We start from the raw sequence: 55084 nt of genomic DNA, 5'->3' as shown, positions 1-55084 counted from the left end.
CAGCACATGCCGCATCGCCTCCAGCCGGGCCCGCTTCTTGTCGTTGCTCTTCACCACCGTCCACGGCGCGTCGGCCGTGTCGGTGTGGAAGAGCATCAGCTCCTTGGCCTCCGTGTACTCGTCCCACTTGTCCAGCGAGGCCAGGTCCACCGGGCTCAGCTTCCACCGTCGTACGGGATCGATCTGCCGGATCATGAACCGGTTGCGCTGCTCGTTGCGCGAGACGGAGAACCAGAACTTCACCAGGTGGATGCCGTCGCGCGCGAGCATCCGCTCGAAGCCGGGCGCCTGGTGCATGAACTCCAGGTACTCACGGGTCGTGCAGAACCCCATCACCCGCTCCACCCCGGCCCGGTTGTACCAGGAACGGTCGAACAGCACGATCTCGCCGGCGCTCGGCAGATGGGCCACGTACCGCTGGAAGTACCACTGGGTGCGCTCACGCTCGGTCGGCTTCTCCAGCGCCACTATGCGCGCACCACGCGGATTCAGATGCTCGGTGAACCGCTTGATCGTGCCGCCCTTGCCCGCCGCGTCCCGCCCCTCGAAGAGGATCACCAGCCGCTCGTCGCGCTCCTTCGCCCAGTGCTGGAGCTTCAGCAGCTCGATCTGGAGGGCGCGCTTGGCCTTCTCGTAGTCGCGGCGCCGGAGCTTCTGCTCGTACGGGTAGTCCTCGCGCCACGCGTCCCGGGCATGGCCGTCCGGCTCGACCAGGACCGGGTCGTCGTCACCGCTGTCGGCCACCTTGAACCCGTCGAGGTACGGCCCGCCGTGGCGGGCCGCCCGCGCGGCCTGCTCGCCGTCGCCCTTCCTCCTGCGCCCGCTACGGTCGCCGTGCGCCCTGGTGCTCCGCGTCATGACGGTTTCCCTCCACCGGCCCAGCCGATTTTCCGCGTGTGGGCCCAGTCTGCTGACGGCTCCGGGAGACCGCCACCCCGGCCAGGCAGAGCACCCCGCCGAGAACGCCGAGCGGGGTCGGCACCTCGTCCAGCAGCACCCACGCCATGAGCACCACGATCGCCGGGACCGCGTACGTGGTGGCGCCCATCCGGCCCGCCGTGGTCCGGGCCAGCGCGTAGCCCCAGGTGGTGAAGGCCAGCGCGGTCGGGAAGACGCCCAGGTAGATCATGTTCAGCGTGGCCGACATCGGCGCGTCGGCCGCCTCGGAGATCAGCACGCCGGTGAACGGCAGACAGGCGACGGCGCCGATGAGGCAGCCGAAGGTGTTGATCTGGAGCGAGGAGCCGTACGCGAGCGCCGGCTTCTGGCTCACCACGCCCAGCGCGTACACCACCGCGGCCAGCAGACAGAGCGCCACGCCCAGTACGGACGAGCTGCCGTGCCCGGACATCGCGAGGCCGACGACGACCGCGCCCGAGAACGAGATGCCCATGCCGAGCAGGAGGCGGCGCGGCAGCCCCTCGCCGAGCATCCGGGCGCCCATCAGCGCCATCAGGATCGGCCCGATGTTCACGAGCATCGCGGCGGTCCCGGCGTCGACCTCCTGCTCACCCCAGTTCAGCGCCACCATGTACAGCCCGAACCACAGCACCCCGGACGTGACGATCCCGCGCCAGGCCCCGCGCCCGGGCAACCCTTCCCTGCGTACGAGGAGGATGGCCCCGAGCACCAGCACGCCCGCCAGCAGCCGCCCGAGGGCGAGCGCACCGGGGGAGTAGGCCTCGCCCGCACTGCGGATGGAGACGAAGGCGGAGGCCCACAGGACCACGGTGGTGCAGGCGGCGGCGGTGGCCCGCCAGGACGTGGCGGGGGCGGGAGCGGGGGGCGTCGTCATGGCCACGACGGTAAAGCCGAACCGCTCCACCGCCCACCGAATTGCGGGGCCCCGCACACCCAGCCCGTCCGGCGTTTGAGGACGGAACCGTGGCCGTGGCACCGGGCAACCTCTCCGTGTCCGGAAAGCATGGGGTGCCGCCCGCCCCGAGCACCGGGTCCGTCCTCAAACGCCGGACGGGCTGATAAGTGCGGCCCGTCCTCAAACGCCGGACGGGCTGGACAGGTGCGCGGCCCCGTCCTCAAACGCCGGACCGGCCGAACAAGCGCACCCCCACCATCACCCCCCGTACTCCTCGTACTGCAGCGCCAACCCGTCCAGCAACGCCCGCAGCCCCACCTCGAACGCCCCCTCGTCCACCTGCCGCCGCCGCTCCGCCAGGAGATGCGCCTGCCCCAGGTGCGGATAGTCGGCCGGATCGTACGCACTCTCGTCGTCCACGAACCCCCCGGCGAACGACCCCAGCGCCGACCCGGTGATGAAGTACCGCATCAGCGCCCCGATCCGCGTCGCCTGCGCCGCCGGCCACCCCGCCCCCACCATCGCCCCGAACACCGCGTCCGCGACCCGCAGCCCCGCCGGCCGGCGTCCCGGACCCCGCGCCAGGACCGGCACGATGTGCGGATGCGCGGCCAGGGCGGCCCGGTAGGAGAGCGCGTAGTCGTGCAGCGCCTCCCGCCAGCCACGCGGGTCGGACGCGTCGAACATCGACAGATCGACCTGTACGGAGACGGCGTCGGCGACCGCGTCCAGGATCTCGTCCTTGTTGCGGAAGTGGTTGTAGAGCGAGGGCCCGCTGACCCCCAGCACCGCCGCCAGCCGCCGCGTCGAGACGGCGTCCAGCCCTTCGGCGTCCACGAGCGCGCTCGCCGCCTCGACGATGCGGTCTCTGCTGAGGAGGGGCTTGCGCGGTCGGGCCATGCGGCTCATAGTAGGCGCTGCGAAGAAGAAACTAGCAGTGCTAATTAAGTGGTGTACGAGAAGTGGGGTGGCGCGCGATGAACCTGGAGCTCAGCCAGGAGCAGGAAGCCGTCCGGCGGCTGGCCGAGGAGTTCGTGGCCCGCGAGGTCACGCCGCACATCGTCGCCTGGGACCGGGCCGAGAATGTCGACAGGTCGATCGTGAAGAAGCTCGGCGCGCTCGGCTTCCTCGGCCTCACCGTCCCCGAGGAGTACGGCGGCTCCGGCGGCGACCACCTCACGTACTGCCTGGTCACCGAGGAGCTCGGCCGCGGCGACTCCTCGGTCCGTGGCATCGTCTCCGTCTCGCTCGGCCTGGTCGCCAAGACCGTCGCGTCCTGGGGGAGCGAGGAGCAGAAGCGGCAGTGGCTGCCCCGGCTCACCTCCGGCGAGGTGATCGGCTGCTTCGGCCTCACCGAACCCGGCACCGGCTCGGACGCCGGGAACCTCGCCACCCGGGCCGTCCGCGACGGCGGTGACTACGTCATCAACGGCACCAAGATGTTCATCACCAACGGCACCTGGGCCGACGTCGTCCTGCTCTTCGCGCGGACGAACGACAGCCCCGGCCACCGCGGCGTCTCCGCCTTCCTCGTCCCCGCCGACACCCCCGGCCTCACCCGCCGCACCATCCACGGCAAGCTCGGCCTGCGCGGTCAGGCCACCGCCGAACTGGTCCTGGAGGACGTCCGCGTCCCCGCCGACACCCTCCTCGGCCCCGAGGGCAAGGGCTTCACCGTCGCCATGTCCGCCCTCGCCAAGGGCCGGATGTCGGTCGCGGCGGGGTGCGTCGGCATCGCCCAGGCCGCCCTGGACGCCTCCGTGCGGTACGCCGGTGAGCGCGAGCAGTTCGGCACGCCCATCGCCGGCCACCAGCTCGTCCAGGAGCTGCTCAGCGACATCTCCGTGGACGTCGAGGCGGCCCGGCTGCTCACCTGGCGGGTCGCCGACCTCATCGACCGGGGCCAGGAGTTCGCCACCGCCGCCTCCCAGGCCAAGCTGTACGCCTCCGAGGCCGCCGTCCGCTGCGCCAACAACGCGATCCAGGTCTTCGGCGGCTACGGCTACATCGACGAGTACCCGGTCGGCAAGCTGCTCCGCGACGCCCGCGTGATGACGCTCTACGAGGGCACCAGCCAGATCCAGAAGCTCATCATCGGTCGCGCGCTGACGGGCGTCTCGGCGTTCTGATCGCGACTGCCGTGATCCCGGCTCGCACGGATGTCTGAGTAGCCGGCCTGAGTACGGGCGCGGATGTGGCGTGCGCCACGTCGGCGGATGCTGGGCCCATGAGTGACACGACATCGGTCAAGCAGCAGAGCACCGCCGCCTTCTACGGCCAGGCCGTCGCCTCCTTCCTGGTGGCGATGGGCGCGGTGGCCCTCGGTATCTTCTTCCTCGACGCCGACGCCTGGGTGCGCGGCTTCCTCGCCATCGGGGTGCTCTACCTCGTCACCTCCTGCTTCACCCTCGCCAAGGTGATCCGGGACCGGCAGGAGGCCGGGCAGATCGTCAGCCGGGTCGACCAGGCCCGGCTGGAGAAGATCCTCGCCGAGCACGACCCCTTCCAGAAGCTCTGAATCCGGACCGCATCCGGACCGCGTCCGCACCGCCCCATGAGACACCCCTAAGCGCTTGCTCAGGTTCGGGGTATGGTGTTCGTCCTGTTGACGGAGAGGGGTCCTGGGCGATGAGTACGGCGGAGGAGACGAGCGGCGACGACGCTCCCTGGGGCGAGGTCACGCCCGAGGCGGCCAGGCGGCTCCTCGTCGCCGCGGTCGACGCCTTCGCCGAACGCGGGTACCACGCGACGACCACCCGCGACATCGCCGGCCGGGCCGGGATGAGCCCGGCCGCCCTCTACATCCACTACAAGACGAAGGAAGAGCTGCTCCACCGGATCAGCAAGATCGGCCACGACCGGGCGCTGTACGTGCTCCAGGCCGAGGCCGACCGGGACGGCACGGCCGCCGAGCGGCTCGCCGGAGCCGTACGGTCCTTCGTCCGCTGGCACGCCGAGCGCCACACCACCGCGCGCGTCGTCCAGTACGAGCTCGACGCCCTCGGCCCCGAGCACCGCACCGAGATCGTCGAACTGCGCCGCAGGAGCGACGCGGTGGTGCGCCGGATCATCAGCGAGGGCGTGCGGGCCGGGGAGTTCGACGTCCCCGACATCCCCGGCACCACCCTCGCCGTGCTCTCGCTCTGCATCGACGTGGCCCGCTGGTTCAACGCGCAGGGCAGCCGCACGCCCGACGAGGTCGGCGCGCTCTACGCCGACCTCGTCCTGCGGATGGTCGGAGCCCGGCCGGCCGGCTCCGCCGCCCCGGAATCCGCCGCTCAGGAGTAATGGCGTCAGAAGTGGTGGCGTCAGAAGTAGTAGCGCGACACCGACTCGGCCACACAGGCCGGCTTCTCGCTCCCCTCGCGCTCCACCGTGACGAGCGCGGTGATCTGCACGCCGCCCCCGGCCTCCTCCACGTTCGTGAGCACGGCGGTGGCCCGCAGCCGTGAGCCGACCGGGACGGTGGAGGGGAAGCGGACCCTGTTGGTCCCGTAGTTGATGCCCATCTTCATGTTCTCGACCCGCATCACCTGCGGCACCAGCGCGGGCAGCAGCGAGAGCGTCAGATAGCCGTGCGCGATGGTCGTGCCGAACGGCCCGGCCGCCGCGCGCTCCGGATCCACATGGATCCACTGGTGGTCGCCGGTCGCCTCGGCGAACAGGTCGATCCGCTTCTGGTCGACCTCCAGCCAGTCGCTGTGTCCGAGCTGCTCGCCCACTCCGTCGCGCAGCTCCTGTGCGGACGTGAAGATCTTCGGCTCTGCCATGTTCCGGCTCCCTGCCTTCCGGCTCTCCGCGCCGTCCCGGCGCGATGTCTAAGCGCTTGCTCAGCATCCTGGTGCGGTGCGTTCCTGTCAACGATCGGGCGGTGGGGGCCGCCGGGGGAGCAGTAGGGTCTGCGGAGTGCCACAGATCCCACAGACACTCCACGAACTCTCGGTCGGCCAGCTCTCGGCGCGCAGCGGCGCCGCGGTCTCCGCTCTGCACTTCTACGAGTCCAAGGGCCTGATCAGCAGCCGCCGCACCAGCGGCAACCAGCGCCGCTACTCCCGTGACGCCCTGCGCCGCGTCGCCTTCGTGCGCGCTGCCCAGCGCGTCGGCATCCCACTGGCCACGATCCGCGACGCACTCGCCTCCCTCCCTGAGGAGCGCACACCGAACCGGGACGACTGGGCCCGCCTCTCCGAGGCCTGGCGCCAGGAACTGGACGAGCGCATCACGCAGTTGCACCGGCTGCGCGACCATCTGACCGACTGCATCGGCTGCGGCTGTCTCTCGCTGGAGAACTGCGTGCTCTCCAACCCCGACGACATCTCCGGCGAACGCATCACCGGCTCCCGTCTGATGCCCGAACGCAGGCGCGCCACGGCGGAAGAGCAGGACTAGGACACTCCTCTAGGACACCCCTAGAGCGACTCCAGTCCCTGTCGTAACCGCACCGCCGCGGTGACCAGTTCCGCGTTCGAGCGGGCCGGGCGGCCGTCCGGCAGCACCGTCACGTCCTCCGTGCCGATCCGTGTGTCCAGGCCGAGCCGGAAGGCCAGCGCCGCCACCGGCCACGCGCCGCCGTCCTCGCCGTGCAGCAGCACCGGGCGGCCGTGCGCGGCGGCCACCTCGGCGAGGAGGAGGCGGGCCGAACCGGCCGCCGTCGCCGGGTCGGTGTCGGTGACCTCGGCCAGCACCCGCAGGACCCGGGGCGCCAGAGGGGAGCGGCGGAAGAGGCGGTGCCCCTCCGTGCCCGACCAGAGCCCGGCCTCCACCCCCACGCCCCGCTCCAGCAGTGCGGCGGCCAGCTCCTCGGCGCCCGGCTCGTGCCAGTTGACCGACGCGTGGTCAGGCAGCACCGACCACTCCCGTACGCGCTCCACCCGGCGCCGCGGGTCCGGCTCGGCCCAGGCGCCCGTCGTCACCCCGACCGGGACCCGCACCGCCGCCCGTATCGCGGTCAGCGTCGCGGCCACCACCCGGGGCGAGAGCGTGTCGTCCCCGCAGGGGGTCCGCGGATGCACATGGATGTCGGTGGCCCCGGCGGCGACGGCCTCGGCCGCCGACCGGGCCAGCGCTTCGGGGGACAGGGGCACGGCGGCCGAAGCATCCGCACCACGCCGGCCGTTCAGGCAGACCTGGATCATGTCCCCGATGGTGACATCCACCACTGACAACGGCCTCGGGAGCGACCGCCCGAGGACTCCGGGACCCGTCCCTACGCCGCCGCCGCGGCGAGCCTCCGGTGCCGTACCAGCCGGGCCTTCGCCAGCGTGCGGTCCGTCAGCACCGGCTGCGGCACCGCGATCCCGCACCCCGTGCACACCGGACCCGACCACGGCTCGTGCCCGCGATCCCGCTCCTGCCGCCACTCGATCCCGGTGTCCGCACAGACCGGGCAGGCGGAACCGGGACCGGAGCCGAGCGCCGCGATCAGCCGGCGCAGCACCTCGGCGAGCGGCTCGCTGGGATGGACCTCCGGATCCGCGCAGCGCGCCACCCCGTGGCCGCCCCACGTCCGGCGGTGCCAGTCGTCGAACGCGCCGGGCCGCCGCAGCCCCTCGTGCTTCTCGCGCCGCCGCCGCTCGGCGAACCCCGCCTCGTAGGCGAGCCAGATGCCCCGCGCCTCCTCCAGCTCCTCCAGCGCGCTCAGCAGGCGCGCCGGATCGGGTGCCCGGTCCTCGGGATCGATCCCGTGCCGGGCGCACAGATGGTCCCAGGTCGCCCGGTGCCCGTAGGGGGCGAACCTCTCCAGGCACTTGCGCAACGAATACCTGCGCAGCGCCAGATCACCCAGCGGATCGCGGACCTGTCTCGCAAGACTCCGGAAACCGGCCATGCCACTGCCACCTCCGTCGTTCGTCCATCGGCGTCAAGGAGTGGACGTACGCCTGCCCGTTTCGGCTCCATCGAAAGATGAAACCCGTCCATTGGCTGAGACTGCCCATGTCGGGCGGGGACCACGGGCGGAAGCGGAACGGCGCGCGGACGGGTGGTGAAAGGGCGCACGTGTGTGCCGGAGCTCTCGCCGTTCCGGTATCCGGCGGCTGCTCGCGCCCATTCGTTGACCAGGGGAAACCGGTGGCGGAGTGCCGGGCGGATGCGATTGGCTGGCCCCATGAAGGCAGCCTCGCCCCGCCTCGAAAAGGTCACGCCCGACACGGTGCTCGACGCCTGTCGGCTGGAAGTCGCGCCCGAGCAGCGGAAGTTCGTCTCGCCGGTCGCGCAGTCCCTGGCCGAGGCCTATGTGCATCCCGACGTCGCCTGGCCCCGGCTGATCTGTGACGGTGACCGGATCGTGGGCTTCGTGATGGCCTTCTTCGACGCCGTGTTCGACTACGACGCCGATGTGCCGGATGCCCCGAAGCGCTCCGGCCTCTGGCGGCTCGCCGTCGCCGCCGGCGAGCAGGGGCGGGGGTACGGGCGGTTCGCCGTGGGCGCGGTGAACGAGGAGATCCGGCGGCGCGGCGGGACGGTCTCGACCGTGACCTGGCATCCCGGTGAGGGCGGCCCGGAGGAGTTCTACCTCAAGCTCGGCTACCGCAAGCACGGCCTGACCAGCGACGGCGAGTACCTCGGCGACATGGACCTCACGGGCTGAGACCGGCCGGCCGGGGCGCGCTTCCCCGCGCGCCCCGGCCCGTCCGCCCCGACCCCGCCCGCCGCACTACCCTCCGTACCGCAGATACCTCCGCCGCTTCGCCCGGAACGCCGTCAGGTCCGCCCGCCACGCGGCCACCACCGCGTCCGTGTCCGCCCCCGCGTCGATCATCGTGCGGACCTGGGCGTTCCCGGTGAGCTTGTCGATCCAGTTGTCCGGGCGCCAGGCGAAGCCGCTCCACGTCTGCTTCGCCGTCACCAGCAGCGCGATGCCCGTACGGACCGGGTCGAAGGCCTCCCGGTCCTGGACGTGCACCTGCACCCCGCCGACCGTCCTGCCCTGGAACTTGGAGAACGTCGGCGCGAAGTACGCCTCCCGGAAGGCGACCCCCGGCAGCCGCAACGCGTTCGCGGCCGCCGCCCAGCGGCGGTCGATGCCCTCCGCGCCCAGCAGCTCGAAGGGGCGCGTGGTGCCCCGGCCCTCGGAGAGGTTCGTGCCCTCGAAGAGGCAGGTGCCGGAGTAGACGAGGGCCGTCTCCGGCGTCGGCATGTTCGGGCTCGGCGGCACCCACGGCAGCCCGGTCGCGTCGAAGAAGTCCGACCGTCGCCACCCCTCCATCGTCACCACCTCCAGCCGCACCGGTTTCGCGTGCAGGAACTCCGCGTTGAAGAACAGGGCCAGCTCCGCCACCGTCATCCCGTGCGCCTGCGCGATCTCCCGGCGCCCGACGAACGTCGCGTACGCCGGATCCAGCACCGGACCCAGCGCCGCCCGCCCGGTCACCGGGTTCGGCCGGTCCAGCACGACGAGGCGCTTGCCCGCGAGCGCGGCCGCCTCCATGCAGTCGTACAGCGTCCAGATGTACGTGTAGAAGCGCGCACCGGCGTCCTGGATGTCGAAGACCACCGTGTCCACGCCCGACGCGGTGAAGATGTCCGCGAGGTCCTGCCCGCTCTTCAGGTACGTGTCGTAGACCGGCAGCCCGGTCGCCGGGTCGTCGTACCGCCCCTCCGAGCCGCCCGCCTGCGCGGTGCCCCGGAAGCCGTGCTCGGGGCCGAAGACGGCGGTCAGGTTCACCCGGTCGTCGGGGTGCATCACGTCGACGATGTGCGTGACGTCGGCGGTGACGCCGGTCGGATTGGTGACGACGCCGACCTTCTGGCCCCGCAGCAGCCGGTAGCCGTCGGCGGCCAGCCGGTCGAAGCCGGTACGGACGCGCCCGCGCCCATGTCCGGGGCCACGTGCGGCAGCGGCGGCTCCGCCGGTGCCGGCCGCCGTCGCCGCCAGCGCTCCCACCGCGCCTCCCGCGGCCAGCACACCACGTCGGGACAGGCTCATTCCGCTACCTCCATGATCGCGCCGACTGTCATGGCCACGCACGCCAGGGCCTCTCGTTCGGATCATGCAGGGCTCGCGGGCCCGACCTGATCCGAACGAGAGACCCTAGCGCGGGTGCGGGCCGCACGGAACGACCCCGGCCGCGCCGACCTGCCCCAGGCCCTTCCCGACCCTTCCCCGATCACATACCGACCGGTTAGTCTGCCGGTGCAGACGGACCGGAAGGCGGGATGACGATGGATACGGTGCGAGGCGCCGGCGTGGTGGTCACCGGAGCCGGAGGCGGCATCGGCGCCGCTCTGGCCCGCAGGTTCGCCGAGCAGGGTGCGCGGGTGGTCGTCAACGACCTCGACCTCGCGCGCATCGAGCCGCTCGCGAAGGAGATCGGCGGGATCGCCGTGGCCGGGGACGCCTCGGGCATCGTGGAGGCCGCCCGCGACGCGCTGGACGGCACGGTGGACATCTACTGCGCCAACGCCGGACTCGCCTCGCCCGGTGACGCGTTCGCCGACGAGGAGGTCTGGGCCGCCGCCTGGGACGTCAACGTGATGGCCCATGTCCGGGCGGCGAAGGCCCTGCTGCCGGAGTGGCTGGAGCGCGGCAGCGGGCGGTTCGTCACCACCGCCTCCGCCGCCGGACTGCTGACGATGATCGGCGCGGCCCCCTACAGCGTCACCAAGCACGGGGCCGTCGCCTTCGCCGAGTGGCTCTCGCTCACCTACCGCCACCGCGGCATCAAGGTGCACGCCATCTGCCCGCAGGGCGTACGGACGGATATGCTCACCGCCGCCGGTTCGGCCGGCGAGCTGGTGCTCGCCCCCGGGGCCATCGAGCCGGACGCCGTCGCCGACGCGCTGTTCGACGCGATGGTGGCCGACCGCTTCCTGGTCCTGCCGCACCCGGAGGTCGCCGGGTACTACCAGGCGCGCGCCGCCGATCCCGACCGCTGGATGGGCAACATGAACCGCCTCCAGCAGAAGTGGGAGGAGGCGAGCGGCGCATGACCGACACCGCATCCCGCTACGCCGCCCAGCCCTGGCTCGCCCTCCTCAGCGACGCCCAGCGCGCACCGGTCACCCCGCCGCCGACCGTGCTCCACGCCTTCCGGGACGCCGTCGCGCGGGCCCCGGAGGACCACGCGGCCCTCGCCTACTTCGACGGCCGCCTGACCTACCGCGAGACCGACGCGCTCTCCGGCTCGGTCGCCGGACACCTCGCCGCCCGGGGCCTGCGGCGCGGCGACCGGGTCGCGATCATGCTCCAGAACAGCCCGCACTTCGTCCTCGCGCTCCTCGGCGCGTGGAAGGCCGGGACCACCGTCGTACCGCTCAATCCGATGTACAAGTCCGGCGAGGTCGGGCACGTGCTGAAGGACGCCGGGGTCACCGCGCTCATCTGCTCGGACCGCGCCTGGGCGGCGTACCTGCGGGAGACCGCCGAGGCCGCCCCGGACCTCACCATCGCGCTGACCGCCTGCGAGCTGGACCTCCAGAGCCGGAACGACCCCCGCGTCCTCGGCTTCGAGCGGCTCCCCGCCCCCGGCCCCGACGACCTCGCCGACGACCTGCTCACCGTCGCCCGGGCCGGCCACACGCCCCCGGACGGCCGGGAGCTCGCCGCCGCCGACGTGGCCCTGATCAGCTACACCTCCGGGACCAGCGGCACCCCCAAGGGCGCCATGAACTCCCACGCCAACATCATGGTCAACGCCGAGCGGCAGCGCACCGGCCATCCCGTCGCCGAAGGCTCCGCCTACTTCGCGCTCGCGCCGCTCTTCCACATCACCGGCATGGTCTGCCAGCTCGCCGCGTGCGTCGCCAACGCGGGCACCCTGGCGCTGGCCTACCGCTTCGAGGCGGGTGTCGTCCTCGACGCCTTCGCCGCCCACCGCCCCGCGTACACCGTCGGCCCCTCCACCGCCTTCATGGCCCTCGCCGCCCACCCCGACGTCACCCCGGACCACTTCGCCTCCTTCCAGGTGATCTCCTCCGGCGGCGCCCCGCTGCCGCCCGCCCTGGTGGAGAGGTTCCGCGCCGGCTTCGGCCCGTACATCCGCAACGGCTACGGCCTCACCGAGTGCACCGCCCCCTGCGCCGCGGTCCCGCCCGAGCGCGAGGCCCCGGTGGACCCGGTCTCCGGCACCCTCTCCGTCGGCGTGCCCGGCCCCGACACCGTCGTACGGATCCTCGACGAGACCGGGCAGGAGGTGCCGTTCGGCGAGCAGGGCGAGATCGCGGTGCGCGGGCCCCAGGTCGTCTCCGGCTACTGGAACCTCCCCGAGGCCACCGAGGCCGCCTTCCCGGACGGCGAGCTGCGCACCGGTGACATCGGGTTCATGGACGAGGCGGGCTGGCTCTACGTCGTCGACCGCAAGAAGGACATGATCAACGCCTCCGGCTTCAAGGTCTGGCCGCGTGAGGTGGAGGACGTCCTGTACACCCACCCGGCGGTGCGCGAGGCCGCGGTCGTGGGCGTGCCCGACGCGTACCGGGGCGAGACCGTACGGGCCTATGTCAGTCTGCGTCCGGGCACATCCGTCGAACCGGGCGAGCTGGGGACGTACTGCAAGGAAAGGCTCGCCGCGTACAAGTATCCGCGCGAGGTGGAGATCCTGGCCGAGCTGCCGAAGACGGCGAGTGGGAAGATCCTCAGGCGGGAACTGCGTTCCTCCCGTTAGAACCACGTAGAAACAGCGAGCGCACGGTATGAAAGGCAGGTGGCGGCTCATGGCCAAGGCGACGGAGCAGAACGGCACTCCCGTCCCCCAGAGGCTGCTGGCCGCCGCCACCCGGCTCTTCGCCGAGCGCGGGTACGACCGCACCTCGGTGCAGGAGATCGTCGAGGCGGCGGGCGTCACCAAGGGGGCGCTCTACCACTACTTCGGCTCCAAGGAGGACCTCCTCCAGGAGGTGTACGCCCGGGTGCTGCGGCTCCAGCAGGAGCGGCTCGACGCCTTCGCGGACGCCGACGCGCCGGTCGAGCAGCGGCTGCGCGACGCGGCCGCCGACGTGGTCGTCACGACCATCGACAACCTGGACGACGCGGCGATCTTCTTCCGCTCCATGCACCACCTGAGTCCGGAGAAGAACAAGCAGGTACGGGTGGAGCGCCGCCGCTACCACGAGCGGTTCCGGGCGCTGATCGAGGAGGGCCAGCGCAGCGGCGTGTTCTCCACGGCCACCCCGGCCGACCTGGTGGTCGACTACCACTTCGGCTCGGTCCACCACCTCTCCACCTGGTACCGCCCGGACGGCCCGCTCACCCGCCAGCAGGTCGCCGACCACCTCGCGGACCTGCTGCTGCGCGCCCTGCGCCCGTAACACCGGCCGGTTCAACGCAGGCCTGTTCAGAGCCGGTTGAACACATCCAAACGCCGATATGTGTTCGTTAATGGAACTGACATGTCCGCTTTCCGCTCTTGACGGAACACTGTCACCTCATTGACCATCGGTCACGCATCGCACCGGCCGTCGGCCTCGCGGTGCGCACCACCAGCTCCAGGACCCGGCCGTACGTTCCACGCGGCCGGGTGCCCCCCGCACGTTCCGTCAGTCCCCGAACGGAATCCGGAGCCCCACCATGAGACCGAACCGCCTCACCCTGCGCAGATCCCCGGCGGCCGTCGCCGCCGTCGCCCTCGCAGCCCTCCTCGGGTCCGCCGCGCCCACCGCGCAGGCGGCCCCGGCCACGACCGCCGCCGTCGCGGCGCCCGACATCCCGCTGGCCAACGTCAAGGCCCACCTCACGCAGTTCTCGACGATCGCCGCGAACAACGGCGGCAACCGCGCCCACGGCCGCCCCGGCTACAAGGCGTCCGTCGACTACGTGAAGGCCAAGCTCGACGCGGCCGGATACACCACCACGCTCCAGCAGTTCACCTCCAGCGGCGCCACCGGCTACAACCTCATAGCCGACTGGCCCGGCGGCGACCCGAACAAGGTCCTGTTCGCCGGAGCCCACCTGGACTCCGTCTCCTCCGGCGCCGGGATCAACGACAACGCCTCCGGTTCGGCCGCCGTCCTGGAGACCGCCCTCGCCGTCTCGCGCGCCGGCTACCGGCCCGACAAGCACCTGCGGTTCGCCTGGTGGGGAGCGGAGGAGCTGGGCCTGATCGGCTCCAAGTACTACGTCAACAACCTGCCGTCCGCCGAGCGTTCGAAGATCTCCGGCTACCTCAACTTCGACATGATCGGCTCGCCGAACGCCGGCTACTTCGTCTACGACGACGACCCGGTCATCGAGAAGACCTTCAAGGACTACTTCGCGGGCCTCGGCGTGCCCACCGAGATCGAGACCGAGGGCGACGGCCGCTCCGACCACGCCCCGTTCAAGTCGGCGGGGGTCCCCGTCGGCGGCCTCTTCACCGGCGCCAGCCGCACCAAGACCGCGGCCCAGGTGCAGAAGTGGGGAGGGACGCAGGGCCAGGCCTTCGACCGCTGCTACCACACCTCCTGCGACACCACGGCGAACATCAACGAGACCGCCCTGGACCGCAACAGCGACGCCGCCGCCCACGCCATCTGGACCCTCTCCGCGGGCTCCACGGGCGAGCCGCCCACCGGCACAGTCTTCTCCAACGACGCCGATGTCGCCATCCCGGACGTCGGCGCGGCCGTGACCTCCCCGGTCACCGTCTCCGGCCGGACCGGCAACGCGCCCGCCGCACTCCAGGTCGGTGTGGACATCAAGCACACCTACCGCGGCGACCTCGTCATCGACCTGCTGGCACCGGACGGCGCCGCCTTCCGGCTGAAGAACTCCAGCAGCGGCGACTCGGCGGACAACGTCATCACGACGTACACCGTCAACGCTTCCGCCAAGGCCGCCAACGGCGTCTGGAGGCTTCGGGTGCAGGACATCGCCCGCCAGGACACCGGCTACATCGACAGCTGGAAGCTCACCTTCTGACCGTCACGTGACCCCGGTGCGGCCCGCTCCCCAGGAGCGGGCCGCACCCGGTCTCTCACACGTACCGCTTGATCTCCCGCCCGGTTCTCACACGTACCGCTTGATCTCCCGGCGGGCCAGCGACCGCTGGTGCACCTCGTCCGGCCCGTCCGCCAGCTTCAGCGTCCGCGCCGAGGCCCACAGCTCCGCCAGCGGGAAGTCCTGGCTCACCCCACCCGCGCCGTGCAGCTGCACCGCCGCGTCCAGGATGTCCACCACCGCGCGCGGAGTGGCGATCTTGATGGCCTGGATCTCGGTGTGCGCGCCCTTGTTGCCCACCGTGTCCATCAGCCAGGCCGTCTTCAGCACCAGCAGCCGCAGCTGCTCCACCGTCACGCGGGCGTCCGCGATCCAGTTCTGTACGACGCCCTGCGAGGCGAGCGGCTTGCCGAACGCCGTACGGGACACCGCCCGCCGGCACATCAGCTCGATCGCCCGCTCCGCCATCCCGATCAGCCGCATGCAGTGGTGGATCCGCCCCGGGCCCAGCCGCGCCTGCGCGATGGCGAAACCGCCGCCCTCCTCACCGATCAGGTTGGCCGCCGGCACCCGTACGTCGTGGAAGACCACCTCGGCGTGGCCGCCGTGGGAGTGGTCCTCGTACCCGTACACCTGCATGGCGCGCCGCACCTCGACACCCGGTGTGTCCCGCGGCACCAGGATCATCGACTGCTGGCGGCGGAGGTCGGCGCCGTCCGGGTCGGTCTTGCCCATCACGATGAAGACCGCGCAATCCGGGTTCATCGCGCCGGAGATGTACCACTTGCGCCCGTTGATGACGTAGTTGTCGCCGTCCCGGATCATCCGCGTCTCGATGTTCGTCGCGTCCGATGACGCCACCTCCGGCTCCGTCATCGCGAACGCGGAACGGATCTCCCCGGCCAGCAGCGGCTCCAGCCACTGCTTCTTCTGCTCGTCGGTGGCGAACTGGAAGAGCACCTCCATGTTCCCGGTGTCCGGCGCCGCGCAGTTCAGCGCGGTCGGCGCGAGGTGCGGGGAGCGGCCGGTGATCTCGGCGAGCGGCGCGTACTGGAGGTTCGTCAGCCCGGCCCCGTACTCCGCGTCCGGCAGGAAGAGGTTCCACAGCCCCTGCCGCCGCGCCTCGGCCTTCAGCTCCCCGACGATCGCGGGCGTGTCCCACGGCGAGGCGAGCAGCGCCCGCTGCTCCTCGGCGACCGGCTCGGCCGGATACACGTACTCGTCCATGAAGGCGAGCAGCCGGGACCGCAGCTCCTCGGTACGGGCGTCGAATGCGAAGTCCATGGGTGATCAGCCTTCCTGGAGGGTGGTGAGGCCGTGCTCGATGAAGACCGGGACCAGATCGCCGATCTGATCGAAGCCCGCGCCGACGGTCTGGCCGAGGGTGTAGCGGTAGTGGATGCCCTCCAGGATCACGGCGAGCTTGAACCAGGCGAACGCGGTGTACCAGGAGATGGCGGAGGTGTCCCGGCCCGACCCGGCGGCGTACCGCTCGATCAGCTCGGCGGGGGAGGGGTGGCCGGCGGCGCCGCTGGTGGTGGAGACGGGTGAGTGCGGCAGGTCGAGCTCGGAGCTGTACATGACGAGCAGCCCGAGGTCGGTCAGCGGGTCGCCCAGCGTGGACATCTCCCAGTCCAGGACGGCGTTGATGCGCTCGTCCGGGCCGAGCAGCACGTTGTCCAGGCGGTAGTCGCCGTGGACGACGGTGGGCGCGGGCGAGGCGGGCAGCTCGCGGCCGAGGGCGGCGTGCAGCTCGTCGATGCCGGCCAGCTCGCGGTTGCGGGAGCCGTCCAGCTGCTTGCCCCAGCGCCGCAGCTGCCGGTCCAGGAACCCTTCCGGCCGCCCGAAGTCCCCGAGCCCCACCGCCTCCGGGTCCACCGCGTGCAGGTCGACCAGCGTGTCGACGAGCGCGAGGACGGCGGCCCGGGTGCGCTCGGGACCCAGCGGCGCGAGCTGCTCGGCGGTCCGGTACGGGACGCCCGCGACGTGCTCCATCACGTAGAACGGCGCGCCGAGCACCGTCTCGTCCTCGCAGAACAGCACCGGCTCCGGCACCGGGACGGCGGTCGGGTGCAGCGCGCTGATCACGCGGTGCTCGCGCTTCATGTCGTGCGCGGTGGCCAGCACATGGCCCAGCGGCGGCCTGCGCACCACCCAGCGGCCGGACCCGTCGGTGACCGTGTACGTCAGGTTCGAGCGGCCGCCCTCGATCAGCCGCGCCTCAAGAGGCCCGCGCACCAGCCCGGGGTGCTCGCGGTCGAGGTGTCCGCGCAGCAGCTCGGGGTCGAGACCTGGTGGGGGGACGGGACTCATGGGGCCTACCTCCGGGGCGATGGGACGAGCGGCGACCGTGACCACGGTCGCCGACCATGATGCCGACCAGTCGGTATGTCGTCCAGTGGGTGCCCATGATCCGACACCGGAAGTCGTGCGCTCTGAGTTGCGGTGACCTTGCTCTGCGCGGAAGGTCGAGGGATGAAGGCGATCAGCTACGACGCGTACGGCTCGGCGGACGTCCTGCGGTACGGCGAGCGGCCCGACCCCAAGGTCGGCCCCGACGCGGTCCTGGTGAAGGTGCGGGCCGCCGCCGTCAACCCGGTCGACTGGAAGGCCCGCGAGGGCTACCTCCAGGGCGGCCTCGAAGCGGTCTTCCCGGTGATCCCGGGCTGGGACGTGTCCGGGGTCGTCGTGCAACCGGGTGTCGCCGTCGACGAGTTCGCGGTCGGGGACGAGGTGATCGGCTACGTCCGCGAGGACTTCCTCTCGCGCGGTACGTTCGCCGAGTACGTCGCCGCACCCGTCCGCACCCTGGCCCGCAAGCCGCTCAGCCTCAGCTTCGAGGAGGCCGCGGGGCTGCCGCTGGCCGGGCTCACCGCGTACCAGGTGCTGCACCGCACGCTCAAGATCCGCGACGGCGACACCGTCCTCGTGCATGCGGCGGCCGGCGGGGTCGGCTCGCTCGCCGTGCAGATCGCCCGCCACGAGGGCTGCCGGGTCGTCGGCACCGCGAGCGAGCGCAACCACGAGCACCTGCGGAGCCTCGGCGCCGAACCCGTCGAGTACGGCGACGGCCTCGCCGACCGGCTGCGGGAGCTGTCCCCCGACGGCTTCGACGCCGCCTTCGACACGGTGGGCGGCGAGGCGCTGCGGGTCTCGGCCGAGACGCTGGCCGAGGGCGGGCGGCTCGCCTCGATCGCGGACAGCGAGGTCTTCTCGTACGGCGGCCGCTACGCCTTCGTCCGGCCCGACGCCGCCGACCTGGCGCAGCTTGCGGAGCTGGCCGAACAGGGCATCGTCACCGTCCATGTGGACCGGGTCTTCCCGCTGGAGCAGGCGGCCGAGGCGTACCGCCTCAACCAGGAGGGACGGACGCGCGGCAAGATCGTCGTCAGGGTGGACTGGGACAGCTGACATCGCTGGGCGCGCTCAGAACAGCATCGCCACCGCGAACACCGCGAACGCCACCGTGCACAGCGCCGCCGTCAGCGCCCCGCGCGGAGCCAGCGGATCCGGCTGCGGCACATCCAGCCGCCGCACCCTCAGATGCGCCACCGCCAGGAGCCCCAGCCAGCCCACCGCGGTCAGCGCCACCGCCACCAGCGCGGCCGGGGACGCACCGCTGTGCAGCGCCTGCCGCCCGGCGAGCAGCGCCACCACCGTGGCGGAGAGCGTCGTACGCCGCCACGCGAGCCGGGTCCGCTCGGGCTGCAGACCCGGATCACGGTCCCGGCCCCCGCCCTCGCCCCGTACGGCCGCCGTCACCGGCCCTCCCAGCCGAAGAGGACCACCACCACCATCGCCACGGCCACGACGGCGACCACGATGCCGAGCACCGCCGGGAACCGGGAGGCCGGCAGGTCCTCGCCGCGCCGCATCGCCCGCTCGCACCGCACCCAGTGGTTGACCGCTCGCAGCGCGCACAGCACACCCGCGACGAGCAGCCCGAGCGCGAGCCCCGCCCGCACGCCCCAGGCCAGCTCCGGCAGAAACTGGTCCACGGCGAAGCCGCCGCCGATCAGCGCCAGCGCGGTCCGGATCCAGGCGAGGAACGTCCGCTCGTTGGCCAGCGAGAACCGGTAGTCCGGGGTGGACCCCTCGTCCCGGATCCGCTGCGGCGCGAACCACAGGCGTACGCTCTGCGCGATCTTGTTCACACAGGGCACCTTACGAGGTCAGAGTGCCCGGAACCGCTGGAGCCGCCGGTACGCCTCCACGCCGTCCGGCACCCACAGCCACTCGCCGAGCCGCGCTTCCAGCTCCGCGTCGTCCAGGAAGGTGTGCCAGGCGACCTCCTCGGCCTGCGGCGAGACCGGAAGCTCGCACCGCACCTGGTAGACCGCCGACCACCAGGAGTGCTTCTCATCGGTGTAGAGGAACCGGAACAGCGGCTCGGGCTCCGGCAGCCCGGACACGCCCAGCTCCTCCTCCGCCTCGCGCAGCGCCGCCACGTCGTAGGACTCGCCCGCGCCGACCACTCCGCCGACGAACATGTCGTAGTACGACGGGAAGACCAGCTTGGTGGCCGTGCGCCGGTGGACGAAGACCCGGCCCTCGGCGTCCCGCGCCTCGATGAAGACGCAGCGGTGGCGCAGTCCCCGGGCGGTCGCCTCGCCGCGCGGCGCCTGGCCGATGACCTCGTCGTTCTCGTCGACGATGTCCAGGATCTCGTCAGAAGGCGTCATGCGTTTCATCCAACAGCACCCGGGTGGTTGACGTGGCAGCGGCCGGTACCCAAGATCTGACGCACGGGTAACTTGAACGTTTCTCCCACCCCTGAGCCGCCCCGAACAGGATGGAACCCATGGCGTACGACGCTGATGTGATCGTGATCGGGGCAGGTCTCGCCGGACTCGTGGCCACCGCCGAACTGGTCGACGCCGGCCGTTCCGTGATCCTCCTCGACCAGGAGCCCGAGCAGTCGATCGGCGGGCAGGCCCACTGGTCCTTCGGCGGCCTCTTCCTCGTCGACTCGCCCGAGCAGCGCCGGCTGCGCATCAAGGACAGCCGCGAGCTCGCTCTCCAGGACTGGTACGGCACCGCCGGGTTCGACCGCAAGGAGGACCACTGGCCGAAGAAGTGGGCCGAGGCGTACGTCGACTTCGCGGCCGGTGAGAAGCGCTCCTGGCTGCACCAGCAAGGGCTGCGGATCTTCCCGGTCGTCGGCTGGGCGGAGCGCGGCGGCTACGACGCGACGGGCCACGGCAACTCCGTACCCCGCTTCCACATCACCTGGGGCACCGGCCCCGGCGTCGTCGCCCCCTTCGAGCGGCGGGTCCGCGCGGGCGTCGCCAAGGGGCTCGTCCAGCTGAGGTTCCGCCACCGCGTCACCGGCCTCGCCCGCACCGCCGGGGCGCTGGACACGGTCACCGGCGAGATCCTGGAGCCGAGCGCGGCCGGGCGAGGCACCGCCAGCAGCCGGGAGGCGACCGGCACCTTCGAGCTGAAGGCCCAAGCGGTGATCGTCACCTCCGGAGGCATCGGCGGCAACCACGACCTGGTCCGCTCGCAGTGGCCCGAGCGGCTCGGCACCCCGCCCGAGAAGCTGCTCTCCGGCGTCCCCGCCCACGTGGACGGCCTGATGCTGGGCATCGCCGAGGAGGCGGGCGCGCACCACATCAACCGGGACCGGATGTGGCACTACACCGAGGGCATCGAGAACTGGAACCCGATCTGGTCCAAGCACGCCATCCGCATCCTGCCCGGCCCCTCCTCCCTCTGGCTGGACGCTCGGGGCAGGCGCCTGCCGGTCCCGCTCTTCCCCGGCTTCGACACGCTCGGCACCCTCGAACACATCATGAAGTCGGGCCACGGCTACACCTGGTTCGTGCTCAACCAGCGCATCATCGGCAAGGAGTTCGCGCTCTCCGGCTCCGAGCAGAACCCGGACCTGACCGGCAAGTCGGTACGCGACGTCATCGGCCGGGCCCGCGCGGACGTGCCCGCACCGGTGAAGGCGTTCATGGACCACGGCGCCGACTTCGTGGTGGAGAAGGACCTCGACGCGCTGGTCCGGGGCATGAACGCGGTGAGCGGCGACGGCCTGATCGACGCGGCGGACCTGCGCCGCGAGATCACCGCCCGGGACCGCGAGATCGCCAACCCCTTCACCAAGGACCTCCAGGTCACCGCGATCCACGGCGCCCGCGCCTACCTCGGCGACCGCCTCATCCGTACGGCGAAACCGCACCGCATCCTGGACCCGGCGGCGGGCCCGCTCATCGCCGTACGCCTCAACATCCTGACCCGCAAGTCCCTCGGCGGCCTGGAGACGGACCTCTCCTCCCAGGTCCTCACCGCGGACGGCAGCCCGCTCCCGGGCCTGTACGCGGCGGGCGAGGCGGCCGGCTTCGGCGGCGGCGGAGTCCACGGCTACCGCTCGCTGGAGGGCACGTTCCTGGGCGGCTGCATCTTCTCGGGCCGAGCGGCGGGAAGGGCAGCGGCGAGGGCGGTCTCCTGACGAGCCCCTGCGGCCCGTTCAAGCCCCTCCGGCGATCGAGGAGCGCGCCCGCAATTCGCGCCGCTCCCGCACGGAGCGGTCCGGGCCGGCAATTCAAGCCGCTCCCGTACGAAGCGGTCCGGGCCCGCCATTCAAGCCCCTCCGGCGATTGAGGAGCGGGGCCCGGGGCAGCGCCCCGGAGCTCCACCCGGCCGAAGGCCCGCCGCACACCCCGTGGGGCCCCTCACCCGGAGGAGGCCCCACCCCCGTCCAACACCTCCACCACCCGAAACCGCTCAGCCACAATCATCGTCCCGTCGTCCACCGTGAACGCCGGATCCCCCATCGCCTCCCGCATCTCCTCCCCGTGCCAGAACGCCTCGTGCCCCGCACGCCATTCGGCCACCGACCGATACCCCTCGCCCTCGTCGAGCGCATGCTGCAGATCCACCTCCCCGAGCGGCAGCACCCGTACCTCGGTCATCTCCAGCACCGCCACCTCCCGCCCCTCCGAGTCGATCAGCGCGGACCGTTCGCCCACCGGCGGAAGCTCCTCGCCCTCCAGCTCGTACTCGGCCAACAGCCCGGAGGTGGACACCTTTTCACCGGAGAGGACCGCCGCCACCAGCCGGTCGCGCAACGGGCCGGGAAAGGCGAGAAGGAAGGGGGCGAGGGGTTCGCGAGGCTCCATCCCCTCAGTGTGTCAGGCCTCACTCCCCACCCGCCCACCCCACCCGCACGCTGCGTAAACACCTCTTCCGGCCCGACGACTTCCGGCCAACTATCCGAAAAGGGAGTGGAGTTGGTAGAGACCTCCTCTTGACTCGGAGCATTCCCTACCGCTTGGCTGTGCGCGATCATCTGCTCGCACACCGCGTCGAAAGAAGTCTGCGGCATGTCCCCGCCTCCGCCGCCCCTGGGCCGCTCCCGCCGCCGGGGCGGCCGCTCGGACCACGCCTTCGACCCGGCCCTGGACGACCGCGAACTCATCGACGCGCGCAGCCAGTTCACCCAGGGTCGCTGGGGCGCCGCCCGGGCCCTGCTGGTGGCCACCGGCAAGGACTGGGACCGCCGGGGACACCGCCTCCTGGGCCTCGCCGAGATCCCCTCCGCCGCGGACTGGGCCGGCGACTGGCTGCTCGCCGAACCCGAGAGCGCCGACGCCACCACCCTCCTCGGCTGCGCCTGTGTCGTACGGGCCCTGCGTCCCAAGGCCAGGCCCGACGACACCGCCCGCGCCCGGCAGGCCTGTCTCGCCGCCGCCCGCATCACCCCCGACGACCCCACGCCGTGGCTGGCCCTGCTCCTCCTGGACCGGGGCCGCGAGGACGGCGGCGACGAGACCGGCCGGCTCTTCGAGGAGGTCCGCTCCCGCCACCCCGAGCACCACCACGCCCACCACGTGATGACCGCGCAACTGGCCGAGAGCCGCCCCGACAGCGGCCAGGACCCGCTCCACGAGGTGTACGACTTCGCCGCCTGGGCCGCCGAACAGGCGCCGGCCGACTCGCCGCTCGCCGTCCTCCCGGTCATCGCGCACGCCGAGCGCTACCGCGTACTGGTGGCGGCGGGCAGCGAACCGGACGACCCGGTGGCGTCCGGGCACTGGTCGGGCAGGCGGGCCCGGCAGGTGATGAAGGCGGCCTTCGACTGGTGGCTGGAGTGGGAGCACGAGGACCACCCCCGCCACCGCGTCGACCTCAACTTCCTGGCCCACGCCAAGGTCTGCGAGGGCCGGACCGCCGAGGCGGCCGCCCTCTTCCACCGCATCGGCCCGCACGCCACGGCCGCGCCCTGGTCGTACTCCGGCCGCGACCCGTACGCCGCGTTCACCGCCGCCCGCGACCACGCACTCGGCACGCCCTGACGCACCCACGCACGCACGCCCGAGAACCGAAGACCGAAGAAGGGACCACCCCCGCCATGTCGACGGGCAGTTCATCTCCAGGCAGGACCCGGCAGACCGGCACCACCCGGCAGACCGGCGACACCGGCGGGATCAACACCTACAAGGGGGAGGAGCGCGCTCTGCGCGCCGACCGCCTCGGCACCCCCGGCCTGCTCCTCTCCGTGCTCGCCGCCAGCGCCCCGCTGATGGTGGTCGCCGGGGTGATGCCCACGGTCTTCGGCGTGATGGGCATCGTCGGCCAGCCTCTTCTCTACGTGATCCTCGGCGCCGTCCTGATGCTGTTCAGCGTCGGCTACGCGGAGATGAGCCGGCACGTCCACAACGCCGGCGCCTTCTACGCGTACATCGCCCGCGGCCTCGGCCCGACGGCCGGTGCCGGGGCCTCGCTGGTGGCGCTGGTGGCGTACAGCGCGATGCAGGTCGGCATCTACGGGATCCTCGGCTTCGAGGTGTCCGTCATCCTCTCCACGTACGCCGGCATCGACGTGCAGTGGTGGATCCCCGCACTGATCTCGGTGGTCGTGGTCGGCATCCTCGGCTGGCTGAAGATCGACCTCAACGCCAAGGTGCTCGGCGTCCTGCTGGTCATCGAGTGCCTGCTCGTCGTGATCTTCGACATCGCCGCCGTCTCCGAGCCGGGTCCCGAGGGGCTCTCGTTCGCGGCGTTCAACCCGGAGACCCTCACCGGCGCCGGGCTCTCCACCGCGCTCTGCTTCTGCATCGCGGCGTTCGTCGGCTTCGAGCAGGCGCCGGTCTACGCGGAGGAGACCAGCCGCCCGCAGATCGTGGTCTCCCGTGTCATGTTCCTGGCGGTGGGATACGCCGCGCTCTTCCTGGCCATCAGCTCCTGGGCCCTCACTGTCGCCGCCGGACCCGGCTTCATCGCCGACACCTCGCTGAAGGAGGGTCCGGGCATGCTGTTCGGCCTCACCGAGGAGCGGCTCGGCTCGACCTTCACCGACGTGCTGCACATCCTCTTCGTCACCGGCATGTTCGCGGCCCTCCTCAGCTTCCACAACGTGGTCGCCCGCTACGCGTTCGCGATGGGCCGCGAAGGGCTGCTGCCCGCCCGCTTCGGCCGGACCAACCGGGCGAGCGGCGCACCGGGCATCGGCTCGCTGCTCCAGTCCGTCATCTCCGTGGTGATCGTGCTGGCCTTCGCCTTCAGCGACGGCAACCACATCGGCGACCCGACCGTCCCGGTCCTGCGCCTGTTCACCTGGATGGGCAACGTCGGCGCGCTCGGCGTGATCCTGCTCATGGCCGCCGCCGCCTTCGCCGTCATCGCCTTCTTCGTCAAGCGCGGCGCGGGCCGGGTCCAGGCACCGCGCCTGGTCGCCTCCGGGCTCGCTGGGATCGCGCTGCTGTCGATCGCCGTCTTCACCGTCCGCGACTTCGACGTCCTGGTCGGCTCCGGCGACGGTTCGGTCCTCAACTGGCTGCTGCCCGGCGTGATCGTCCTCGCGCTGATCGGCGGCCTGGTCTACGGAGCGGTCCTGCGCAAGGTCAAGCCCGAGGTGCACGCCCGCATCGGCCTCGGCAACGAGGCGTTCCAGCTGGAGAAGGCGGCCGAGAGCGAGGCCACCCGCCGCTGACCACCTCGTACGTACGCAGGAGCGCCCGCCCCGGTACGGAACCGGGGCGGGCGCTCTCCATCTGCGCGGGGCCGCTACAGCAGCAGCGACAGCGGCAGGATGAAGGCGATGGCCACCACGGAGATGATCGTCTCCATCACCGACCAGGTCTTCACGGTCTGGCCGACGTCCATCCCGAAGTACTCCTTCACCAGCCAGAACCCGGCGTCGTTCACATGGCTGAAGAAGAGCGAACCGGCACCGATCGCCAGCACCAGCAGGGCCGCGTGCGAGGTCGACATGTCGGCCGCGAGCGGCGCGACCAGACCGGCGGCGGAGATCGTGGCGACCGTGGCCGAGCCGGTGGCGAGGCGGATCGCGACGGCGATCAGCCAGCCGAGCAGCAGGGCGGGGATCGACCAGTTCTCGGAGAAGTCCAGGATCATCTGGCCGACCCCGGCGTCGATCAGCGTCTGCTTGAAGCCACCGCCGGCGCCGACGATCAGCAGGATCCCGGCGATCGGAGCGAGCGACTTCTCCACGGTCCCGGCGAGCTTGCCCTTGGTGAACCCGGCGGCCCGGCCGAGGGTGAACATCCCGAGCAGGACGGCGGCGAGCAGGGCGATCAGCGGCGAGCCGATCACGTCCGTCACCCGCTGGACGCTGTTCTCCGGGTCGTCCACGACGATCTCGACGAGCGCCTTGAGCAGCATCAGCACCACCGGCAGCAGGATCGTCACCAGGGTGGCGGCGAAGCTCGGGCGGCGGTCCAGGTCCTCGGACGGGCGCTGCGGGATCATCTTCTCCGGCGGCTCGATGTCCACCCAGCGCGCGGCGTACCGGGCGAAGACCGGACCGGCGATGATCACGGTCGGGATGGCGACCAGCACACCGAGCGCCAGCGTCACCCCGAGATTGGCGTCCAGCGCGTCGATCGCGACCAGCGGGCCGGGGTGCGGCGGGATGAGGCCGTGCATCACGGAGAGTCCGGCCAGCGCCGGGATGCCGATCCGCATCAGGGAGAAGTTGCCGCGCTTGGCGACGAGCAGCACCACCGGGATCATCAGCACGATCCCGACCTCGAAGAAGAGCGGCAGACCGATGATGGAGGCGATGAGGACCATCGCCCACGGCATGGCCCCCCGGCTCGCCTTCGCCAGGATGGTGTCGACGATCTGGTCGGCCCCGCCGGAGTCGGCGAGCAGCTTGCCCAGGATGGCGCCGAGCGCGATGAGCACTCCCACGCTCGCGACGGTGGAGCCGAGGCCCGCGGTGAAGCTGGCGATCGTGTCGGCCGGGGCCGCTCCCGCGAAGGAGCCGAGCGCCAGCGAACCGATGGTCAGCGCCAGGAACGCGTGCATCTTGAGCTTGGTGATCAGGAGAACGATGACGGCGATGCCCGCCAGGACGGCGATGCCCAACTGCGCGTTGCCTGCCGAGGTGATCGGTTCGGCGGCGTCCGCTGCCAGCATCTCGACGCTGAGACTGGTCACGGTGATGGTCCTTAACTGTCGAGCCGGCGCAGTGCGGCGACGGCTCGCTGGGTGATTTCCGTAGGGGTGCCGGACACGTCGACGTCCACCCCGGCCTCATCGGCCTGGAGCGGCTGCAACGTCGCGAACTGGGAGTCGAGCAGCGCGGTGGGCATGAAGTGGCCCTTGCGGTCCGCCATCCGCTCCTCGATCAGCGCCCGGTCGCCGGTCAGATGCAGAAACAGCGCGTCGGGCGCCCCGGCCCGCAGCCGGTCGCGGTAGGACCGCTTGAGCGCCGAGCTGGAGACCACCCCACCGAGCCCCGCCCGCCCGTGCGCCCACGCACCGATGGCGTCCAGCCAGGGCCACCGGTCGTCGTCGTCCAGGGGGGTGCCGGCCGACATCTTCGCGATGTTCGCCGGCGGATGGAAGTCGTCGCCCTCGGCGTACGGAACGCCGAGTTCGGCGGCGAGCAGGGGACCGATCGTGGTCTTGCCGGTTCCTGCTACGCCCATCACCACGACGACGTGGGGGGTGCTCATGGGGTGCCTCGCTGTCTTCTTCGACATCGGTCCGTCGCGCTACTGAAACCTATTAGGTACGACTTATTCAAGAGTCTGTGACAGATACGTCGTACTTTTTGTTCCCGAGGGCCGCCCCGTAGGCTTGCCCCATGACCACACAGAGCCAGGGGCTGCATACACATGTGCTGGACACCCTGGGTCTGGAGATCTCCTCCGGCCAGTGCCCGCCGGGCAACGTCCTACGCACCGACGAGCTGGCCCAGCGCTTCGACGTCTCCCGTACGGTGATCCGCGAAGTCGTCCGGGTCCTGGAGTCGATGCACCTGGTCGAGTCCCGCCGCCGGGTCGGCGTGACCGTCCGCCCGACCGAGGCCTGGAACGTCTACGACCCGCAGGTCATCCGCTGGCGGCTGGCCGGCTCCGACCGCCCCCGCCAGCTGCGCTCCCTCACGGTCCTGCGCTCCGCGATCGAGCCGGTCGCGGCGGGCCTCGCCGCCCGCCACGCCACCGCCGAGCAGTGCGCCGAGCTCACCGAACGCGCCCTCGGCATGGTCGCCACCTCGCGCGGCCAGCAGCTGGAGGGCTACCTCGAACACGACATCGCCTTCCACCGCATCGTCCTCAACGCCTCCGGCAACGAGATGTTCGCCCGCCTCGGGGACGTCGTCTCCGAGGTCCTCGCGGGCCGCACCCACCACCAGGTGATGTTCGAGGACCCCGACCCGGCCGCCGTCACCCTCCACGTACGCCTCGCCGAAGCGGTCCGCGAGGGCGACCCGGAAGCGGCCGAGCGCCTCACCAAGGAGATCGCGGTCGGCGCCCTGCACGAGTTGGACGTGCTCGCTCCGTAGAGGGTGCTCCGAGGCGTACGGTGGTCCGCGATCGATCTTCGCGAAGCGCGGGAGCAGGGAGAGCAGGGTTATGCCACAGCAGGTGCAAGCGGTCATCGCACCCGGGAAGAACGAGCCGGTGCGGGTCGAGACGATCGTCATCCCGGACCCCGGCCCCGGGGAGGCCGTCGTGAAGATCCAGGCGTGCGGCGTCTGCCACACCGACCTGCACTACAAGCAGGGCGGGATCAACGACGAGTTCCCCTTCCTCCTCGGCCACGAGGCGGCGGGCGTCGTGGAGTCGGTCGGCGAAGGCGTCACCGACGTGGCCCCCGGTGACTTCGTCATCCTCAACTGGCGTGCGGTGTGCGGCCAGTGCCGTGCCTGTCTGCGCGGCCGCCCCTGGTACTGCTTCGACACCCACAACGCCAAGCAGAAGATGACGCTGCTCGACGGCACCGAGCTGTCACCCGCCCTCGGCATCGGCGCCTTCGCCGAGAAGACCCTCGTCGCCTCCGGCCAGTGCACCAAGGTCGACCCCGAGGTGGCCCCCGAGGTCGCCGGACTCCTCGGCTGCGGTGTCATGGCGGGCATCGGCGCCGCCATCAACACCGGCCAGGTCGGCCGCGGCGACTCGGTCGCCGTCATCGGCTGCGGCGGCGTCGGCGACGCGGCTATCGCCGGGGCCCGGCTGGCCGGAGCGGCGAAGATCATCGCGGTCGACATCGACGACCGCAAGCTGGAGACGGCGAAGACGATGGGCGCCACCCACACCGTCAACTCCCGCTCCACGGACGCCGTCGAGGCGATCCGGGAACTCACCGACGGCAACGGCGCCGACGTCGTCATCGAGGCCGTCGGCCGCCCGGAGACGTACGAACAGGCCTTCTACGCCCGCGACCTGGCGGGCACGGTCGTCCTCGTCGGCGTCCCCACCCCGGACATGAAGCTCGAACTCCCGCTCCTGGACGTCTTCGGCCGCGGCGGCTCGCTCAAGTCCTCCTGGTACGGCGACTGCCTGCCCTCCCGCGACTTCCCGATGCTCGTCGACCTCCACCAGCAGGGCCGCTTGGACCTCGCCGCCTTCGTCACCGAGACGATCGGCATCGGTGACGTCGAGCAGGCCTTCGCCCGGATGCACGACGGCGACGTCCTCCGCTCGGTGGTGGTCTTCTGATGACCGTCCGCATCGACCACCTGGTCACCTCCGGCACCTTCGCCCTCGACGGCGGCGAATGGGAGGTCGACAACAACGTCTGGATCGTCGGCGACGACACCGAGGCGATCGTCATCGACGCCGCCCACGACGCCGCCGCCATCGAGGCCGCGCTCGGCGGCCGTACGCTGCGCGCCATCGTCTGCACCCACGCGCACAACGACCACATCGACGCCGCCCCGGCCCTCGCCGAGGCCACCGGCGCCCCGATCCTGCTGCACCCGCACGACCTCCCGCTCTGGCTCCAGACCCACCCGGAACGGACCCCCGACGGCCCCCTGGCCGACGGCCAGGAACTCACCGTCGCCGGGACCACCCTCACGGTCCTGCACACCCCCGGCCACGCCCCCGGATGCGTCTGCCTCTACGCCCCCGAGCTGGGGACGGTCTTCACGGGCGACACGCTCTTCCAGGGCGGCCCCGGCGCCACCGGCCGCTCCTTCTCGGACTTCCCGACGATCATCGACTCGATCCGGGACCGGCTGCTCACCCTCCCGGGCGACACCAAGGTCCGCACGGGCCACGGCGACCCCACCACCATCGGCGCGGAGGCCCCGCAGCTCGACGACTGGATCAAGCGCGGCCACTGACGACCGCGTACGTCACCTCTCCGGCCAGGCGGAGAGCCGCAGTCCGCTCTCGAAGCGGCGCGGCTCCCCGCTGACCGGATCGGTGAACTCCAGCCGCCGCGCCAGCAACTGCAACGGCTTCGAGAAGTCCTCCACAGCGTCCTCCGGCTCCACCACCGGATACAGCGGATCATGGACGATCGGCACGCCCAGCGCGTTCATATGGACCCGCAGCTGATGCGTCCGCCCGGTGGCGGGCACCAGCCGGTAGAGGCCCAGTCCACCGCGCGCCTCCACCAGCTCCACCCGGCTCTCACTGTTCGCCTCACCCGGCTCCTCCCGGGCGGCGAGCACCCCGCGCTCCTTCACGATCCGGCTCCGCACGGTCCGGGGCAGGGCCACCGAAGGGTCGTACGGGGCCACCGCCTCGTACTCCTTGCGCACCAGCCGGTCCCGGAACAGCGTCTGGTACGCACCCCGCTCCTCCGGCCGCACCACGAAGAGCACGAGCCCTGCCGTCAGCCGGTCCAGCCGGTGCGCGGGCTGGAGCGCCGGCACCCCCAGCTCCCGCCGCAGCCGCGCCACCGCGGTCTCCGTGATGTGCCGGCCCCGGGGCGTGGTGGCGAGGAAGTGCGGCTTGTCCACGACCACGAGATGCGCGTCCCGGTACACGACCCCGATGGGGAACGGCACCGGCTCCTCGGCCGCGAAGTCCCGGTGGAACCAGAGGCTCCGCCCGGCGGTATACGGCTCGTCACCCCGTACGGCGGTCCCGTCGGCCCCCACGAACCGCCCCGCATCGAGCATCGCCACCACCCGCGCGACCCCGATCGCCGCACCGAACCGTCCGGCCAGATACGCACCGACGCTCGCCCAGAGCCCGTCCGGATCCTCCGGCAGCCGCACCCGTACGGCATCGATCCCGTCCCGCTGCGGGAGAGGCCCGGCGGACGCCTTCCTGCGGCCCCTCATCCTCACCCCTTCCCGCCCTGACCCGGTGACGCAAAAGAGCCCCACCGAAGTGGGGCTCCTGCTGGTGTCCGAGGGGGGACTTGAACCCCCACGCCCGATAAAGGGCACTAGCACCTCAAGCTAGCGCGTCTGCCATTCCGCCACCCGGACAAGGTGTCTGTCTCGCGGGCCGTGCCCGTTCCGACGTGGAAAACCATAGCAAACATTCGAGGGTGCTCGATCACGCCCCGATGGCTGTGAACGGTGCGTGACGGGCGGTGCACGGCCTTGGGTGTGGGCCGTGGGCGCGGGAGGATGGGAAGGGAGCACCAGAGCGACAGCGGAAGGAAGCAGCGTGAGCGAGAGCAGCACGGGCAAGGCCGTCGGCGGCGGCAACGCCGAGAAGGAGGTCGTGGACCTCTGTCGCGACCTGATCCGGATCGACACCAGCAACTACGGCGACCACTCCGGCCCCGGCGAGCGGCTGGCCGCCGAGTACGTGGCGGAGAAGCTGGCCGAGGTGGGTCTGGAGCCGCAGATCTTCGAGTCGCACAAGGGCCGCGCCTCCACCGTCGCCCGGATCGAGGGCGAGGACCCCTCCCGGCCCGCGCTGCTCATCCACGGCCACACCGACGTCGTCCCGGCCAACGCTGCGGACTGGACGCACGACCCGTTCTCCGGCGAGATCGCGGACGGCTGTGTCTGGGGCCGGGGCGCGGTCGACATGAAGGACATGGACGCGATGACCCTCGCGGTCGTACGGGAGCGGATGCGCACCGGCCGCAAGCCCCCGCGCGACATCGTGCTGGCCTTCCTCGCGGACGAGGAGGCGGGCGGTACGTACGGCGCCCGGTACCTCGTCGACAACCACCCGGGGCTCTTCGAGGGCGTCACCGAGGCGATCAGCGAGGTCGGCGGGTTCTCGTTCACCGTCAACGAGAACCTGCGGCTGTATCTGGTGGAGACGGCCCAGAAGGGCATGCACTGGATGAAGCTCACCGTGGACGGCACCGCCGGGCACGGCTCGATGATCCACAAGGACAACGCCATCACGGAGCTGTCCGAGGCGGTCGGGCGGCTGGGGCGGCACAAGTTCCCGGTGCGGGTCACCAAGACGCTGCGGCACTTCCTGGACGAGCTCTCGGACGCGCTCGGCACCGAGCTGGACCCGGAGAACATGGACGAGACGCTCGCCAAGCTCGGCGGCATCGCCAAGCTGATCGGCGCCTCCCTCCAGAACACCGCCAACCCGACCCAGCTCGGCGCCGGCTACAAGGTCAACGTCATCCCGGGCCAGGCCACCGCTCATGTCGACGGCCGGTACCTGCCGGGGTACGAGGAGGAGTTCCTCGCCGACCTGGACCGGATCCTCGGCCCCAACGTGCGGCGCGAGGACGTGCACGCGGACAAGGCGCTGGAGACCACCTTCGACGGCGCGCTGGTCGACGCCATGCAGACCGCGCTGGTCGCCGAGGACCCGATCGCCCGGGCCGTGCCGTACATGCTCTCGGCCGGCACCGACGCCAAGTCCTTCGACGACCTGGGCATCCGCGGCTTCGGCTTCGCCCCGCTGAAGCTGCCCCCGGAGCTGGACTTCGCCGGGATGTTCCACGGCGTCGACGAGCGCGTCCCGGTGGACGGTCTGCAGTTCGGCGTGCGGGTGCTCGACCGGTTCATCGACCACAGCTGACCGGACCCGTACGAACCGCCGACCGGACGCGGACGGACGGTGACCCGGGCCCGTACGAACCGCCGACCGGGCCCGGGCGCAATTCGACCGCCTGTGCGTACGTGACCGAAAGGGTGAAACGCGCCGTTCACGCGTAGCCCCGCCCCGTCCTCCTCGTTACAAGGTTTGCGGTCCGCGGCTGGGACCGCACTTTCCAACTAGGAGGAATCATGATCAAGAAGGTCGTCGCAGTTGCGGCTGCCACCGGTGGCCTCGTTCTCGCGGGTGCGGGCATGGCTTCCGCCGACGCGGGCGCCCAGGGTGCGGCCATCGGCAGCCCCGGCGTGCTCTCCGGCAACGTCGTCCAGGTCCCGGTCCACGTGCCGATCAACCTGTGCGGCAACACGGTCTCCGTGATCGGGCTGCTGAACCCCGCCTTCGGCAACACCTGCGTCAACGCCTGACGCTGGTCGTCAACCCGTTAAGGGTTTGAGCCCGGCCGGTCCCGGAGTGCGTGCCATGCACTCCGGGACCGTTCGGCATTCGGCTCCCGCACGGTCATGTCCGGGGGTTTTTCGGAAGGCAGAAGGCAGGAAACAAACCTATGCGACAGGTCACTCGTAAAGGCCTGATCACCATGGCGGCGGCGGGCGGGGTCCTCGCGCTCAGCGGCGGCTATGCCCACGCCGACGCCGGAGCGGCCTCCACGGCCACCGGCTCGCCGGGCGTACTGTCCGGCAACTCGGTCTCGGTCCCGATCGACATCCCGGTCAACGTCTGCGGAAACTCGGTCACCGTCGGCGGTCTCATCAACCCGACCTTCGGCAACGACTGCGAGAACGGGTCGGCGGGGTCGAGCCAGGGATCCGGACCGCAGAACCGTATCGGCGGCGGCTCCGGCGACACGGCCCAGGCGGGCAACACCGCGCAGGCGGGCGACACCACCGCCTCGGACCGGCACGGCGAGCCCGGCACGGGCCGCCACCGGGCCGGTGGCGCGAGTGCGGAAGGGGTCGCCCAGGGCTCGCCCGGCATCCTCTCCGGCAACGCGATCCAGGCGCCGGTCAGCATCCCCGTGAACGTCTGCGGCAACAGCGTCTCCGTGATCGGGCTGCTGAACCCGACCTTCGGCAACAGCTGCTCCAACGACGCCGAGCCGCCGCCCCCGCCGCCGCCGGTGAAGCCCCCGGTCACGCCGGAGACGCCGGTCGACCCGCCGGTCGAGCCCCCGGCCAACCAGCCGCCCGAGCCGAACGTCCCCGAGCCCCAGCTGGAGCCGGAGGAGCAGCTCGCGCAGACCGGCGCGGGCGGCATGGAGATGCTCATCCCGGCGAGCGCCGGACTGCTGCTCGCCGGCCTGGGATCGGTGCTCTACCGCCGCTCCCGCAGCGCCGCCTGACCCTGGCGCGCACAGCTGTCACAGCTGGCACAGCAGGAGCAGTACAGCAGGACGCACCATGGACGGGCCCCGCGGTCGCGGGGCCCGTTCCCTGTCCTCAGGTGGCGCCCAACCCTGTCACCAGGTGGCTCGGAGCTGACGGATGATCCGTCTGCGCAACCGCACCCTGCGGCTGCCGTCACGGCGCAGCGTCAGGCGGTCCAGCTCCCAGTGTCCGTACTCGGCGTGGTCGGTCAGCAGTCGGGCCGCTTCCTTGCGGGAGACCCCGCGCGGCACGTACACGTCGACAAATTCGTATTCCGGCATCGCATCTATTGTGCGGGCAGAGGCCCGGTACGGATAGCGTCTGCACTATGTCTGATGCTGCGCAGCCCACCGCTGCCGAGGTACGTGCCGCCGCCGAGGCGGTCAAAGCCGCGATCGACCGTCACCTCGACGCGGTCGAACGCCGTACCGGGGACGACGACCCCGCCGTCTACGAAGCGTTCAACTCACTGGCCGCTGCGGCCGAGGTCTACGACGAGCTGCTCTACGACCGCTACGACGAGGTCACCCCCTTCGAGATCCCCGGCGCGGACGACTCCCTGCCGCCCTACGCCGGACCCGCCGAGCCCAGCGCGCTGAGCGTGCTGATCCGGCGCGACTACGCGGTCGCGGAGCCCCCGCGGCTGCTCGCCCAGGCCCAGCGCCTCGCCGACATCGACGCCGGACCCGGCGCGGACGGGACCACGACCCCGGTGGTCGGCACCAGCGTCCACGCCGCGCTCGGCATGCTCTTCGGCGAGTACGAACCGGACGAGATCGCCTCCCGGCACAAGGAGTTCGGCCTGGAGGAGGGCGACTCCACGCTCTGGGTCTCGGCCGCGGAGGCGCTTCCGGAGCCGGGGGAGTGGCTCGGCGCCCCGTTCGAGGACGCCGACCCCGAGCTGGTGGTGTGCCGCTTCGACGTCAGCGCCGTCTTCGACGAGGAGGAGCTGGACGAGGAGCTCGACGAGCCGGCGGCCGGCCGCGCATGACCCGACAGCGGGCCCCGGTGCGGAGTGCGCCGGGGCCCGCTGTCGTACGTCCCTCAGGAAGCCGCGTCAGGTGTCGGCACGGCCTCCAGGAGCGGGCGGAGCCGGGTCGTCCGCTCCTGGGCCGGGACCTGCGCCACCGCGTGCGGCAGCGCCTGGTCCACCCCGTGCACCACGGACAGATGGCGCTCGCCCCGGCCGAACGCGGTGTAGACCCACGGCCGGCTCAGCCCCGCCGCCGCGTCGCCCGGCAGCACCACCACCGCGGCGGGCCAGCGCATCCCGGCCGCCTGATGGGCACTGAGCGCCCACCCGTGCCGCACCGCCGACTCCACCCGCTCCTGCGGTACGACGACGGGGACGCCGCCGCACTCCAGGTGCAGCCCCTCCGCGTCCGCCGAGCGCACCACGCCCGGCACCACACGGCCGGGCGCCGGGACATGGATCACGCGGTCGCCCGGGTCGAACCCGCCGAACCGGCCGGGCCCCGGGTTGAGCCGCTGCTTCAGGGCCTCGTTGAGCACCCGGGTCCCGGCCGCGCCGCCATGGCCCACGGTGATGACCTGGGTGTCGGCGGCGGGGATCGAGAAGGCCCGGGGCACCGAGTCCGCGACGAGCTGCACCGTACGGTGGACCGCCTCGCCCGCATCGCGGACCGGGACGATCACGACCTCCTTGCCGGGCGCCTCCACCTGGGTCAGCTCGCCGATGCCGATCCCGGAGACGAGCTCGCCGATCGGGCCGGGATCCGGCGTACGGGAGACGACCTGCGGGCACGCGCGTGCGGCCAGCACGTCCGCGAAGACCCGCCCGGCGCCCGCCGAACCCAGCACACCGGGGTCACCGCTCAGCACCAGGCGGGTCCCGTCCGCCAGCGCCTCGACGAGGACGGCCGCGCCCTCCACGTCCAGCTGCGGGGCGTCCAGCACGACGAGCAGGTCGAGCGCGAGCGCCCCTTCCTCGTCACGGCCCGGGCCCTCGGCGCCGGAGAGCAGCCCGGCCAGGGTGACCGCCGCCTCCGGGGCGCCGACCGCTTCGGCCAGCCGGCGGCGGCCGTCCTCGCTGTGGGCGGCGCCCAGGGCCCGCAGGCCCAGGCCCCGCGCCGCGGCGATCAGGGCGGCGGGCTCGGCCCGGGCCGCCTCGCCGCCGCTGTGGGCGACGAGCCCGGCGGTGGCCGCCGTACGGATCAGCTCGGCGGCGGAGGGGGAGGGCGCGGCGGCAGCGGCCTCCGTCCAGTCGGCCCCCTTCTCGCAGGCGTTCATGAGGCGGGCCAGGCCGTCGGCGAGGCTCTCCTCGGCCAGCGCGTACCGGTCGAGACCCAGCAGCACCTGGACCGGCTCCGGGGCCTCGGCGGCCTCCTCGCCCTCCCGCTCCTCGGCGGCCTCCGACTCCGTGGGGTCCGCGCCCTCCTGGAAGACCAGGGCCACACCCTCCTCCACGGCGTCGCGCACGGCCTCCTCCGGGTCGCTCACCGCACGCTCGGCGAGCGCGGCCCGTACCGCCTCGGCGTCCAGCGCCGTGTGGCCCTGGAGGGCGGCCCGCTCCAGCAGCCAGCCGACCAGGGCCGCCGTGCGGCGCCCGTCGTCCGGGCCGCACGCGGCGCCCAGCAGGGCCCGGGCGAAGCCGTCCGCCTGCTCGGGCCGGACGCCGGGGACCGCCAGCAGCTGCCAGGGGTCGGCGCGCAGCAGCTCGGCGGCCTGCTCGCCCAGGGTCGCGGTCGCGGGGCGGGCCAGGACCTCAGGGGCCCCGCCCTCGGCGAGGACCGCGCGCACCGCCTCCGTGGCCTCGGGCGAGGCGGTCCGGTCGACGGGTGCGGCCGGGGCGGGCGCGGGGCGGTGAGGCTGTCCTGCGGGTGCCGGGACGGCGCGGCGGGGCGCGGGCGGCGGTGCGGGGGAGTCGAAGAACTCGGCGCCCGCCTTCTCGCCGCTCTCCACGGCCCGTACGGCCGCGAGCAGATCGGCGGCGGTGCCGCTCAGTTTCGTACCGGCGGCGACGGGACCATCCTTCTCCGCCTTGCGCTTCGCGATCTTCTCGCGCAGCTCGCGCTGGGCGGCCAGCTCGGCCTGAGCCTCGGAGAGCGCGGCGGCCACGGGCGCTTCGTCCGCTCCCGCGTCACCGGCGGCTTCACCGGCCTGCTGCCCGCCACCGGAAGCCCCGGCGTCAGCCGCCGCACCGGCCTGCCCGACTTCACCGGCGTCCGCCGCTTCGTCGGCCTGCCCGGCCCCACCGGCCTCAGCGGTCTCCTCAGCTGTCTCAGCCGACTCCGCGGGTCCACCGGCCTCCACAGGTCCGTCACCGGCAGCCCCGGCCCCGGCATCAGCCCCGGCCTCGGCAGCGTCGGGCGCCTCGGCAGCCTCGGGCACTTCGGCGTGCGCGGAGGCCTCGGCGTCGGTGGCCACCGGGGCCTCGGCGGCCTCCGGTGTGTCCGTGCCGGCGGTGCCGGGGGTCTCCCCGGGAAGCGCAGTCACAGCGTGCTCCAGTCCTGGTCGGGATAGCGGTGCACGGGCGCCGACACATCGTCGAGCGCCTGGCAGATCTCGTAGGGAAGAGTAAGCGCCTCCACTGACAAAGCCTCCGTGAGCTGCCCGGCGTTGCGCGCACCGACGATCGGCGCGGCCACACCCGGCCGGTCGCGCACCCACGCCAGCGCCACGTGCAGCGGGCTCGTCGCCAGGCCGTCGGCAGCCGTCGCCACCGCGTCGGTGATCCGGGCCGCCGCGTCGTCCAGGTACGGCTCGACGAACGGGGCGAGCCGCTCGGAGGCGCCCCGGGAGTCGGACGGCGTGCCTTGGCGGTACTTGCCGGTCAGCACGCCACGGCCCAGCGGCGAGGAGGGCAGCAGCCCGATCCCGAGGTCCAGCGCGGCGGGCAGCACCTCGCGCTCGATGCCCCGCTGGAGCAGCGAGTACTCCATCTGCGTACTGGCCAGCCGGGTGCGCACCCCGGGCGCGGCGAGCTGCCAGGTGGCGGCCTTGGCCAGCTGCCAGCCGCAGAAGTTGGACACGCCCGCGTACCGGACCCGGCCGGAGGAGACGGCCAGGTCCACCGCCTGGAGCGTCTCCTCCAGCGGGGTCGCCGGATCGAAGGCGTGGACCTGCCAGAGGTCCACGTAATCCGTGCCGAGCCGCTCCAGCGAGGCGTCCAGCGCGGCCAGCAGGTGTCCGCGCGAGCCGTTGAAGCGGCGGTAGGGGTCGGGGATGTTCCCGGCCTTCGTGGCGATGACCAGATCCTCACGCGGCACCAGGCTGCCGACGAGCCGCCCGAGCAGGAATTCGGCCTCCCCGCCTCCGTACACATCGGCCGTGTCCACCAGGGTGCCGCCCGCGTCCCAGAAGGCCTTGAGCTGGTCGGCGGCGTCGTGCTCGTCCGTGTCCCGGCCCCAGGTGAGGGTGCCGAGCCCGATCCGGGACACGCGTAGGCCGGTGCGGCCGAGATGCCTCTGCTCCATGGGCGCTGAGATTACTGGCCACGGCCCCACCGGGTGCAGGCCTGTGGACAACGCGAGGTCGCGCGGGCCTGCCGGATCGCCGCCACCCGCGCTAGAGTCGCGAGGAAGGGACGTTACTGATCAGTAAGGGGAGCGGCTATGCGGCTCGGCATCAATCTCGGCTACTGGGGCGCGGGCATGGACGGCGACAACCTCGCGGTCGCGCAGGAGGCCGATCGCCTCGGCTACGACGTCTGCTGGGCGGCCGAGGCGTACGGCTCCGACGCGCCGACCGTGCTGACCTGGGTCGCGGCGCAGACCGAATCCATCGACGTCGGCTCCGCGATCATGCAGATCCCGGCCCGGCAGCCCGCCATGACCGCGATGACCGCCGCCACCCTCGACTCGCTCTCCGGCGGCCGCTTCCGGCTCGGCCTCGGCGTCTCGGGCCCGCAGGTCTCCGAGGGCTGGTACGGCGTCAAGTTCGACAAGCCGCTGGCCCGCACCCGCGAGTACGTCGAGATCGTCCGCAAGGCGATGACCCGCGAGCGGCTGTCCTACGAGGGGCAGCACTGGACGCTGCCGCTGCCCGGCGGCCCCGGCAAGCCGATCAAGCTCACCGTCCACCCGGAGCGCGAGCACATCCCGCTCTACATCGCCGCGATCGGCCCGAAGAACCTGGAGCAGACCGGCGAGATCGCCGACGGGGCCCTGCTGATCTTCCCCTCCGCCGAGCATCTGGAGGAGACCGCGCTCACCTATCTGCGCGCGGGCCGCGAGAAGGCGGGGAAGACCATGGACGGCTTCGACGTCTCCCCGACGCTGCCGCTCGCCGTCGGCGACGACGTCAAAGGCCTCGCCGACATGTTCCGCCCGTACACCGCCCTGTACGTCGGCGGCATGGGCAGCCGGAAGCAGAACTTCTACAACCAGCTCGCGCAGCGCATGGGGTACGAGAAGGAGGCCGCCGAGATCCAGGACAAGTACCTGGACGGCGACAAGGCCGGCGCGGCCGCCGCCGTACCGCACCAGCTGATCGACCAGACCACGCTGCTCGGGCCCATCGAGCGGATCGCCGACCGGATGCAGGCGTACGCCGCCGCCGGGGTCACCACGCTCAACCTCGCTCCCGCCGGATTCACCCTGGAGGAGCGGATCACCGCCCTGCGTGCCGGTACGGACGCCCTGGAGCGCTCCGGACTCGCGTAACGCCTTCAGGGGCTTCGGGAGCAGCACTACGGCCGTGGTGGGGGCTCGGGGGTCTTCCCCGCCACGGCCGTCACAGGGAACAACGCGCCGCACGCCCCGGGGTTACGCGGGGCGCCTTCACCGCCGCCTCCGTTGCTCCGGTTGCCGACTCCTCCCGGGCGCATTTGACTGCTGCCCTGCGCACTACTGCCCCGCGGCGACCGTTCCGCGGGGTCCGGTACGGAGGTGGCCCCATGCTCTCAGCCCGAAGCCTGTTCCAGGAGATCCTGGACGACGACGAGGCCTACCGGCTCTTCTGCTCCATCGCCGCCAGCGGGGAGTCCCAGGGCGGCTGGGAGAACGCCCGCATCGCCGCACTGGTCCCCGAGAGCCGCCGCTCCCTGGCGCCCAGGATCGTCCGGCACGGCGCCGACGAGGACAAGCACGGCCGGATCTTCAGCGCCCTCCTGAAGAAGCGCGGGCTCCGGCCGGCCGACGTCCCGCCGGAGACCGACTACACGATGCTCCTGGAGCAGCAGGGCATCGGCCTCGCCCACTCCCGGCTGCGCGGCGAGGAGCGGCTCATTGAGCGCGACATCATCACCTATCTGGCCCACAGCAGGATCACCGAGCAGCGCGCCTCCGAGCAGATGCGGCTGCTGCGGCGGTACTTCGCCGACCACCCGGACATCGGCCGCGCGGTGCGGATGATCTCCGACGACGAGGACAACCACCTCGCGTACTGCCACGAGGAGCTGCTGCGGCTCGCCCGCGAGGGCCACGGCCGGACCATCCAGCGGATCATGCGCGAGTGCGCCCTGGCGGAGATCGCCGTCTACCGCGACGTCAGCCTCGCGGTGATGGACCACATGGGCCGGCTGCTGGGCTGGCCGCGCCCCAAGGCCGTGGCGCTTGCGGCCGGGATCCGCGCGGTGTACGCGTACGAGCGCCTCGTCGGCTGGCGGCGCATGGTGAGCCTGGAGATGCCCGGGCGCCGCGACGCCCTCGGCGGCCGTCCCGTACCGGAACCCGAGTACGCGTGACCTCTTCCGCGCACGCGTCACCCTGAAGGGTCGCGCGCGACCCTCAGAGCCATCCGCGCCGCTTGAACTGGCGGTGGAGGCCGACCACCGCCAGGGTCATGAACAGGATCACGGCCGGGTAGGTCCACGACCAGTGCAGCTCCGGCATGTTGTCGAAGTTCATGCCGTAGATGCCCGCCACCATCGTCGGGACGGCGGCCATCGCCGCCCACGCCGAGATCTTGCGCATGTCGTCGTTCTGCCGCACCCCCATCTGCGCGAGATGGGCCGAGAGGATGTCCGACAGCAGCCGGTCCAACCCCTCCACCTGCTCGTTGACCCGCGTCAGGTGGTCGGCGACGTCACGGAAGAACGGCTGCGCCTCCTGGTGGACGAACGGCACCCCGGCCCCCGCGAGCCGGGTCATCGGCGCCGTCAGCGGGCCGGTGGCCCGGCGGAACTCCAGGACCTGCCGCTTGAACGTGTAGATGCTCGCCGCCGTGTTCGAGGAGTCGCCGCTCGCGGCCGGGGCGAAGACCTCGGTCTCCAGCTCCTCCAGGTCCACCTGGAGCTCACCGGCCACGTCGATGTAGTGGTCCACCACCGCGTCGCTGATCGCGTACAGCACCGCGGTCGGCCCGTGCGCCAGTATCTGCGGATCCGCCTCCAGACGGCTGCGTACGTCCGCCAGCGGAGCGCTCTCGCCGTGCCGGACCGTCACCACGAACGAGTCACCGATGAAGATCATCAGCTCATCGGCGCTCACCGTGTCGCTGTTCGACTCGTAGACGACCGGCTTCACCACCGCGAACAGGGAGTCGTCGTACACCTCCAGCTTGGGACGCTGGTGCGCGCGCAGCGCGTCCTCGACCGCGAGCGGGTGCAGTCCGAACTCGTGGCGCACCAGGTCGAATTCCTGCTCGGTCGGCTCGTGCAGCCCGATCCAGAGGAAGGCGTCGTCGGATTTCCGCGCCCGGTCGAGAGCGTCGGAGAAGTCGCTCGGACCATCGGTCCGGCGGCCGTCCTGGTAGATGGCACAGTCCACGATCATTTCGGCATCCTCGGGAGGTCAGGGACCATAACGTACAAGGTGGGCAGGGGCCCGTTCACCGCCCTCTCCTTCCCCGTCGCTCCTCCCTCGCACCCGGCGTCGCCGGACATCTACCCTGGCCGGTATGCCCACGCTGATCCTCGTACGCCACGGACGCTCCACCGCCAACACCGCCGGAGTGCTCGCGGGCCGCACCCCCGGGGTCCTCCTCGACGAGCGCGGCACCGAACAGGCCGCCGCCCTGCCCGCACGGCTCTCCGCGCTCACCTTCGCCGCCGCCGTCACCAGTCCTCTGGAGCGCTGCCGCCAGACGCTCCAGCCACTGCTGGAGGCCCGTCCCGGGCTGGCCGCGCACACCGAGGACCGCATCAGCGAGTGCGACTACGGCGACTGGTCGGGCCGCAAGCTCGCCGAACTCTCCGACGAACCGCTGATGTCCGTCGTCCAGCAGCACCCCTCCGCCGCCGCCTTCCCCGGCGGCGAGTCGATGCGCGCCATGCAGGCCCGCGCCGTCGACGCCGTACGCGACTGGAACGACCGCGTCGCGGCGGAGCACGGCGAGGACGCCACGTACGTGATGTGCTCGCACGGCGACATCATCAAGTCCCTCGTCGCGGACGCGCTCGGCATGCACCTGGACCTCTTCCAGCGCATCCACGTCGACCCCTGCTCGGTCACCGCGATCCGCTACACGCGGCTGCGCCCCTTCCTCCTGCGCGTCGGCGACACCGGCGACCTCACCCCGCTGGCACCGCGCGAACAGCCCGTCGGCGCGGACGCCGTGCCGTCCGGCGCGGGTGACGCCACGTCGGACGCGGCGGTCGGGGGCGGCGGGGGCGCGCCGTGATCTCCGTGGGCAGTAGGGTGGACGCGCCGTAGCGCCGCTATCCACCCCATCGATTCTCAAGGGAGACAGGACGTGTCCCGTCAGGTGTTCCTCTACGACCCACCGGACCGATTCGTGGCCGGTACGGTCGGGTTGCCTGGCCGCCGTACGTTTTTCCTCCAGGCCTCCTCCCAGGGCCGGGTCACCAGCGTCGCCCTGGAGAAGACCCAGGTGGCCGCCCTGGCCGAGCGGATCGACGAACTGCTCGACGAGGTGGTCCGGCGGACCGGCGGCAACTCGCCGGTGCCCGCCGTCGCTCCCACCGACGTCACCGACACCGCCCCGCTGGACGTGCCCGTCGAGGAGGAGTTCCGGGTCGGCACCATGGCCCTGGCCTGGGACGGCGACGAGCAGCGCATGATCGTCGAGGCGCAGGCCCTCGTCGAGCTCGACGCGGACTCCGAGGACGATCTCGCGGAGGCCGAGGAGAAGCTCCTCCAGGACGAGGAGAACGGCCCGCCGATGCTCCGCGTCCGGCTCAGCGGCGCCCAGGCCCGCGCGTTCGCCAAGCGCGCCCTGGACGTCGTCAACGCCGGCCGCCCGCCGTGCCCGCTCTGCAGCCTGCCGCTCGATCCGGAAGGACACGTATGCCCGCGCCAGAACGGATACCGTCGCGGAGCCTGACGGACACCGAGCTGCTCACCCTGCTCACCGAGGGCACGCTCACGGTGCTCGGGCAGGTCGGCGGGGCGTCCAACGCGGTGCTGCACTGCACCATCGCGTACGAGGGTGAGGAGCGCACCTGCGCCTACAAGCCGGTCGCGGGCGAGCAGCCGCTCTGGGACTTCCCGGACGGCACGCTCGCGCAGCGGGAGGTGGCCGCGTACGAGATCTCCCGGGCGACCGGCTGGGACCTGGTGCCGCCGACCGTGCTGCGGGAGGGGCCGTACGGGCAGGGCATGTGCCAGCTCTGGATCGACGGGCCCGCCGAGGACCCGCCCGAGCTGCTGGCCCTGGTCGAGGACGACGAGCCGGGCGAGGGCTGGAAGGCCGTGGGCTACGCGGACGTCGGAGGCGGGAGGACCGCGCTGCTGGTGCACGCGGACGACCCCCGGCTGCGGCGGCTCGCGGTGCTGGACGCGGTGATCAACAACGGTGACCGCAAGGGCGGCCATCTGCTGCCGGCCCCCGGCGGCCTGCTGTACGGCATCGACCACGGGGTCACCTTCAACGCCGATGACAAGCTGCGCACGCTCCTGTGGGGCTGGGCCGGTGAGCCGCTCACCGAGGAGGCGCTGCGGGTCCTCGCGCTGCTCGCCGCGGAGCTGGCACCGGGCGAGCCGCTGGCCACCCGGATGGCGCAACTCATCACGGCGGCCGAACTGGAGGCACTGCGGGCGCGGGTGGCGGGTCTGCTCGACAGCCGCGTACACCCGAAACCGAGCGGGCAGTGGCCGCCGATCCCGTGGCCGCCCGTGTAGCGGACCCCGGCAGGCACGCGGCGAACGTCCTGGCCGTACAGCCTTTCGAAGGTTTACCGCAGGAGTGTCTCTTCGGACAGGAATCCGGATCCGGTTCGTATCCGGAAGCATCGTCCGGTTACGCTCATGACATGCATGCCTGGCCCGCTTCTGAGGTCCCCGCCCTGCCTGGCAAGGGCCGCGACCTTCGGATCCACGACACCGCGACCGGCGGACGGATCACCCTTGACCCCGGTCCCGTCGCCCGCATCTACGTCTGCGGCATCACGCCGTACGACGCGACCCACCTGGGTCATGCGGCGACCTACAACGCGTTCGACCTCGTTCAGCGCGTGTGGCTCGACACCAAGCGGCAGGTTCACTACGTCCAGAACGTGACCGACGTGGACGATCCGCTCCTGGAGCGGGCCGTGCGCGACGGTCAGGACTGGACCGAGCTCGCGGAGCGCGAGACGGCACTCTTCCGCGAGGACATGACCGCCCTGCGGATGCTGCCCCCGCAGCACTACATCGGAGCGGTCGAGGCCATACCGGGCATCGTGCCGCTCGTGGAGCGTCTGCGGGAGGCCGGTGCCGCCTACGATCTCGAAGGCGACGTCTACTTCTCCGTCGATGCCGACCCGCACTTCGGCGAGGTCTCCGGGCTCGACGCGGCGGCCATGCGCCTGCTCTCCGCCGAGCGCGGCGGCGACCCCGAGCGCCCCGGCAAGAAGAACCCCCTCGACCCGATGCTCTGGATGGCCGCCCGCCCGGGTGAGCCGAGCTGGGACGGGGCCACCCTGGGCGAGGGCCGCCCGGGCTGGCACATCGAGTGCGTCGCCATCGCGCTGGACCACCTCGGCATGGGGTTCGACATCCAGGGCGGCGGCTCCGACCTGGTCTTCCCGCACCACGAGATGGGCGCGTCGCACGCCCAGGCGCTGACCGGCGAGCACCCGTTCGCCAAGGCGTACGTCCACGCCGGCATGGTCGGCCTCGACGGCGAGAAGATGTCCAAGTCCAAGGGCAACCTCGTCTTCGTCTCGACCCTGCGCCGTGACGGCGTCGACCCGGCGGCCATCCGCCTGGCGCTGCTCTCCCGCCACTACCGCGCCGACTGGGAGTGGACCGACCAGGTCCTCGCCGACGCCGTGGAGCGCCTCGCCCGCTGGCGCGCCGCCGTCTCGCGCCCCGACGGGCGGTCGGCCGACGCGCTGGTGGAGGAGGTCCGCGAGGCCCTCGCCGACGACCTGGACACGCCGACGGCGCTGGCCGCCGTGGACCGGTGGGCCGAGCTCCAGAGCGCGGAGGGCGGTACGGACGAAGGGGCCCCCGGCCTCGTCTCCCGTACCGTCGACGCGCTGCTGGGAGTCGCGCTCTAAGGCGCCCCAGCCCGTCTCCGACGTACCGGGACCGGTCTCGGACTTCTCCACGAAGTTCGGCGCCGGTCCCCTTTTGTCCGTAGTCACATGCTCGAAGTTGCGCTAAAAGCTTCCTATGCAATCAACAACGCGCATCAGAGCGGCGGCAGTTGCTGTGGCGCTCGGACTGTTCGCCACCCTGGCCGGGCCCGGGAACGCCCGCGCCGAGGACGCGGCACCCGAGGCCACCACGGTCGGCGACGTGACCGGGTTCCGCGCCGACGGGCCCGTGTACCGGCTGAGCGCCGGGTCCGCCGAGGCCCGGGTCAGCTTCGTCTCCGAGGAGACCTTCCGTATCGAACTCGCCCCCGACGGCAGGTTCACCGACGCCACGGGCGACGACATCGTCCTGCCGCAGGGCAAGGCGCCCCGCACCCGCTGGAAGGACCGCGGTGACCGCTACGAGCTGTCGACCGGTGAAGTCACCCTGCGGGCCTACAAGAAGCCGCTCCGCTTCGCGCTGCACCGGGCCGACGGCAGCCGCGTCTGGTCGGAGGCGAAGGGGCTGAGCTGGACCGGCGACACCACCGTCCAGACGCTAACCCGGGGCGCGGACGAGCAGTTCTACGGCGCCGGGATGCAGAACGGCCGCGGCAACACCTCCCACCGGGACAGGACCGTCCAGGTCGCCGTCGACTACAACTGGAACGACGGCGGCCACCCCAACTCCGTGCCCTTCTACCTCTCGTCGGCCGGCTACGGCGTCTTCCGCAACACCTACGCCCCCAACACGTACGCGTTCACCGACCCGGTGGTGACCAGCGCGAAGGAACAGCGCTTCGACGCCTACTACTTCGCCGGCGACGGGGCCAAGGACGTCATCGGGCGGTACACCGACCTCACCGGCAAGCCCTTCCTGCCGCCCGTCTACGGCATGGAGGTCGGCGACGCCGACTGCTACCTCCACAACGCCAACCGCGGTGAGCGCCGCACCCTGGACGCGCTGAAGGTCGCCGACGGATACGTCGAGCACGACATGCCGAACGGCTGGATGCTGGTCAACGACGGCTACGGCTGCGGCTACGAGGACCTGGAGGAGACCGCGCAGGGCCTGAAGGGCCGGAAGATGGAGCTCGGCCTGTGGACCGAGGACGGCATCGAGAACCTCGCCGACCAGGTCAAGGCCGGACAGCGGGTCGCCAAGCTGGACGTCGCCTGGGTCGGCCCGGGCTACAAGTTCGCGCTCGACGGCTGCAAGGACGCCTATCAGGGCATCGAGGCCAACAGCGACGCCCGGGGCTTCACCTGGGCCCCCGAGAGCTGGGCGGGCGCGCAGCGCTGCGGAGTCCAGTGGTCCGGCGACCAGTACGGCACCTGGGAGTACATCCGCTGGCAGATCCCCACCTACGCGGGCGCCACGATGTCCGGACTCGCCTACACCACCGGCGACATCGACGGCATCTTCGGCGGCAGCCCCAAGACGTACACGCGTGACCTCCAGTGGAAGATGTTCCTCGGCACGACGATGACCATGGACGGCTGGGCCCCCACGGACAAGCAGCCCTGGCGCCACGGAGAGCCGTACACCTCCGTCAACCGCGACTACCTGAAGCTCAAGGAGTCGCTGCTGCCCTACCAGTACTCCTACGCCCACGAGGCCACCAAGACCGGCGTCGGCCTGGTCCGTCCGCTGGTCCTCGAATATCCGGACGACCCCAAGGCGGCGACGGAGGCCGCGAAGTACGAGTTCCTCTCCGGCGAGCACTTCCTGGTGGCACCCGTCTACCAGGACTCCACCGAGCGCCGGGACATCCACCTCCCCAAGGGCACCTGGATCGACTACTGGAGCGGCCGCGCGTACGAGGGCCCCACCACCGTCGACTCCTACAGCGCCCCGCTCGACACCCTGCCGCTCTTCGTGAAGGCGGGCGCGGCGATCCCGATGTGGCCCGGCATCCGCTCCTACCGCGACCGCACCGCCGACTCCCCGCTGGCCTGGGACGTCTACCCGCAGGGCACCAGCTCCTTCACCCTGTACGAGGACGACGGCGTCACCCGGCAGCACCGCGACGGCAAGTACGCCACCCAGCGCGCCGACGTCCGCGCCCCCGTGCGCGGGGCGGGCGACGTCACGGTCACCATCAACGAGAGCCGCGGCAGCTTCACCGGCAAACAGACCGAGCGCCCCTACACGTTCACCGTGCACACCGGCTCCGAACCCCGCGCGGTCCGGCTGGACCGCACCCTGCCCCGGCTGACCTCCGAGGCCGCGTACACGGCGGCACAGCAGGGCTGGTGGTACGACCGGGACGACCGCGGTGGTGTGGTGCACGTCAAGACCGCGCCGCTCCGTACGGACAGGAAGTTCACCGTCAAGCTGACCGGCACCAGCGCCGTCGGCGGCAGGAAGGCTTCCGCGACAGCTGTGCTCACCGCCGCCACGGGCCAGGAGGCCGGCGCGGGAACGCCCGGCCAGGTCCAGGTGGACGTCACGGCGGGCAGCGCCGACCTGACGGACACCACGGTCACGCTCCAGGTCCCCGCGGGCTGGCAGACCGTCACGGCGAAGGTCCCGGGCCGCATCCCGGCAGGCGCCACGCGCCGGGTCGCGGTGGAGGTGACCCCGGCCAGGGACGCGGAGGTACGGGAGACCCGGCTCACCGCGCTCGCCCGCTACCGGGCCGCCGGAGAGACCCGCACCACCGAACAGCGGCTCGCCCTCTCCGTCCTGCCACCGCCGCCCACCGGACAGGCCTGGGCGAGCGACCTCGTCTGGCTCGCCGAGACCAACGGCTACGGGCCCGCCGAACGCGACCGCTCCAACGGCGAGTCGGGAGCGGCCGACGGGAGGACGCTGACGCTCGCGGGCACGACGTACGAGAAGGGCATCGGCACCCACGCCGACTCCAGCATCGCCCTCCACCTCGGCGGCCGCTGCACCGCCTTCACCGCCGATGTCGGCATCGACGACGAGATCGACGGCTATGGAGAGGTCGCGTTCTCGGTGGAGGGCGACGGCAAGGTGCTGTGGACCTCGCCGAAGCTGACCGGAGCCTCGGCGACCGTACCGGTGGACGTGAAGCTCGACGGCGTACGGCAGGCACGTCTGAAGGTCACCGACACCGACGGGTCCAAGACCGGGGACCACGGGGACTGGGCGGCGGCGAGGTTCCACTGCGCCTGAGTTCCGTACAGGAAGAAGGGGGTGCGGTACGGGACGACCTCCCGTACCGCACCCCCTTCCCGCCCGTCACTCCTCCTCGGGAGTCTCCCCGGACGCCTCGTCAGGCCCCTTGTCCCCCTTGTCCTCGGGCTTCTTCGCGGGACCCGCCTCCGGCCTCGGCGGCTTCGGCGGGCGGGTGCGGCCGCTCGACGGGTCCCGCAGATACGCCGCCGAGTCCCCGCTCTCCGTCGCATGACCGCCGGGGCCCGGGCCGCCGTCCCGGCGCCGCAGATACCGCTCGAACTCCCGGGCGATGGCCTCACCGGAGGCCTCGGGCAGCTCGGCCGTGTCCCGCGCCTCCTCCAGCGTCTGGACGTACTCCGCGACCTCGCTGTCCTCCGCCGCCAGCTGGTCCACGCCGAGCTGCCAGGCCCGCGCGTCCTCCGGCAGCTCGCCCAGCGGGATGCGCAGCCCGATCAGGTCCTCCAGCCGGTTCAGCAGGGCCAGCGTGGCCTTCGGGTTCGGCGGCTGCGACACATAGTGCGGCACCGCGGCCCACAGGCTCACCGCCGGCACCCCGGCATGCGTGCACGCCTCCTGGAGGATGCCGACGATCCCCGTCGGGCCCTCGTACCGGGTCTCCTCCAGGTCCATCGTCCGCGCCAGATCCGCGTCGGAGGTGACCCCGCTCACCGGCACCGGCCGGGTGTGCGGGGTGTCACCGAGCAACGCGCCCAGGATGACGACCATTTCGACGCCCAGCTCGTGCGCGAAGCCGAGGATCTCGTTGCAGAACGAGCGCCAGCGCATCGACGGCTCGATCCCGCGCACCAGGACGAGGTCGCGGGGCTTCTCGCCGCCGACGCGCACCACCGAGAGGCGGGTCGTCGGCCAGGTGACCTTCCGCACGCCGTTCTCCAGCCACACCGTGGGCCGGTTGACCTGGAAGTCGTAGTAGTCCTCGGCGTCCAGCGCCGCGAACACCTCGCCCTTCCACTCCCGGTCCAGATGGGCGACCGCTGTGGAGGCGGCGTCACCGGCGTCGTTCCAGCCTTCGAACGCGGCCACCATGACCGGGTCGACCAGCTCGGGCACCGACTCGAGCTCGATCACCCGGGCCTCCTTCCGATGTCTCCATACGTACGGAGCAACCTTACGGCTTCGGGACCCTTCGACCGCAGCCCGTTTGCACGGCCGGGTGAACCTTGCCAGCAGGAGTGGATCAGCGGGCCGAACAGTGCATCGGTCCGTCCCCGCGCTCACTGCCAGAGCGTGGAGGGCGCCTCCCGCCGCACCACCGGCGCGATCTCCTCCGCGAACCGCCGGAGCGTCTCCAGCTGCTCCGGCCGGCTCAGTCCGAAGCCGTCCACGGTGATCGACTGGAGGTCGTGGCGGTAGACCGTGTGCCAGCCGAGGATCTTGTCGATGATCTGCTGCGGGGAGCCGATCAGCTGCGGGCCGCCCGCGATCGCGTCCTCGATGGTCCGGAACGGTGTGTTGTAGCCGGCCTTGCCCGCCAGGTGCGGCTTGAACGTCTGCCGCACCCGCGCCTCGTACAACTCCTTGTACCGCTCCACGGCCGCCTGCGAGCTGTCCGCGATGAGCAGCCCGCCGGAGCCCGCCGCCACCTTGGCGTCCGCCGGATCGTGCCCGTACGCCTCGAACCGCTCCCGGTAGTGCGCGATGAGCTTCGCGTACGCCTCGCGTGGCTGGATGGCGTTGGCGGTGAAGAGCGGGTCGCCGTGTTTCGCGGCCAGCTCGGGGGAGTTGAGGCTGGTGGCCGAGCCGTGCCAGATGCGGGGGAGACCGTCGTACGGACGTGGCACGGTCGTCACGTTCTTCAGCGGCGGCCGGAACTCGCCCTCCCAGTCGACGCCTTCCTCGGTCCAGAGCCGGCGCAGCAGCTCGTACTTCTCCTTCTGGAGGTCCCACTGCCGTTCCTCGTCGAGCCCGAAGAGGTCGAAGTGGCCCGCCTCGGCGCCCTTCCCGACGACCAGCTCGATCCGGCCCCGGGATATCTGGTCGAGCGTCGCGAAGTCCTCCGCGACCCGGACCGGGTCCAGGATCGCGACGACGGTCACCCCGGTGAGCAGCCGGATCGTGCTCGTCCGGGCCGCGATCGCGCCGAGCACCACGCTCGGGCTGGAGGAGAGGAACGCTCCGGCGTGCCGCTCGCCGACCGAGTAGGAGTCGAAGCCGAGCTCCTCCGCCACCGTCGCGGTGGCGATCACTTCCTCGAACCGGTCGGCGGGGGAGGGGAGTTCACCGGTGAGGGGGCGTGGGTCATGGCCGATCAGGGAAAGCACCGAAAATCTCATGACCTCCACTCTCCTCGCCGCGCATTGCGCGCGTATGGCGGGAGTGTGGCGCATGGAGAGGGCGGCTTCCCCGCACGGGAAGCCGCCCTCGGTGGATCAGCCGCGGTCGGCGAGCAGCTTCTCGACGCCGTCGCGGACGTCGTCCGTCGCCAGGCCGCGGATCGTCAGCGTGGTCCGGCGGCGCAGGACGTCGTCCGCCGTCTCGGCCCACTCGTGGTCGCGGGCGTAGGCGACCTGGGCCCAGATCTCCGGGGCGTCCGGGTGGACGCGCTCGGCCAGCGCCGGGCTCTCGTTGGCCAGGCGCGCGATGTCGAAGGCGAGCGAGCCGTAGTGCGTGGCCAGGTGGCGAGCGGTGTCCGGCGCCATCCGGGGGCCGGGGGCGGGGCCGTCGACGAGCAGCCGGTGCGCGACCGCGTTCGGGTTGGCGATGCCGGGCAGCGGCAGCTTCCTCGGCAGCCGGTTCATCGGCTCCATGTCCTCGGTCAGCGGGTGGCCGGGCAGGGCGGCCAGCTTGTTCATCACCTTACGGCCGATGTGGCGGAAGGTCGTCCACTTGCCACCGGCCACCGACAGCATCCCGCCGCGGCCCTCGGTCACGACCGTCTCGCGCTTGGCCTTGGAGGTGTCGCCGGGACCGCCGGGCAGTACGCGCAGACCGGCGAAGGAGTACGTGATCAGATCGCGCGAGAGCTGCTGGTCCTTGATCGAGAACGCCGCCTCGTCGAGGATCTGCGCGGTGTCGGCCTCGGTCACCGAGACGTCCGCCGGGTCACCTTCGTACTCCTCGTCCGTCGTGCCGAGGAGCAGCATGTCCTCCCACGGCAGCGCGAACGTGATGCGGTACTTGTCGATCGGCGTGGCCAGCGCGGCCCGCCACGGACGGGTCCGCTTGAGGACCAGGTGGGCGCCCTTGGAGAGGCGGATGGAGGGGGCCGCGTTCGGGTCCTCCATCTTCCGCAGGTGGTCGACCCACGGGCCGGTCGCGTTGAGCACGAGGCGGGCGGTGACGCCGAACTCCGTACCGTCGACGCTGTCCTTCAGCTCGGCGCCGGTGACCCGGCCCCGGGTGAAGCGGAGACCCGTGACGGCCGCGTGGTTGAGGACGACCGCGCCCGCGTCGACGGCCGCGCGGACCGTCATCAGCGCCATGCGGGCGTCGTTCATCTGGTCGTCGCCGTAGACCGCGACGGCCTTGAGGTTGTCGGTGCGCAGCTCCGGCACGTCGCGCTGGGCCTTGGCCGGGGATATGACGTGGCCGACGCCGTCGCCGAACGCGGAGAGCGCGGAGTAGGCGAAGACGCCCGCGCCGAGCTTGGCCGCGCCGTGCGGGCCGCCCTTGTAAACGGGGAGGTAGAAGGTGAGCGGGTTGGCCAGGTGCGGGGCCACCTCGCGGGAGACCGCGCGGCGCTCGAAGTGGTTCTCCGCGACCAGCTTGACCGCGCCGGTCTGGAGGTAGCGCAGACCGCCGTGGAGCAGCTTGGAGGAGGCGGAGGAGGTGGCGCCGGCGAAGTCACCGGCGTCCACCAGAGCCACCCGCAGCCCGGACTGCGCGGCATGCCAGGCGGTGGAGATGCCCAGGATGCCGCCGCCGATGACCAGGAGGTCGTACGTCGCCCGGGACAGCTGCTCCCGGGTTTCGGCGCGGCTCGGCAGCGAGCCGGAGGCCGGGTGCGTTCCGAGGGCGGGAACGCTCTGCAGGGTGGTCATGTCGAATGCTCCTCGTCAGCTTTCTTCGTCCTCGACCCAGCCCATGGTCCGTTCGACGGCCTTGAGCCAGCTCTTGTACTCGCGGGCACGGGTGTCCGCGTCCATGCGGGGGGTCCACTCGGCGGCCCGGCGCCAGTTGGCGCGCAGCGCGTCGGTGTCCGGCCAGAAGCCGACGGCCAGGCCGGCGGCGTAGGCCGCGCCGAGGCAGGTGGTCTCGGCGACCATCGGGCGCACCACGGGTGCGTCCAGGAAGTCGGCGAGCGTCTGCATCAGCAGGTTGTTGGACGTCATGCCGCCGTCGACCTTGAGCGCGGTCAGCTCGACGCCGGAGTCCTTCGTCATGGCGTCGCTGATCTCGCGGGTCTGCCAGGCGGTGGCCTCCAAGACGGCACGGGCGATGTGCGCCTTGGTGACGTAACGGGTGAGACCGGTGATCACACCCCGGGCGTCGGGACGCCAGTAGGGGGCGAACAGGCCGGAGAAGGCGGGCACGAAGTAGGCGCCGCCGTTGTCCTCCACCGAGGAGGCGAGCGTCTCGATCTCGGCGGCCGACTTGATCAGGCCCATCTGGTCGCGCATCCACTGCACCAGCGAACCGGTGACCGCGATGGAGCCCTCAAGGGCGTACACCGGGGGCTTGTCGCCGATCTGGTAGCCGACGGTGGTCAGCAGCCCGTTGTACGAGTTCACCGGGGTGCCACCGGTGTTCATCAGCATGAAGGTGCCGGTGCCGTACGTGGACTTGGCCTCGCCCTCGGCGAAACAGGTCTGGCCGAACAGGGCCGCCTGCTGGTCGCCGAGCGCGGAGGCGACCGGCACGCCGTCGAGGATGCCGCCCTTGGCGTGGCCGTACACCTCGGCGGAGGAGCGGATCTCGGGGAGGACCGCGGCCGGGATGCCGATGGAGTGGAGGATCTTCTCGTCCCACTCCATCTTGTGCAGGTTCATCAGGAGGGTGCGCGAGGCGTTGGTGACGTCGGTGACGTGCACACCGCCGTCGGTGCCGCCGGTCAGGTTCCAGATGACCCAGGAGTCCATGGTGCCGAAGAGGATGTCGCCGGCCTCGGCGCGCTCGCGCAGCCCCTCGACGTTGTCGAGCAGCCAGCGGACCTTGGGCCCGGCGAAGTACGAGGCGAGCGGCAGCCCGGTCTCGCGGCGGAACCGGTCCTGGCCCACGTTCCGGCCGAGCTCCTTGCAGAGCGCGTCGGTACGGGTGTCCTGCCAGACCAGCGCGTTGTGCACCGGCTCACCGGTGTTCTTGTCCCACAGGAGCGTGGTCTCGCGCTGGTTGGTGATGCCGATCGCCTTGACGTCGGCGGAGGTGATGCCGGCCTTGACGATGGCGCCGGCGACGACCTCCTGCACGTTCTCCCAGATCTCGGTCGCGTCGTGCTCGACCCAACCCGGCTTCGGGAAGATCTGCTCGTGCTCCTTCTGGTCGACCGAGACGATCCGGCCGTCCTTGTCGAAGACGATGCAGCGGCTGGAGGTGGTGCCCTGGTCGATGGCCGCGATGAACGGGCCGGTGCCGTGGGTGCCGGTGGTGTGTGCGTCGGTCACGGTGTGCTCCCGGAAGTCTGTGAAGGGAAAAGGGGTTACGGCGCTGATACCCGGGTGGGCTAGGCGAAGGCCAGGTTGTAGAGTCCGCCGGCGATTGCGCCACCGATGAGCGGACCCACGATGGGTACCCACGCGTAGCCCCAGTCCGAACCACCCTTGTTCGGCAGCGGCAGCACCGCGTGCACGATGCGCGGTCCGAGGTCGCGGACCGGGTTGATGGCGTAGCCCGTGGGCCCGCCGAGCGAGAGGCCGATGCCGACGACGACCAGGGCGGTGATCAGGGCGCCGAACGTGCCGAGGCCGTTGCCCTCGTTGTTCAGGCCCTGGGTCAGGATCGCCAGGACCAGCACCACGGTGGCGATGACCTCGGTGACGACGTTCTGCACGCCGTTGCGGATCTCGGGGCCGGTGGAGAAGATCCCGAGCACCGGTCCGGCCTTGGGGGCGGAGATCTGGTCGACCATCGCCTCGTCGGTCGGCTGCGCCTTGATGATCTCCGGGTCGGTGAGGTGGGCGTGGAACTGCCCGTAGTACACCGCGTAGACCAGCAGGGCGCCGATCATCGCGCCGAGCAGCTGGGAGCCGAGGTAGAGGGGTACGTCGCCCCACGCGGTGCCGCCCTGAATGGCGAGGCCGAGGGTGACCGCGGGGTTGAGGTGGGCGCCCGAGACGCCGCCGGCCAGGTAGGCGCCGGTCAGCACGGCGAAACCCCACCCGAAGGTGATGGCCAGCCAGCCCGCGTTCTGGGCCTTCGAGCGCTTCAGCGTGACGGCGGCACAGACACCGCCGCCGAGCAGGATGAGTACGGCGGTCCCGATGGTCTCGCCGATGAAAATGTCGGAGCTGGACACCCGCGACTCCTTTGTCCTTCGTCCAGGGGGAGCGGAACACCGGTCCCTCGGTGTTTCACGCCCCAGGCGGGTATCCACAAAGCGTGGGCACCCCACCTGTGAGGGCTTGACCGGCCCTTGGCACTGTCACACCCTAACGCGTATTGCCGTTAGGCGTTCGACAATGCCGACCGTTGAACGGCAGTGTTTCCCCCGAGTGAAGGAAGCGTCAAGGGTTCTGTGGTGCAGGACTCGGTGCGCGACGCGATCGTTACCCCACGATGCGCCCGGATGCGCGCGGGCGCACCCGGGCGCTCAGATGTGCAGGTGCGCCAGGTGTTACGGGGATGGCTGCCCGGCCTTCAGGGGCCTCGGCCTTCGGGGGCCGGCCCTCAGGGGCCCCGGTCCTCAGAAGCGCCCGGCGCCCAGGTCCCGCGAGACCGCCCGCGCACAGTCCCGTACGGCCGCGATCAGCTCGGGCCGCAGCACGCCGCCCGGCGCCACCCGCTCCACCGCCCCCGTCACCGCCACCGCGCCCACCGGCATCCTGCGCCGGTCGTGGACCGGCGCGGACACGGCGGCCACCCCTTCCCAGGTCTCCTCGGCGTCGGCAGCCCACCCCTGGGCGCGGATCAGGTCCAGCATCGCCTCGAACTCGTCGGCGGCCGTCACCGTACGCGCGGTGAAGGAACGGCGCTCCGCCTCCATGACCTCGCTGTGCGCCACCGGGTCGTACGCGGACAGCACCTTGCCGAGCGCCGTGGAGTGCAGCGGCTGCATCGCCCCGACCTCCAGCACCTGGCGGCTGTCGTCGGGCCGGAAGACGTGGTGGACGATGAGGACGCCGTGCTGGTGGAGCACGCCGAGGTGGACGCTCTCACCGCTGGAGCGGGCCAGGTCGTCCGTCCAGACCAGGGCGCGGGCCCGCAGTTCGTGGACG

53 protein-coding genes and 1 tRNA gene (2 of these 54 only partly in view) are annotated in these 55084 nt (G+C 71.7%); 27 read left to right on the top strand and 27 right to left on the bottom strand.

Annotated features, from left to right (window positions below; genetic code table 11):
• The 3 genes from ppk2 to ACQP09_RS04920 all read right to left on the bottom strand — a co-directional run.
• Positions 1 to 858, bottom strand: partial view of a polyphosphate kinase 2 gene (gene ppk2 / locus ACQP09_RS04930; protein ID WP_433396267.1) — the 5' portion only. The gene continues 153 nt to the left of window position 1, outside the view; the window shows 858 of its 1011 coding nt (coding positions 1-858); the start codon lies at positions 856 to 858; the stop codon falls past the left edge of the window.
• The gene (locus ACQP09_RS04925; RefSeq protein ID WP_433396265.1) at positions 824 to 1795 is read right to left on the bottom strand and encodes a DMT family transporter; all 972 of its coding nucleotides are present in this window, start codon (positions 1793 to 1795) and stop codon (positions 824 to 826) included. Before ACQP09_RS04925 ends, ppk2 begins: the two co-directional genes overlap by 35 nt.
• Before the next feature lie 279 nt (positions 1796 to 2074).
• Positions 2075 to 2716 carry a TetR/AcrR family transcriptional regulator gene (locus ACQP09_RS04920; protein ID WP_433396263.1) on the bottom strand — a complete coding sequence of 214 codons (642 nt, stop codon included), beginning with the start codon at positions 2714 to 2716 and terminating at the stop codon, positions 2075 to 2077.
• A gap of 77 nt (positions 2717 to 2793) precedes the next feature.
• Between ACQP09_RS04920 and ACQP09_RS04915 the strand changes: the two genes are divergently transcribed.
• The 3 genes from ACQP09_RS04915 (at position 2794) to ACQP09_RS04905 (ending at position 5104) form a co-directional block, all read left to right on the top strand.
• Positions 2794 to 3945 (top strand): acyl-CoA dehydrogenase family protein, encoded by a 1152-nt coding sequence (locus ACQP09_RS04915; protein ID WP_433396262.1) that lies wholly within the window; start codon positions 2794 to 2796, stop codon positions 3943 to 3945.
• A 98-nt stretch (positions 3946 to 4043) separates the two neighbouring features.
• Complete coding sequence (locus ACQP09_RS04910; protein WP_015607581.1) at positions 4044 to 4334, top strand: YiaA/YiaB family inner membrane protein; 291 nt, start codon at positions 4044 to 4046, stop codon at positions 4332 to 4334.
• A 110-nt stretch (positions 4335 to 4444) separates the two neighbouring features.
• Entirely contained in the window at positions 4445 to 5104 is a 660-nt protein-coding gene (locus ACQP09_RS04905; RefSeq protein WP_433396261.1) for a TetR/AcrR family transcriptional regulator, read from the top strand.
• A gap of 20 nt (positions 5105 to 5124) precedes the next feature.
• Here the strand turns inward: ACQP09_RS04905 and ACQP09_RS04900 are convergent, their stop codons facing one another.
• Entirely contained in the window at positions 5125 to 5586 is a 462-nt protein-coding gene (locus tag ACQP09_RS04900) for a MaoC family dehydratase (protein WP_433396259.1), read from the bottom strand.
• Positions 5587 to 5722: 136 nt separating this feature from the next.
• Between ACQP09_RS04900 and soxR the strand changes: the two genes are divergently transcribed.
• Positions 5723 to 6205: a redox-sensitive transcriptional activator SoxR gene (soxR, locus tag ACQP09_RS04895; protein ID WP_433396258.1), complete on the top strand. Its 483-nt coding sequence runs from the start codon at positions 5723 to 5725 to the stop codon at positions 6203 to 6205.
• A gap of 20 nt (positions 6206 to 6225) precedes the next feature.
• Here the strand turns inward: soxR and ACQP09_RS04890 are convergent, their stop codons facing one another.
• Both ACQP09_RS04890 and ACQP09_RS04885 read right to left on the bottom strand, forming a co-directional pair.
• Positions 6226 to 6951 carry a 3-keto-5-aminohexanoate cleavage protein gene (locus tag ACQP09_RS04890; RefSeq protein WP_433396256.1) on the bottom strand — a complete coding sequence of 242 codons (726 nt, stop codon included), beginning with the start codon at positions 6949 to 6951 and terminating at the stop codon, positions 6226 to 6228.
• A 71-nt stretch (positions 6952 to 7022) separates the two neighbouring features.
• Positions 7023 to 7643 carry a hypothetical protein gene (locus ACQP09_RS04885; protein ID WP_433396254.1) on the bottom strand — a complete coding sequence of 207 codons (621 nt, stop codon included), beginning with the start codon at positions 7641 to 7643 and terminating at the stop codon, positions 7023 to 7025.
• Between the two features lie 279 nt (positions 7644 to 7922).
• Between ACQP09_RS04885 and ACQP09_RS04880 the strand changes: the two genes are divergently transcribed.
• Positions 7923 to 8405: a GNAT family N-acetyltransferase gene (locus tag ACQP09_RS04880; protein WP_433396253.1), complete on the top strand. Its 483-nt coding sequence runs from the start codon at positions 7923 to 7925 to the stop codon at positions 8403 to 8405.
• 66 nt (positions 8406 to 8471) lie between these two features.
• On the opposite strand, the gene ACQP09_RS04875 is transcribed toward ACQP09_RS04880, so the two are convergent.
• The gene (locus ACQP09_RS04875; RefSeq protein ID WP_433396251.1) at positions 8472 to 9743 is read right to left on the bottom strand and encodes an exo-beta-N-acetylmuramidase NamZ family protein; all 1272 of its coding nucleotides are present in this window, start codon (positions 9741 to 9743) and stop codon (positions 8472 to 8474) included.
• A gap of 230 nt (positions 9744 to 9973) precedes the next feature.
• Between ACQP09_RS04875 and ACQP09_RS04870 the strand changes: the two genes are divergently transcribed.
• From ACQP09_RS04870 to ACQP09_RS04855, 4 genes are all read left to right on the top strand, one after another.
• A complete protein-coding gene (locus tag ACQP09_RS04870; RefSeq protein ID WP_433396250.1) occupies positions 9974 to 10747 on the top strand; it encodes an SDR family oxidoreductase in 774 nt (257 codons plus the stop codon).
• Positions 10744 to 12420 (top strand): AMP-binding protein, encoded by a 1677-nt coding sequence (locus ACQP09_RS04865; protein WP_433396248.1) that lies wholly within the window; start codon positions 10744 to 10746, stop codon positions 12418 to 12420. The genes ACQP09_RS04870 and ACQP09_RS04865 overlap by 4 nt, the downstream gene beginning before the upstream one ends.
• A gap of 49 nt (positions 12421 to 12469) precedes the next feature.
• Positions 12470 to 13063 carry a TetR/AcrR family transcriptional regulator gene (locus tag ACQP09_RS04860; protein ID WP_404068276.1) on the top strand — a complete coding sequence of 198 codons (594 nt, stop codon included), beginning with the start codon at positions 12470 to 12472 and terminating at the stop codon, positions 13061 to 13063.
• A 259-nt stretch (positions 13064 to 13322) separates the two neighbouring features.
• On the top strand, positions 13323 to 14651 hold the full coding sequence (locus ACQP09_RS04855; RefSeq protein WP_433396245.1) for a M28 family metallopeptidase: 1329 nt from the start codon (positions 13323 to 13325) through the stop codon (positions 14649 to 14651).
• Positions 14652 to 14738: 87 nt separating this feature from the next.
• On the opposite strand, the gene ACQP09_RS04850 is transcribed toward ACQP09_RS04855, so the two are convergent.
• Together ACQP09_RS04850 and ACQP09_RS04845 are read right to left on the bottom strand one after the other, a co-directional pair.
• A complete protein-coding gene (locus ACQP09_RS04850; RefSeq protein ID WP_433396243.1) occupies positions 14739 to 15953 on the bottom strand; it encodes an acyl-CoA dehydrogenase family protein in 1215 nt (404 codons plus the stop codon).
• Between the two features lie 6 nt (positions 15954 to 15959).
• On the bottom strand, positions 15960 to 16982 hold the full coding sequence (locus ACQP09_RS04845; RefSeq protein WP_433396241.1) for a phosphotransferase family protein: 1023 nt from the start codon (positions 16980 to 16982) through the stop codon (positions 15960 to 15962).
• Between the two features lie 162 nt (positions 16983 to 17144).
• On the opposite strand from ACQP09_RS04845, the gene ACQP09_RS04840 reads away from it, so the two are divergent.
• Positions 17145 to 18080 (top strand): NADP-dependent oxidoreductase, encoded by a 936-nt coding sequence (locus ACQP09_RS04840; protein WP_433396240.1) that lies wholly within the window; start codon positions 17145 to 17147, stop codon positions 18078 to 18080.
• 15 nt (positions 18081 to 18095) lie between these two features.
• Here the strand turns inward: ACQP09_RS04840 and ACQP09_RS04835 are convergent, their stop codons facing one another.
• The 3 genes from ACQP09_RS04835 to ACQP09_RS04825 are packed head-to-tail and all read right to left on the bottom strand — an operon-like array spanning position 18096 to position 19351.
• The gene (locus tag ACQP09_RS04835) at positions 18096 to 18431 is read right to left on the bottom strand and encodes a DUF202 domain-containing protein (RefSeq protein ID WP_433396238.1); all 336 of its coding nucleotides are present in this window, start codon (positions 18429 to 18431) and stop codon (positions 18096 to 18098) included.
• Positions 18428 to 18823, bottom strand: a complete 396-nt coding sequence (locus ACQP09_RS04830; protein WP_433396237.1) for a YidH family protein — start codon at positions 18821 to 18823, stop codon at positions 18428 to 18430. Before ACQP09_RS04830 ends, ACQP09_RS04835 begins: the two co-directional genes overlap by 4 nt.
• Positions 18824 to 18841: 18 nt before the next feature.
• Complete coding sequence (locus ACQP09_RS04825) at positions 18842 to 19351, bottom strand: NUDIX hydrolase (protein WP_433396235.1); 510 nt, start codon at positions 19349 to 19351, stop codon at positions 18842 to 18844.
• Between the two features lie 119 nt (positions 19352 to 19470).
• Here ACQP09_RS04825 and ACQP09_RS04820 point away from each other — a divergent pair, with 119 nt between their 5' ends.
• Complete coding sequence (locus ACQP09_RS04820) at positions 19471 to 21126, top strand: FAD-binding dehydrogenase (RefSeq protein WP_433396234.1); 1656 nt, start codon at positions 19471 to 19473, stop codon at positions 21124 to 21126.
• 223 nt (positions 21127 to 21349) lie between these two features.
• Here the strand turns inward: ACQP09_RS04820 and ACQP09_RS04815 are convergent, their stop codons facing one another.
• Positions 21350 to 21796: an ASCH domain-containing protein gene (locus ACQP09_RS04815; protein WP_433396232.1), complete on the bottom strand. Its 447-nt coding sequence runs from the start codon at positions 21794 to 21796 to the stop codon at positions 21350 to 21352.
• Between the two features lie 204 nt (positions 21797 to 22000).
• On the opposite strand from ACQP09_RS04815, the gene ACQP09_RS04810 reads away from it, so the two are divergent.
• Both ACQP09_RS04810 and ACQP09_RS04805 read left to right on the top strand, forming a co-directional pair.
• Entirely contained in the window at positions 22001 to 22972 is a 972-nt protein-coding gene (locus ACQP09_RS04810) for a hypothetical protein (protein WP_433396230.1), read from the top strand.
• Between the two features lie 56 nt (positions 22973 to 23028).
• Entirely contained in the window at positions 23029 to 24609 is a 1581-nt protein-coding gene (locus ACQP09_RS04805) for an APC family permease (protein WP_433396229.1), read from the top strand.
• Positions 24610 to 24683: 74 nt separating this feature from the next.
• Here the strand turns inward: ACQP09_RS04805 and ACQP09_RS04800 are convergent, their stop codons facing one another.
• Complete coding sequence (locus ACQP09_RS04800; RefSeq protein ID WP_404068244.1) at positions 24684 to 26081, bottom strand: GntP family permease; 1398 nt, start codon at positions 26079 to 26081, stop codon at positions 24684 to 24686.
• Positions 26082 to 26092: 11 nt separating this feature from the next.
• Positions 26093 to 26602: a gluconokinase gene (locus ACQP09_RS04795; RefSeq protein WP_380955800.1), complete on the bottom strand. Its 510-nt coding sequence runs from the start codon at positions 26600 to 26602 to the stop codon at positions 26093 to 26095.
• Positions 26603 to 26733: 131 nt separating this feature from the next.
• On the opposite strand from ACQP09_RS04795, the gene ACQP09_RS04790 reads away from it, so the two are divergent.
• From ACQP09_RS04790 to ACQP09_RS04780, 3 genes are all read left to right on the top strand, one after another.
• A complete protein-coding gene (locus ACQP09_RS04790; RefSeq protein WP_433396226.1) occupies positions 26734 to 27435 on the top strand; it encodes a FadR/GntR family transcriptional regulator in 702 nt (233 codons plus the stop codon).
• 70 nt (positions 27436 to 27505) lie between these two features.
• Positions 27506 to 28591 (top strand): S-(hydroxymethyl)mycothiol dehydrogenase, encoded by a 1086-nt coding sequence (locus tag ACQP09_RS04785; RefSeq protein ID WP_433396224.1) that lies wholly within the window; start codon positions 27506 to 27508, stop codon positions 28589 to 28591.
• Complete coding sequence (locus ACQP09_RS04780) at positions 28591 to 29220, top strand: MBL fold metallo-hydrolase (RefSeq protein WP_433396222.1); 630 nt, start codon at positions 28591 to 28593, stop codon at positions 29218 to 29220. Before ACQP09_RS04785 ends, ACQP09_RS04780 begins: the two co-directional genes overlap by 1 nt.
• A 12-nt stretch (positions 29221 to 29232) precedes the next feature.
• Here ACQP09_RS04780 and ACQP09_RS04775 read toward each other — a convergent pair whose 3' ends face one another.
• Positions 29233 to 30171, bottom strand: coding sequence for an RluA family pseudouridine synthase (locus ACQP09_RS04775; RefSeq protein ID WP_433396220.1), 939 nt, complete (start codon positions 30169 to 30171; stop codon positions 29233 to 29235).
• Positions 30172 to 30233: 62 nt separating this feature from the next.
• Positions 30234 to 30321: transfer RNA gene (locus tag ACQP09_RS04770), tRNA-Leu, on the bottom strand.
• A 184-nt stretch (positions 30322 to 30505) separates the two neighbouring features.
• Between ACQP09_RS04770 and ACQP09_RS04765 the strand changes: the two genes are divergently transcribed.
• The 3 genes from ACQP09_RS04765 to ACQP09_RS04755 all read left to right on the top strand — a co-directional run bounded on the left by ACQP09_RS04765 (position 30506) and on the right by ACQP09_RS04755 (position 33218).
• Complete coding sequence (locus ACQP09_RS04765) at positions 30506 to 31840, top strand: M20/M25/M40 family metallo-hydrolase (RefSeq protein WP_404068228.1); 1335 nt, start codon at positions 30506 to 30508, stop codon at positions 31838 to 31840.
• Between the two features lie 209 nt (positions 31841 to 32049).
• Positions 32050 to 32283 carry a chaplin ChpH gene (gene chpH, locus ACQP09_RS04760; RefSeq protein ID WP_015607544.1) on the top strand — a complete coding sequence of 78 codons (234 nt, stop codon included), beginning with the start codon at positions 32050 to 32052 and terminating at the stop codon, positions 32281 to 32283.
• Positions 32284 to 32423: 140 nt separating this feature from the next.
• On the top strand, positions 32424 to 33218 hold the full coding sequence (locus ACQP09_RS04755; RefSeq protein ID WP_404068225.1) for a chaplin: 795 nt from the start codon (positions 32424 to 32426) through the stop codon (positions 33216 to 33218).
• 117 nt (positions 33219 to 33335) lie between these two features.
• Here the strand turns inward: ACQP09_RS04755 and ACQP09_RS04750 are convergent, their stop codons facing one another.
• Positions 33336 to 33524, bottom strand: coding sequence for a DUF5703 family protein (locus tag ACQP09_RS04750; RefSeq protein ID WP_003970138.1), 189 nt, complete (start codon positions 33522 to 33524; stop codon positions 33336 to 33338).
• A gap of 47 nt (positions 33525 to 33571) precedes the next feature.
• Here ACQP09_RS04750 and ACQP09_RS04745 point away from each other — a divergent pair, with 47 nt between their 5' ends.
• Complete coding sequence (locus tag ACQP09_RS04745) at positions 33572 to 34234, top strand: hypothetical protein (RefSeq protein ID WP_432147720.1); 663 nt, start codon at positions 33572 to 33574, stop codon at positions 34232 to 34234.
• Positions 34235 to 34287: 53 nt separating this feature from the next.
• Here the strand turns inward: ACQP09_RS04745 and ACQP09_RS04740 are convergent, their stop codons facing one another.
• Positions 34288 to 36699: a helix-hairpin-helix domain-containing protein gene (locus ACQP09_RS04740; protein WP_433396217.1), complete on the bottom strand. Its 2412-nt coding sequence runs from the start codon at positions 36697 to 36699 to the stop codon at positions 34288 to 34290.
• Entirely contained in the window at positions 36696 to 37679 is a 984-nt protein-coding gene (locus ACQP09_RS04735; RefSeq protein WP_433396215.1) for an aldo/keto reductase, read from the bottom strand. Before ACQP09_RS04735 ends, ACQP09_RS04740 begins: the two co-directional genes overlap by 4 nt.
• Before the next feature lie 138 nt (positions 37680 to 37817).
• Between ACQP09_RS04735 and ACQP09_RS04730 the strand changes: the two genes are divergently transcribed.
• Positions 37818 to 38867: an LLM class F420-dependent oxidoreductase gene (locus ACQP09_RS04730; protein ID WP_433396213.1), complete on the top strand. Its 1050-nt coding sequence runs from the start codon at positions 37818 to 37820 to the stop codon at positions 38865 to 38867.
• A gap of 233 nt (positions 38868 to 39100) precedes the next feature.
• Entirely contained in the window at positions 39101 to 39889 is a 789-nt protein-coding gene (locus ACQP09_RS04725; RefSeq protein ID WP_433396212.1) for a ferritin-like domain-containing protein, read from the top strand.
• Positions 39890 to 39932: 43 nt separating this feature from the next.
• Here ACQP09_RS04725 and corA read toward each other — a convergent pair whose 3' ends face one another.
• Positions 39933 to 40919: a magnesium/cobalt transporter CorA gene (gene corA, locus ACQP09_RS04720; protein WP_433396210.1), complete on the bottom strand. Its 987-nt coding sequence runs from the start codon at positions 40917 to 40919 to the stop codon at positions 39933 to 39935.
• Positions 40920 to 41043: 124 nt separating this feature from the next.
• On the opposite strand from corA, the gene ACQP09_RS04715 reads away from it, so the two are divergent.
• The 5 genes from ACQP09_RS04715 to ACQP09_RS04695 all read left to right on the top strand — a co-directional run bounded on the left by ACQP09_RS04715 (position 41044) and on the right by ACQP09_RS04695 (position 47750).
• Positions 41044 to 41766, top strand: a complete 723-nt coding sequence (locus tag ACQP09_RS04715) for a histidine phosphatase family protein (protein WP_433396208.1) — start codon at positions 41044 to 41046, stop codon at positions 41764 to 41766.
• 72 nt (positions 41767 to 41838) lie between these two features.
• Complete coding sequence (locus ACQP09_RS04710; protein WP_355865661.1) at positions 41839 to 42429, top strand: DUF3090 domain-containing protein; 591 nt, start codon at positions 41839 to 41841, stop codon at positions 42427 to 42429.
• Positions 42393 to 43226 carry an SCO1664 family protein gene (locus tag ACQP09_RS04705; protein WP_433396207.1) on the top strand — a complete coding sequence of 278 codons (834 nt, stop codon included), beginning with the start codon at positions 42393 to 42395 and terminating at the stop codon, positions 43224 to 43226. The genes ACQP09_RS04710 and ACQP09_RS04705 overlap by 37 nt, the downstream gene beginning before the upstream one ends.
• Before the next feature lie 131 nt (positions 43227 to 43357).
• On the top strand, positions 43358 to 44587 hold the full coding sequence (gene mshC, locus ACQP09_RS04700; protein ID WP_433396205.1) for a cysteine--1-D-myo-inosityl 2-amino-2-deoxy-alpha-D-glucopyranoside ligase: 1230 nt from the start codon (positions 43358 to 43360) through the stop codon (positions 44585 to 44587).
• Between the two features lie 115 nt (positions 44588 to 44702).
• Entirely contained in the window at positions 44703 to 47750 is a 3048-nt protein-coding gene (locus tag ACQP09_RS04695) for an NPCBM/NEW2 domain-containing protein (RefSeq protein WP_433396203.1), read from the top strand.
• Between the two features lie 66 nt (positions 47751 to 47816).
• Here ACQP09_RS04695 and ACQP09_RS04690 read toward each other — a convergent pair whose 3' ends face one another.
• From ACQP09_RS04690 to ACQP09_RS04665, 6 genes are all read right to left on the bottom strand, one after another.
• Positions 47817 to 48842 (bottom strand): PAC2 family protein, encoded by a 1026-nt coding sequence (locus tag ACQP09_RS04690; protein ID WP_433396202.1) that lies wholly within the window; start codon positions 48840 to 48842, stop codon positions 47817 to 47819.
• Between the two features lie 146 nt (positions 48843 to 48988).
• Entirely contained in the window at positions 48989 to 50047 is a 1059-nt protein-coding gene (locus ACQP09_RS04685) for an LLM class flavin-dependent oxidoreductase (RefSeq protein ID WP_433396200.1), read from the bottom strand.
• A 96-nt stretch (positions 50048 to 50143) separates the two neighbouring features.
• Complete coding sequence (locus ACQP09_RS04680) at positions 50144 to 51754, bottom strand: FAD-dependent oxidoreductase (RefSeq protein ID WP_433396198.1); 1611 nt, start codon at positions 51752 to 51754, stop codon at positions 50144 to 50146.
• A 15-nt stretch (positions 51755 to 51769) separates the two neighbouring features.
• Positions 51770 to 53314, bottom strand: a complete 1545-nt coding sequence (glpK, locus tag ACQP09_RS04675) for a glycerol kinase GlpK (protein WP_433396196.1) — start codon at positions 53312 to 53314, stop codon at positions 51770 to 51772.
• 59 nt (positions 53315 to 53373) lie between these two features.
• A complete protein-coding gene (locus tag ACQP09_RS04670) occupies positions 53374 to 54165 on the bottom strand; it encodes an MIP/aquaporin family protein (RefSeq protein ID WP_433396195.1) in 792 nt (263 codons plus the stop codon).
• A gap of 387 nt (positions 54166 to 54552) precedes the next feature.
• Positions 54553 to 55084: the 3' portion of an IclR family transcriptional regulator gene (locus ACQP09_RS04665; RefSeq protein ID WP_043186377.1), read on the bottom strand. The gene runs 233 nt beyond the window's last position; 532 of the gene's 765 nt are visible here — the last part of the coding sequence; the start codon falls outside the window, past its right edge — the gene reads right to left on this strand; the stop codon is at positions 54553 to 54555.

It is taken from the genome of Streptomyces sp. CA-146814, assembly GCF_050942385.1.
GTDB lineage: Bacteria > Actinomycetota > Actinomycetes > Streptomycetales > Streptomycetaceae > Streptomyces.
The sequence above is the reverse complement of the archived record's forward strand: the minus strand, read 5'-3'. Positions and strand labels throughout refer to the sequence as shown.

What these genes read in the sequence shown, in the direction of transcription:
- ACQP09_RS04925 (WP_433396265.1), bottom strand. Translation starts at nt 1,795, where the DNA reads ATGACGACGCCCCCCGCTCCCGCCCCCGCCACGTCCTGGCGGGCCACC.
- ACQP09_RS04920 (WP_433396263.1), bottom strand. Translation starts at nt 2,716, where the DNA reads ATGGCCCGACCGCGCAAGCCCCTCCTCAGCAGAGACCGCATCGTCGAG.
- ACQP09_RS04915 (WP_433396262.1), top strand. Translation starts at nt 2,794, where the DNA reads ATGAACCTGGAGCTCAGCCAGGAGCAGGAAGCCGTCCGGCGGCTGGCC.
- ACQP09_RS04910 (WP_015607581.1), top strand. Translation starts at nt 4,044, where the DNA reads ATGAGTGACACGACATCGGTCAAGCAGCAGAGCACCGCCGCCTTCTAC.
- ACQP09_RS04905 (WP_433396261.1), top strand. Translation starts at nt 4,445, where the DNA reads ATGAGTACGGCGGAGGAGACGAGCGGCGACGACGCTCCCTGGGGCGAG.
- ACQP09_RS04900 (WP_433396259.1), bottom strand. Translation starts at nt 5,586, where the DNA reads ATGGCAGAGCCGAAGATCTTCACGTCCGCACAGGAGCTGCGCGACGGA.
- ACQP09_RS04890 (WP_433396256.1), bottom strand. Translation starts at nt 6,951, where the DNA reads ATGATCCAGGTCTGCCTGAACGGCCGGCGTGGTGCGGATGCTTCGGCC.
- ACQP09_RS04885 (WP_433396254.1), bottom strand. Translation starts at nt 7,643, where the DNA reads ATGGCCGGTTTCCGGAGTCTTGCGAGACAGGTCCGCGATCCGCTGGGT.
- ACQP09_RS04880 (WP_433396253.1), top strand. Translation starts at nt 7,923, where the DNA reads ATGAAGGCAGCCTCGCCCCGCCTCGAAAAGGTCACGCCCGACACGGTG.
- ACQP09_RS04875 (WP_433396251.1), bottom strand. Translation starts at nt 9,743, where the DNA reads ATGAGCCTGTCCCGACGTGGTGTGCTGGCCGCGGGAGGCGCGGTGGGA.
- ACQP09_RS04870 (WP_433396250.1), top strand. Translation starts at nt 9,974, where the DNA reads ATGACGATGGATACGGTGCGAGGCGCCGGCGTGGTGGTCACCGGAGCC.
- ACQP09_RS04865 (WP_433396248.1), top strand. Translation starts at nt 10,744, where the DNA reads ATGACCGACACCGCATCCCGCTACGCCGCCCAGCCCTGGCTCGCCCTC.
- ACQP09_RS04860 (WP_404068276.1), top strand. Translation starts at nt 12,470, where the DNA reads ATGGCCAAGGCGACGGAGCAGAACGGCACTCCCGTCCCCCAGAGGCTG.
- ACQP09_RS04855 (WP_433396245.1), top strand. Translation starts at nt 13,323, where the DNA reads ATGAGACCGAACCGCCTCACCCTGCGCAGATCCCCGGCGGCCGTCGCC.
- ACQP09_RS04850 (WP_433396243.1), bottom strand. Translation starts at nt 15,953, where the DNA reads ATGGACTTCGCATTCGACGCCCGTACCGAGGAGCTGCGGTCCCGGCTG.
- ACQP09_RS04845 (WP_433396241.1), bottom strand. Translation starts at nt 16,982, where the DNA reads ATGAGTCCCGTCCCCCCACCAGGTCTCGACCCCGAGCTGCTGCGCGGA.
- ACQP09_RS04840 (WP_433396240.1), top strand. Translation starts at nt 17,145, where the DNA reads ATGAAGGCGATCAGCTACGACGCGTACGGCTCGGCGGACGTCCTGCGG.
- ACQP09_RS04825 (WP_433396235.1), bottom strand. Translation starts at nt 19,351, where the DNA reads ATGACGCCTTCTGACGAGATCCTGGACATCGTCGACGAGAACGACGAG.
- ACQP09_RS04820 (WP_433396234.1), top strand. Translation starts at nt 19,471, where the DNA reads ATGGCGTACGACGCTGATGTGATCGTGATCGGGGCAGGTCTCGCCGGA.
- ACQP09_RS04815 (WP_433396232.1), bottom strand. Translation starts at nt 21,796, where the DNA reads ATGGAGCCTCGCGAACCCCTCGCCCCCTTCCTTCTCGCCTTTCCCGGC.
- ACQP09_RS04810 (WP_433396230.1), top strand. Translation starts at nt 22,001, where the DNA reads ATGTCCCCGCCTCCGCCGCCCCTGGGCCGCTCCCGCCGCCGGGGCGGC.
- ACQP09_RS04805 (WP_433396229.1), top strand. Translation starts at nt 23,029, where the DNA reads ATGTCGACGGGCAGTTCATCTCCAGGCAGGACCCGGCAGACCGGCACC.
- ACQP09_RS04795 (WP_380955800.1), bottom strand. Translation starts at nt 26,602, where the DNA reads ATGAGCACCCCCCACGTCGTCGTGGTGATGGGCGTAGCAGGAACCGGC.
- ACQP09_RS04790 (WP_433396226.1), top strand. Translation starts at nt 26,734, where the DNA reads ATGACCACACAGAGCCAGGGGCTGCATACACATGTGCTGGACACCCTG.
- ACQP09_RS04785 (WP_433396224.1), top strand. Translation starts at nt 27,506, where the DNA reads ATGCCACAGCAGGTGCAAGCGGTCATCGCACCCGGGAAGAACGAGCCG.
- ACQP09_RS04780 (WP_433396222.1), top strand. Translation starts at nt 28,591, where the DNA reads ATGACCGTCCGCATCGACCACCTGGTCACCTCCGGCACCTTCGCCCTC.
- ACQP09_RS04775 (WP_433396220.1), bottom strand. Translation starts at nt 30,171, where the DNA reads ATGAGGGGCCGCAGGAAGGCGTCCGCCGGGCCTCTCCCGCAGCGGGAC.
- chpH (WP_015607544.1), top strand. Translation starts at nt 32,050, where the DNA reads ATGATCAAGAAGGTCGTCGCAGTTGCGGCTGCCACCGGTGGCCTCGTT.
- ACQP09_RS04755 (WP_404068225.1), top strand. Translation starts at nt 32,424, where the DNA reads ATGCGACAGGTCACTCGTAAAGGCCTGATCACCATGGCGGCGGCGGGC.
- ACQP09_RS04750 (WP_003970138.1), bottom strand. Translation starts at nt 33,524, where the DNA reads ATGCCGGAATACGAATTTGTCGACGTGTACGTGCCGCGCGGGGTCTCC.
- ACQP09_RS04745 (WP_432147720.1), top strand. Translation starts at nt 33,572, where the DNA reads ATGTCTGATGCTGCGCAGCCCACCGCTGCCGAGGTACGTGCCGCCGCC.
- ACQP09_RS04735 (WP_433396215.1), bottom strand. Translation starts at nt 37,679, where the DNA reads ATGGAGCAGAGGCATCTCGGCCGCACCGGCCTACGCGTGTCCCGGATC.
- ACQP09_RS04730 (WP_433396213.1), top strand. Translation starts at nt 37,818, where the DNA reads ATGCGGCTCGGCATCAATCTCGGCTACTGGGGCGCGGGCATGGACGGC.
- ACQP09_RS04725 (WP_433396212.1), top strand. Translation starts at nt 39,101, where the DNA reads ATGCTCTCAGCCCGAAGCCTGTTCCAGGAGATCCTGGACGACGACGAG.
- corA (WP_433396210.1), bottom strand. Translation starts at nt 40,919, where the DNA reads ATGATCGTGGACTGTGCCATCTACCAGGACGGCCGCCGGACCGATGGT.
- ACQP09_RS04715 (WP_433396208.1), top strand. Translation starts at nt 41,044, where the DNA reads ATGCCCACGCTGATCCTCGTACGCCACGGACGCTCCACCGCCAACACC.
- ACQP09_RS04705 (WP_433396207.1), top strand. Translation starts at nt 42,393, where the DNA reads ATGCCCGCGCCAGAACGGATACCGTCGCGGAGCCTGACGGACACCGAG.
- mshC (WP_433396205.1), top strand. Translation starts at nt 43,358, where the DNA reads ATGCATGCCTGGCCCGCTTCTGAGGTCCCCGCCCTGCCTGGCAAGGGC.
- ACQP09_RS04695 (WP_433396203.1), top strand. Translation starts at nt 44,703, where the DNA reads ATGCAATCAACAACGCGCATCAGAGCGGCGGCAGTTGCTGTGGCGCTC.
- ACQP09_RS04685 (WP_433396200.1), bottom strand. Translation starts at nt 50,047, where the DNA reads ATGAGATTTTCGGTGCTTTCCCTGATCGGCCATGACCCACGCCCCCTC.
- ACQP09_RS04680 (WP_433396198.1), bottom strand. Translation starts at nt 51,754, where the DNA reads ATGACCACCCTGCAGAGCGTTCCCGCCCTCGGAACGCACCCGGCCTCC.